This is a genomic window from uncultured Metabacillus sp. (genome assembly GCF_947503125.1).
Classification (GTDB): domain Bacteria; phylum Bacillota; class Bacilli; order Bacillales; family Bacillaceae; genus Metabacillus.
Genome location: NZ_CANNCR010000012.1, coordinates 1 through 57671, shown reverse-complemented (window position 1 = coordinate 57671; position 57671 = coordinate 1). Strand labels below are relative to the sequence as shown.

At 37.5% G+C, this 57671-nt stretch carries 59 protein-coding genes, 1 pseudogene and 1 other annotated feature (1 of these 61 running past the window's edge); of the genes and pseudogenes, 23 read left to right on the top strand and 37 right to left on the bottom strand.

The window, feature by feature from the left end:
- The 5 genes from pulA to thpR all read right to left on the bottom strand — a co-directional run.
- On the bottom strand, nucleotides 1-1082 hold the 5' portion of the coding sequence (gene pulA / locus Q1B07_RS10825) for a type I pullulanase (protein WP_299832733.1). It extends 1045 nt beyond the left edge of the window; the window shows 1082 of its 2127 coding nt (coding positions 1-1082); it begins with the start codon at nucleotides 1080-1082; its stop codon lies beyond the left edge, outside the window.
- Nucleotides 1083-1342: 260 nt separating this feature from the next.
- Nucleotides 1343-2308: a nuclease-related domain-containing protein gene (locus tag Q1B07_RS10820; protein WP_299089232.1), complete on the bottom strand. Its 966-nt coding sequence runs from the start codon at nucleotides 2306-2308 to the stop codon at nucleotides 1343-1345.
- A 31-nt stretch (nucleotides 2309-2339) separates the two neighbouring features.
- Nucleotides 2340-3026, bottom strand: coding sequence for an LrgB family protein (locus Q1B07_RS10815; protein WP_299089233.1), 687 nt, complete (start codon nucleotides 3024-3026; stop codon nucleotides 2340-2342).
- Entirely contained in the window at nucleotides 3023-3409 is a 387-nt protein-coding gene (locus Q1B07_RS10810) for a CidA/LrgA family protein (RefSeq protein WP_299089234.1), read from the bottom strand. The genes Q1B07_RS10815 and Q1B07_RS10810 overlap by 4 nt, the downstream gene beginning before the upstream one ends.
- A complete protein-coding gene (gene thpR / locus Q1B07_RS10805; RefSeq protein ID WP_299089237.1) occupies nucleotides 3409-3984 on the bottom strand; it encodes an RNA 2',3'-cyclic phosphodiesterase in 576 nt (191 codons plus the stop codon). The genes Q1B07_RS10810 and thpR overlap by 1 nt, the downstream gene beginning before the upstream one ends.
- A 258-nt stretch (nucleotides 3985-4242) precedes the next feature.
- Here thpR and cysK point away from each other — a divergent pair, with 258 nt between their 5' ends.
- A complete protein-coding gene (cysK, locus tag Q1B07_RS10800; RefSeq protein WP_299089239.1) occupies nucleotides 4243-5172 on the top strand; it encodes a cysteine synthase A in 930 nt (309 codons plus the stop codon).
- Between the two features lie 110 nt (nucleotides 5173-5282).
- Here the strand turns inward: cysK and pepV are convergent, their stop codons facing one another.
- Entirely contained in the window at nucleotides 5283-6683 is a 1401-nt protein-coding gene (pepV, locus tag Q1B07_RS10795; protein ID WP_299089241.1) for a dipeptidase PepV, read from the bottom strand.
- Nucleotides 6684-6934: 251 nt separating this feature from the next.
- On the opposite strand from pepV, the gene Q1B07_RS10790 reads away from it, so the two are divergent.
- On the top strand, nucleotides 6935-8239 hold the full coding sequence (locus Q1B07_RS10790; protein WP_299089243.1) for an NCS2 family permease: 1305 nt from the start codon (nucleotides 6935-6937) through the stop codon (nucleotides 8237-8239).
- 215 nt (nucleotides 8240-8454) lie between these two features.
- Here the strand turns inward: Q1B07_RS10790 and Q1B07_RS10785 are convergent, their stop codons facing one another.
- Nucleotides 8455-9384 (bottom strand): ArsR family transcriptional regulator, encoded by a 930-nt coding sequence (locus tag Q1B07_RS10785; RefSeq protein WP_299089245.1) that lies wholly within the window; start codon nucleotides 9382-9384, stop codon nucleotides 8455-8457.
- Nucleotides 9385-9795: 411 nt separating this feature from the next.
- Between Q1B07_RS10785 and Q1B07_RS10780 the strand changes: the two genes are divergently transcribed.
- Nucleotides 9796-10017 carry a DeoR family transcriptional regulator gene (locus tag Q1B07_RS10780; protein WP_046590011.1) on the top strand — a complete coding sequence of 74 codons (222 nt, stop codon included), beginning with the start codon at nucleotides 9796-9798 and terminating at the stop codon, nucleotides 10015-10017.
- A 79-nt stretch (nucleotides 10018-10096) separates the two neighbouring features.
- On the opposite strand, the gene Q1B07_RS10775 is transcribed toward Q1B07_RS10780, so the two are convergent.
- Together Q1B07_RS10775 and Q1B07_RS10770 are read right to left on the bottom strand one after the other, a co-directional pair.
- Nucleotides 10097-10825, bottom strand: a complete 729-nt coding sequence (locus tag Q1B07_RS10775; RefSeq protein WP_299089256.1) for a pseudouridine synthase — start codon at nucleotides 10823-10825, stop codon at nucleotides 10097-10099.
- A 77-nt stretch (nucleotides 10826-10902) separates the two neighbouring features.
- The gene (locus tag Q1B07_RS10770; protein WP_299089258.1) at nucleotides 10903-12534 is read right to left on the bottom strand and encodes a polysaccharide biosynthesis protein; all 1632 of its coding nucleotides are present in this window, start codon (nucleotides 12532-12534) and stop codon (nucleotides 10903-10905) included.
- A gap of 205 nt (nucleotides 12535-12739) precedes the next feature.
- Between Q1B07_RS10770 and Q1B07_RS10765 the strand changes: the two genes are divergently transcribed.
- The gene (locus tag Q1B07_RS10765) at nucleotides 12740-14002 is read left to right on the top strand and encodes an NAD(P)/FAD-dependent oxidoreductase (RefSeq protein WP_299089260.1); all 1263 of its coding nucleotides are present in this window, start codon (nucleotides 12740-12742) and stop codon (nucleotides 14000-14002) included.
- A 70-nt stretch (nucleotides 14003-14072) separates the two neighbouring features.
- Here Q1B07_RS10765 and Q1B07_RS10760 read toward each other — a convergent pair whose 3' ends face one another.
- The 13 genes from Q1B07_RS10760 to Q1B07_RS10700 form a co-directional block, all read right to left on the bottom strand.
- The gene (locus Q1B07_RS10760) at nucleotides 14073-14975 is read right to left on the bottom strand and encodes a carbohydrate ABC transporter permease (protein ID WP_299089262.1); all 903 of its coding nucleotides are present in this window, start codon (nucleotides 14973-14975) and stop codon (nucleotides 14073-14075) included.
- A 14-nt stretch (nucleotides 14976-14989) separates the two neighbouring features.
- On the bottom strand, nucleotides 14990-15847 hold the full coding sequence (locus Q1B07_RS10755) for a sugar ABC transporter permease (RefSeq protein WP_299089320.1): 858 nt from the start codon (nucleotides 15845-15847) through the stop codon (nucleotides 14990-14992).
- 183 nt (nucleotides 15848-16030) lie between these two features.
- Complete coding sequence (locus Q1B07_RS10750; protein ID WP_299089264.1) at nucleotides 16031-17641, bottom strand: extracellular solute-binding protein; 1611 nt, start codon at nucleotides 17639-17641, stop codon at nucleotides 16031-16033.
- 369 nt (nucleotides 17642-18010) lie between these two features.
- The gene (locus Q1B07_RS10745; RefSeq protein ID WP_299089266.1) at nucleotides 18011-18193 is read right to left on the bottom strand and encodes a sporulation protein Cse60; all 183 of its coding nucleotides are present in this window, start codon (nucleotides 18191-18193) and stop codon (nucleotides 18011-18013) included.
- 195 nt (nucleotides 18194-18388) lie between these two features.
- Complete coding sequence (locus Q1B07_RS10740; RefSeq protein ID WP_299089268.1) at nucleotides 18389-18709, bottom strand: rhodanese-like domain-containing protein; 321 nt, start codon at nucleotides 18707-18709, stop codon at nucleotides 18389-18391.
- A 168-nt stretch (nucleotides 18710-18877) separates the two neighbouring features.
- The gene (gene leuS, locus Q1B07_RS10735; protein WP_299089270.1) at nucleotides 18878-21292 is read right to left on the bottom strand and encodes a leucine--tRNA ligase; all 2415 of its coding nucleotides are present in this window, start codon (nucleotides 21290-21292) and stop codon (nucleotides 18878-18880) included.
- A 138-nt stretch (nucleotides 21293-21430) separates the two neighbouring features.
- Nucleotides 21431-21658, bottom strand: a binding site (T-box leader).
- A 100-nt stretch (nucleotides 21659-21758) separates the two neighbouring features.
- Nucleotides 21759-22535 (bottom strand): 3-hydroxybutyrate dehydrogenase, encoded by a 777-nt coding sequence (locus Q1B07_RS10730; protein WP_299089271.1) that lies wholly within the window; start codon nucleotides 22533-22535, stop codon nucleotides 21759-21761.
- An 18-nt stretch (nucleotides 22536-22553) separates the two neighbouring features.
- Complete coding sequence (locus Q1B07_RS10725) at nucleotides 22554-23873, bottom strand: GntP family permease (RefSeq protein ID WP_299089272.1); 1320 nt, start codon at nucleotides 23871-23873, stop codon at nucleotides 22554-22556.
- Between the two features lie 416 nt (nucleotides 23874-24289).
- On the bottom strand, nucleotides 24290-25654 hold the full coding sequence (locus tag Q1B07_RS10720; protein ID WP_299089273.1) for a sigma 54-interacting transcriptional regulator: 1365 nt from the start codon (nucleotides 25652-25654) through the stop codon (nucleotides 24290-24292).
- Nucleotides 25655-25763: 109 nt separating this feature from the next.
- Nucleotides 25764-26945: an MFS transporter gene (locus Q1B07_RS10715; RefSeq protein ID WP_299089275.1), complete on the bottom strand. Its 1182-nt coding sequence runs from the start codon at nucleotides 26943-26945 to the stop codon at nucleotides 25764-25766.
- A gap of 251 nt (nucleotides 26946-27196) precedes the next feature.
- Complete coding sequence (locus tag Q1B07_RS10710; RefSeq protein WP_299089276.1) at nucleotides 27197-27679, bottom strand: GNAT family N-acetyltransferase; 483 nt, start codon at nucleotides 27677-27679, stop codon at nucleotides 27197-27199.
- A gap of 175 nt (nucleotides 27680-27854) precedes the next feature.
- A complete protein-coding gene (locus tag Q1B07_RS10705) occupies nucleotides 27855-28022 on the bottom strand; it encodes a glycogen biosynthesis protein GlgD (protein WP_299089277.1) in 168 nt (55 codons plus the stop codon).
- A 10-nt stretch (nucleotides 28023-28032) separates the two neighbouring features.
- Nucleotides 28033-28296 (bottom strand): YtzC family protein, encoded by a 264-nt coding sequence (locus Q1B07_RS10700; protein WP_299089279.1) that lies wholly within the window; start codon nucleotides 28294-28296, stop codon nucleotides 28033-28035.
- 188 nt (nucleotides 28297-28484) lie between these two features.
- On the opposite strand from Q1B07_RS10700, the gene Q1B07_RS10695 reads away from it, so the two are divergent.
- Nucleotides 28485-29450, top strand: coding sequence for a TIGR01212 family radical SAM protein (locus Q1B07_RS10695; RefSeq protein WP_299089281.1), 966 nt, complete (start codon nucleotides 28485-28487; stop codon nucleotides 29448-29450).
- Complete coding sequence (locus tag Q1B07_RS10690) at nucleotides 29447-30019, top strand: class I SAM-dependent methyltransferase (RefSeq protein ID WP_299089282.1); 573 nt, start codon at nucleotides 29447-29449, stop codon at nucleotides 30017-30019. Before Q1B07_RS10695 ends, Q1B07_RS10690 begins: the two co-directional genes overlap by 4 nt.
- Before the next feature lie 142 nt (nucleotides 30020-30161).
- On the opposite strand, the gene Q1B07_RS10685 is transcribed toward Q1B07_RS10690, so the two are convergent.
- Complete coding sequence (locus Q1B07_RS10685; RefSeq protein WP_299089283.1) at nucleotides 30162-31241, bottom strand: tetraprenyl-beta-curcumene synthase family protein; 1080 nt, start codon at nucleotides 31239-31241, stop codon at nucleotides 30162-30164.
- An 83-nt stretch (nucleotides 31242-31324) separates the two neighbouring features.
- Nucleotides 31325-32128: an alpha/beta hydrolase gene (locus Q1B07_RS10680; protein WP_299089285.1), complete on the bottom strand. Its 804-nt coding sequence runs from the start codon at nucleotides 32126-32128 to the stop codon at nucleotides 31325-31327.
- 94 nt (nucleotides 32129-32222) lie between these two features.
- Here Q1B07_RS10680 and Q1B07_RS10675 point away from each other — a divergent pair, with 94 nt between their 5' ends.
- From Q1B07_RS10675 to Q1B07_RS10655, 5 genes are all read left to right on the top strand, one after another.
- The gene (locus Q1B07_RS10675) at nucleotides 32223-32747 is read left to right on the top strand and encodes a gamma carbonic anhydrase family protein (protein WP_299089287.1); all 525 of its coding nucleotides are present in this window, start codon (nucleotides 32223-32225) and stop codon (nucleotides 32745-32747) included.
- 315 nt (nucleotides 32748-33062) lie between these two features.
- The gene (locus Q1B07_RS10670) at nucleotides 33063-33617 is read left to right on the top strand and encodes a phosphatase PAP2 family protein (protein ID WP_299089288.1); all 555 of its coding nucleotides are present in this window, start codon (nucleotides 33063-33065) and stop codon (nucleotides 33615-33617) included.
- 104 nt (nucleotides 33618-33721) lie between these two features.
- Nucleotides 33722-34864 carry a glycosyltransferase family 1 protein gene (locus Q1B07_RS10665; RefSeq protein WP_299089290.1) on the top strand — a complete coding sequence of 381 codons (1143 nt, stop codon included), beginning with the start codon at nucleotides 33722-33724 and terminating at the stop codon, nucleotides 34862-34864.
- Nucleotides 34865-35009: 145 nt separating this feature from the next.
- The gene (locus Q1B07_RS10660) at nucleotides 35010-35765 is read left to right on the top strand and encodes a DUF2087 domain-containing protein (RefSeq protein WP_299089291.1); all 756 of its coding nucleotides are present in this window, start codon (nucleotides 35010-35012) and stop codon (nucleotides 35763-35765) included.
- Between the two features lie 23 nt (nucleotides 35766-35788).
- The gene (locus Q1B07_RS10655) at nucleotides 35789-36130 is read left to right on the top strand and encodes a GIY-YIG nuclease family protein (protein WP_299089293.1); all 342 of its coding nucleotides are present in this window, start codon (nucleotides 35789-35791) and stop codon (nucleotides 36128-36130) included.
- 57 nt (nucleotides 36131-36187) lie between these two features.
- Here the strand turns inward: Q1B07_RS10655 and Q1B07_RS10650 are convergent, their stop codons facing one another.
- The 3 genes from Q1B07_RS10650 to metK all read right to left on the bottom strand — a co-directional run bounded on the left by Q1B07_RS10650 (nucleotide 36188) and on the right by metK (nucleotide 39670).
- On the bottom strand, nucleotides 36188-37483 hold the full coding sequence (locus Q1B07_RS10650; protein ID WP_299089294.1) for a methyl-accepting chemotaxis protein: 1296 nt from the start codon (nucleotides 37481-37483) through the stop codon (nucleotides 36188-36190).
- A gap of 249 nt (nucleotides 37484-37732) precedes the next feature.
- Complete coding sequence (locus tag Q1B07_RS10645; RefSeq protein ID WP_299089295.1) at nucleotides 37733-38209, bottom strand: FixH family protein; 477 nt, start codon at nucleotides 38207-38209, stop codon at nucleotides 37733-37735.
- A gap of 258 nt (nucleotides 38210-38467) precedes the next feature.
- Nucleotides 38468-39670, bottom strand: a complete 1203-nt coding sequence (metK, locus tag Q1B07_RS10640) for a methionine adenosyltransferase (RefSeq protein ID WP_299089321.1) — start codon at nucleotides 39668-39670, stop codon at nucleotides 38468-38470.
- Nucleotides 39671-40663: 993 nt separating this feature from the next.
- On the opposite strand from metK, the gene pckA reads away from it, so the two are divergent.
- Together pckA and Q1B07_RS10630 are read left to right on the top strand one after the other, a co-directional pair.
- Nucleotides 40664-42247, top strand: a complete 1584-nt coding sequence (pckA, locus tag Q1B07_RS10635; RefSeq protein WP_299089322.1) for a phosphoenolpyruvate carboxykinase (ATP) — start codon at nucleotides 40664-40666, stop codon at nucleotides 42245-42247.
- A 425-nt stretch (nucleotides 42248-42672) separates the two neighbouring features.
- Nucleotides 42673-43353, top strand: coding sequence for a hypothetical protein (locus tag Q1B07_RS10630; RefSeq protein WP_299089296.1), 681 nt, complete (start codon nucleotides 42673-42675; stop codon nucleotides 43351-43353).
- An 88-nt stretch (nucleotides 43354-43441) separates the two neighbouring features.
- Here the strand turns inward: Q1B07_RS10630 and Q1B07_RS10625 are convergent, their stop codons facing one another.
- Both Q1B07_RS10625 and Q1B07_RS10620 read right to left on the bottom strand, forming a co-directional pair.
- Nucleotides 43442-43684 (bottom strand): DUF2584 domain-containing protein, encoded by a 243-nt coding sequence (locus Q1B07_RS10625; protein WP_299089297.1) that lies wholly within the window; start codon nucleotides 43682-43684, stop codon nucleotides 43442-43444.
- 70 nt (nucleotides 43685-43754) lie between these two features.
- Entirely contained in the window at nucleotides 43755-44534 is a 780-nt protein-coding gene (locus Q1B07_RS10620; protein WP_299089298.1) for a prolyl oligopeptidase family serine peptidase, read from the bottom strand.
- A 209-nt stretch (nucleotides 44535-44743) separates the two neighbouring features.
- On the opposite strand from Q1B07_RS10620, the gene Q1B07_RS10615 reads away from it, so the two are divergent.
- From Q1B07_RS10615 to Q1B07_RS10605, 3 genes are read left to right on the top strand one after another with little or no spacing between them, the layout of a single operon-like run.
- Nucleotides 44744-45730, top strand: coding sequence for an ABC transporter substrate-binding protein (locus tag Q1B07_RS10615; protein ID WP_299089299.1), 987 nt, complete (start codon nucleotides 44744-44746; stop codon nucleotides 45728-45730).
- 15 nt (nucleotides 45731-45745) lie between these two features.
- On the top strand, nucleotides 45746-46516 hold the full coding sequence (locus Q1B07_RS10610; protein WP_299089301.1) for an ABC transporter ATP-binding protein: 771 nt from the start codon (nucleotides 45746-45748) through the stop codon (nucleotides 46514-46516).
- Nucleotides 46503-47318 carry an ABC transporter permease gene (locus tag Q1B07_RS10605; protein WP_299089302.1) on the top strand — a complete coding sequence of 272 codons (816 nt, stop codon included), beginning with the start codon at nucleotides 46503-46505 and terminating at the stop codon, nucleotides 47316-47318. Before Q1B07_RS10610 ends, Q1B07_RS10605 begins: the two co-directional genes overlap by 14 nt.
- A 58-nt stretch (nucleotides 47319-47376) precedes the next feature.
- Here Q1B07_RS10605 and ytkD read toward each other — a convergent pair whose 3' ends face one another.
- Both ytkD and Q1B07_RS10595 read right to left on the bottom strand, forming a co-directional pair.
- Entirely contained in the window at nucleotides 47377-47847 is a 471-nt protein-coding gene (gene ytkD, locus Q1B07_RS10600) for an RNA deprotection pyrophosphohydrolase (protein ID WP_299089303.1), read from the bottom strand.
- A gap of 111 nt (nucleotides 47848-47958) precedes the next feature.
- A complete protein-coding gene (locus Q1B07_RS10595) occupies nucleotides 47959-48291 on the bottom strand; it encodes a hydrolase (RefSeq protein WP_299089304.1) in 333 nt (110 codons plus the stop codon).
- 151 nt (nucleotides 48292-48442) lie between these two features.
- Between Q1B07_RS10595 and Q1B07_RS10590 the strand changes: the two genes are divergently transcribed.
- Nucleotides 48443-48655, top strand: coding sequence for a hypothetical protein (locus Q1B07_RS10590; RefSeq protein WP_299089305.1), 213 nt, complete (start codon nucleotides 48443-48445; stop codon nucleotides 48653-48655).
- Nucleotides 48656-48711: 56 nt separating this feature from the next.
- On the opposite strand, the gene Q1B07_RS10585 is transcribed toward Q1B07_RS10590, so the two are convergent.
- Nucleotides 48712-49152 (bottom strand): Dps family protein, encoded by a 441-nt coding sequence (locus tag Q1B07_RS10585; RefSeq protein ID WP_299089306.1) that lies wholly within the window; start codon nucleotides 49150-49152, stop codon nucleotides 48712-48714.
- Between the two features lie 167 nt (nucleotides 49153-49319).
- Between Q1B07_RS10585 and ytzI the strand changes: the two genes are divergently transcribed.
- The gene (gene ytzI / locus Q1B07_RS10580) at nucleotides 49320-49481 is read left to right on the top strand and encodes a YtzI protein (protein WP_299089307.1); all 162 of its coding nucleotides are present in this window, start codon (nucleotides 49320-49322) and stop codon (nucleotides 49479-49481) included.
- Nucleotides 49482-49546: 65 nt separating this feature from the next.
- Here ytzI and Q1B07_RS10575 read toward each other — a convergent pair whose 3' ends face one another.
- Nucleotides 49547-50482, bottom strand: coding sequence for a TIGR03943 family protein (locus Q1B07_RS10575; protein ID WP_299089308.1), 936 nt, complete (start codon nucleotides 50480-50482; stop codon nucleotides 49547-49549).
- A 14-nt stretch (nucleotides 50483-50496) separates the two neighbouring features.
- Nucleotides 50497-51495, bottom strand: a complete 999-nt coding sequence (locus Q1B07_RS10570) for a permease (protein ID WP_299089309.1) — start codon at nucleotides 51493-51495, stop codon at nucleotides 50497-50499.
- Nucleotides 51496-51692: 197 nt separating this feature from the next.
- On the opposite strand from Q1B07_RS10570, the gene folE2 reads away from it, so the two are divergent.
- Nucleotides 51693-52598 carry a GTP cyclohydrolase FolE2 gene (folE2, locus tag Q1B07_RS10565; RefSeq protein ID WP_299089310.1) on the top strand — a complete coding sequence of 302 codons (906 nt, stop codon included), beginning with the start codon at nucleotides 51693-51695 and terminating at the stop codon, nucleotides 52596-52598.
- 24 nt (nucleotides 52599-52622) lie between these two features.
- On the opposite strand, the gene Q1B07_RS10560 is transcribed toward folE2, so the two are convergent.
- Entirely contained in the window at nucleotides 52623-53096 is a 474-nt protein-coding gene (locus Q1B07_RS10560) for an S-ribosylhomocysteine lyase (RefSeq protein WP_299089311.1), read from the bottom strand.
- A 191-nt stretch (nucleotides 53097-53287) separates the two neighbouring features.
- Between Q1B07_RS10560 and yidD the strand changes: the two genes are divergently transcribed.
- Nucleotides 53288-53518, top strand: coding sequence for a membrane protein insertion efficiency factor YidD (gene yidD, locus Q1B07_RS10555; RefSeq protein WP_299089312.1), 231 nt, complete (start codon nucleotides 53288-53290; stop codon nucleotides 53516-53518).
- Here the strand turns inward: yidD and Q1B07_RS10550 are convergent.
- Complete coding sequence (locus Q1B07_RS10550) at nucleotides 53515-54477, bottom strand: LacI family DNA-binding transcriptional regulator (protein ID WP_299089313.1); 963 nt, start codon at nucleotides 54475-54477, stop codon at nucleotides 53515-53517. The genes yidD and Q1B07_RS10550 overlap by 4 nt on opposite strands.
- Before the next feature lie 90 nt (nucleotides 54478-54567).
- Here Q1B07_RS10550 and Q1B07_RS10545 point away from each other — a divergent pair, with 90 nt between their 5' ends.
- The gene (locus Q1B07_RS10545) at nucleotides 54568-54735 is read left to right on the top strand and encodes a hypothetical protein (RefSeq protein WP_299089314.1); all 168 of its coding nucleotides are present in this window, start codon (nucleotides 54568-54570) and stop codon (nucleotides 54733-54735) included.
- A 265-nt stretch (nucleotides 54736-55000) separates the two neighbouring features.
- Here the strand turns inward: Q1B07_RS10545 and Q1B07_RS10540 are convergent, their stop codons facing one another.
- Nucleotides 55001-55564, bottom strand: coding sequence for a carbonic anhydrase (locus tag Q1B07_RS10540; protein ID WP_299089315.1), 564 nt, complete (start codon nucleotides 55562-55564; stop codon nucleotides 55001-55003).
- A 292-nt stretch (nucleotides 55565-55856) separates the two neighbouring features.
- On the opposite strand from Q1B07_RS10540, the gene Q1B07_RS10535 reads away from it, so the two are divergent.
- Both Q1B07_RS10535 and Q1B07_RS10530 read left to right on the top strand, forming a co-directional pair.
- Nucleotides 55857-56864 carry a zinc ABC transporter substrate-binding protein gene (locus Q1B07_RS10535; RefSeq protein WP_299089317.1) on the top strand — a complete coding sequence of 336 codons (1008 nt, stop codon included), beginning with the start codon at nucleotides 55857-55859 and terminating at the stop codon, nucleotides 56862-56864.
- 427 nt (nucleotides 56865-57291) lie between these two features.
- Nucleotides 57292-57597, top strand: a pseudogene (locus tag Q1B07_RS10530) (cytochrome ubiquinol oxidase subunit I); the annotation flags it as partial.
- Between the last annotated feature and the right edge of the window lie 74 nt (nucleotides 57598-57671).

Here is a 57671-nt window from a genome sequence, read left to right as displayed (position 1 = left end):
CTAAAATAATATCCTGGCACAAGCTTTTCAAAGGAAGAATCCTCTTTTGAGTAGACATGATTAAAAACAACATCTAAAATCACTCTTAATTCATGTTTGTGAAGGGATTGGACTACAGATTTTAATTCAATTATCCGTTTATAAGGATCTGTTGGCTGCTTGGAGTAGCTTCCTTCAGGAGCAAAAAAGTGTAATGGATTATAGCCCCAATTGTAGGCTTCAAATGGATTCCGTTCATCCACTTCTTCATAATCATTTACAGGCAATAGCTCTATATGTGTTACACCAAGTTCAGTTAGATAGGTAATTCCGGTTGAATCACCCTGCTTATTGGTTGTATTTGTTTCTAACCAGGCTTCATACTTCCCTTTATTAATCATGCCGCTATCTTCGTGAATAGAAAAATCGCGGATATGTGCTTCATATATGACTGCATCTGTTTTATTTTCAAAAGGCTGAAGCTTTACTGGAGGAACCGCTATTTTTTGTTTATCAATAATGACACCATACTCACCATTTATAGAGACCGCAGTTGCATAAGGATCCACAGCTTCACGCCATACTAAATTTACACATGCAAGATAGGTATAAAATAAGCCTTCAAAATCACCTTCTATTGAGATAGACCAGACTCCTCTATCTCCTCTTATCATGGTAAATGTTTGAAATTCAGTTTTATCTTGATGATATAATCTAAGTTTGACGCTCGTTGCCGTAGGCGCCCATACTTTAAAAGCTGTATGATCTTTAAAATAAGCGGCACCGAGATCATAACCATCATAAGCAAATTGTTTATCAAAATAGTTAGAACGAATAACTGAGCCAATTTGCAAATCTGTTTTCGTATCAGATTCATCTAAAATGGTATAGGTTTTACCAAACTCGATATCATTCGTAAGCTGACAAACATATTTCATATGACTGCCAATATTTAATTTTTGCTTTATTTTAAGTTGTTTAGTACCCTTGTCACTTTCTATATAAAACGCTTTATCCTCTTTATCCAAATATTTAGGAAAAAGAATAGCAATTTCATCAATTTGATCTAAAAATGCTTCAAATTGCCGATTTATTTTTAGCAATCTAGCCACCCCCATATGGATGTCTCTTTCATTTAGAAATGATATTAAATAATAAGGGCAACACGATGATAAGGGAGTTAATTTCCCTTAGCAAAGTAATTCCCAGTTCCTGTATATATAAAACATATTTAAATTTTTTAAAGAAAATAATCTATTCATACCAAAAGCTCCGTTATCAATACTAGTTTATGTACGTGTGTCTATTGTGTTCAATGAAGATGAATGGCAATAATAAAAAGGACTGACTCAAGGTCTCGTCCTTACTCATTCGATTCCTCATTCCATTCTGAACGGTAATATGAAGTTGTTAAGCCATGTGAAAGCAGAACCTGAGCAGCCTTTAATTGAATATGCTTTAGGGGAGCAGAAGCATTTCTTAATCTCTGGAACCAGTCGTCAAATGTTCGTTTATCAAGTATGGTTATATCGTAAGGAGCAAACGGATAATCAATATAACCATTCCGGCTAATAATGAACTTCCTAACAGGAATCTCCATTTGACCAGCTGAAATTAGCTTTTGTACAACTGTCCCGGTGCGATTTAAGCTTAAAACAGGATTAAGCAGTTTTTTCTCATGATCCCCTCTTCGGGCAACCCAAAACTTTTCCTTTGAACCTGTAAAAACTGTTTCATCCAGTTCCTCAATAAATGTCATACAGTAAACTTCTGTCGTTCCGATAAGAATGATATCCAATTCAACTGGAGCATTTTTCAGCTTAAATACTGGCCTATACAGCAAAAGATAATGATCAGGAAGACGCTGTACGAAGTACCGCAGCAGTCTGTCCCGGAAAACGGATGGATCAACAGATGATTTCTCCCTTAGTGTTGAACTTGCCCAACGAATTTGAAAACGAAAAATATAATCAAGAAACAGATGTTTGAGATCATCTATCGTTTTTGGAATCGTAGTGAAGGGAAATTGCAATTCTTTGTCTTCAATGGCAGCCTCATATACAAGCGGATTTTGATCGGATGTTTCTTCTGCAACTTTTAATCGTTTAGTTTTAAATCTCGTTAAGAAGGACCTTTTTTCATTCCCATCCTCGACCTTAAAGTCAGAGGCTTGACTTACTTTCATAACCGAATGGAAAGAATTATTTTCCCAAGCTAATGAAACCTTATCCCATTGTTGTTTTTTTAATCGGATAAATTGACTTGGATATCGGTAAACATCAAGTTCATAGCGTGAAACATAATCGTATAGTTTAATTAATTGTGCCAACCATTTATCAGCTCCTTTTTGCTTACTCTCATTATAAAAATATCGATAAAATAACAGGACAAAGAAAACTAGTGACCACAGCACTTAATGTCATAGCAATTGAACTAAAGGCACCCTCGGCATGTCCTATTTCCAACGCTCTCGCGGTACCAATTCCGTGTGATGCTGTACCAAAGCCTATACCTCTTGAAATTGGGTGCTTTATGCGGCATACCTTCATTAAAAAGGGACCGAACATAGCACCGGAAATACCGGCAATCATGACATAAACAGCTGCAAGAGCAGGTGTTCCACCCACAATTTCACTTATTTCCATTGCAATCGGTGTTGTAACAGATTTTGGAGCCAATGAATAAATCAGCTCGTCCTTGACATGTGTAATCATGCTTAAAGCAATACCGCTGATCATTCCAACAATAGAACCGCTGAAAACACTTAATATAATGGTAAGGATGTTTCTCTTAATCGTTTCCCGATGTTCATATAGTGGAATGGCTAGTGCAACAACTGCAGGACCAAGCAGTTCATCGATCCATTTGGCACCGTCCATATATGTGCCATATGGTATTTTTGCCAAAAGTAAAAAGCATGCAACAAGGAGACTTGAAGTAAAAATTGGAACAAGTAATGGATGGTTGATCCTAAGATAAAGACGCTTCATAACAAAATAGATTAAGAACGTTATAAAAATAAATAAGATCGGCAAAAATAACTTCATAGGTGTAACCCCTTATCTTTATTAACTACCTGACTCCTTTTCACTAATCCATCACTTATAAACGAGGATGCGGCCATTACGATAAATGTACTGATAATCACAATCCCAATCGTGATAAACCCGCTTCCCTTGAATAAATCGAGGTAGTCTATTATCCCAACTGTTGCCGGGATAAATAATAGAGGAAGATGGTTTAATAGAAGCGAACCTCCAAGTGAAAACCATTCTTTCTTAATTAACCGAAAATGCAGTGCTCCAAATAATAAAATCATCCCAATAATACTCCCTGGAACAAACAAATCAAAAACTTTTGTTATAAAGACCCCTATTAAATATATCGTATATAAACCTAAAATCTGAAATACTATTTTTACAAATTTCATCACAACTCACCTTGAAGTGCAAATCGTTCAATCGTTTCATACTTTGGAACTCGATCGAGATGTGTCTGATATAAATGGATCATTTGCACCATAAATGGATTATTTTCATCCTGAAATGTATATTCGAAAGCCTCAGGCTTTATAAATGGGGTCTCAGAGTTCCAACGTCTAGCAAGTGTGATGTGTGGACGGAATGGTTTTGAATCAAGCTTAAATCCAGTATCCTTACAAGCTTGAAATACTTGTTTTTGCAAATAATAAAGTGTTGCAGATTCTTCAATTCCAGCCCAAAAAATTCTTGGAGAATCTTTTTTTCCAAAAGTATCTAGCCCTTTCAAAGAAAGAGTAAATGGCGGAATGTCTGCCGTTTTTTCTCTCACACGTTCTAATAACTGCATGAGTTGATCTTTTGAATCAACATGACCTAAAAATGCTAAAGTAATATGATAATCTTCTTGATGAACCCATGATTTAAATGGTAAATTGTCCTTATTCTCGGTTACCCAATTGTGAATCAGTTTTTTTTGCTCTTTATCAATAGGTACAGCTATAAAGAAATGTGTTTGAGCGTTCAATAAGATCCCCCCTATTAATCAGAATGCAGCAGCTGTTAAGCTTTATTAATTATTCTATCCCACATTAACTTACAGTAAAACCCTTTCTTTATTGTACAGATCAAATAAGATAGTGCTGAGGTTGCCATGGTTTGATTTCTTGATAGGACGAAATCCTACTTATAAGATAGGATTTTCAATCTTGATATGCTATGATTCTAATAGAGGGTGTACAAAGAAGAAAGCACCTTTCCCAGGCTAAAAAGGAAGTGAGCAGAATTGAAAGTTGTAAACAATATAGCCGATCTTATTGGAAATACTCCATTGGTTAAATTAAATCGTCTGCAACCAAAAGATGGTGCAGCCGTTTACTTAAAGCTTGAATATTTTAATCCTAGCGGCAGTGTAAAAGACCGTGCAGCCTATAATATGATAGTTGAAGCAGAAAAGCTAGGGTACTTAAAGCCAAATTCAACGATTATTGAACCGACAAGTGGAAACACGGGAATTGGGATTGCCATGAATGCAGCAGCTCGCGGTTATAGAGCGATTCTTGTTATGCCTGATACGATGACTCAAGAACGAATAAACTTATTAAAAGCATATGGTGCAGCGGTTGTCTTGACACCTGGTGACGAAAAGATGCCAGGTTCAATCAGGAAAGCTGAGCAGCTAACAAAAGAAATCCCAAATGCTTTTATGCCTATGCAGTTTGATAATAAAGCAAATCCAGATGCACATCGCAAGACGACGGCAAAGGAGATTATTGAGGCGATGGCTGAGCTTGGTAAGCCGTTATCAGCATTTATTGCCACTGCAGGTACAGGTGGAACGATAACCGGAACAGGCGAAGCATTAAAGCAGCATTATAAGCAGTTAAAAGTACATGTTGTTGAGCCAGCGGGTTCTCCTGTTCTTTCAGGCGGTAAACCGGGAATGCATAAATTAGTTGGGACAAGCCCTGGCTTTATTCCTTCAATATTAAATCAAAAGATATATGATGAAATTCTTAAAATCGAGGATGACCAAGCCTATGATATGACAAGAAGGCTTGCAAGCGAGGAAGGAATCTTAGTTGGTCCATCTTCTGGTGCTGCATGCTATGGAGCAATTAAAGTCGCAAAAAGATTAACACCTGATGATGTGGTTGTTTGTATGATCGCAGATACAGGTGAGCGATACTTATCAAGTGATGTGTTTCATTTTTAATAAAAGGAAAGGGCCTTTTGTCCCTCTCCTTCTTTATACTATCAGCGTATAAAAATTTTATGGATGATAGTATAAGAAAAACTGAACCCATGAATTCTATTAAATAATCGTTATTTTGCCAGCTCATAAATAGCTTGGGCATATATCGCTGTTGCTTTCAAAAGGTCCTCTATTAATATATACTCATCCTTTTGATGGGCTACATCAGGTCTTCCTGGAAACAGCGGTCCGAATGCGACTCCTGCAGCTAATGATCTCGCATAAGTTCCTCCACCGATCGCAATTAACTCTGCTTTCTCACTGGTTTGCTCTTCATAAACATGCTGCAATGTTTGGATCAAAGGATGCTTTTCATCAACATGATGCGGTTTAGAATCATTAAATCGTTTCAGTTCAAAACCCGTTACTTCTGACAATGCTTTTCGAATTTGGTCTGAATCTCCTGTAACAGGATAACGGATATTGATCCCGAGCTGTCCTCCAGACTCATTTGTATAAGACATAACCCCAAGATTGACTGTCAAATCACCACTGATCTCGTCAGAATAAGCAATATGAAGATGATTTCCTCGCGTATCACCTTCAAACAAAGTCGTAATTGTCTCGATAAAGCGACTGCCCTTTAAATCTAAAGTAAGCTTTGTTAAAAATACAGCTAATAGAAGTCCAGCATTTACACCATTATTCGGCTCCATCGCATGTGCTGATATTCCTTCAATTGAAATTGTAATCGATTTGTCCTGAACCTTACTAGTCCCTTTTACGTTCAGCTCAGCTATGTAATTGTTAAATGGAGCAATAACAGATTCTACGTCACCATGATTAATTCTTAATGTTGCTTCTGCAAAATCCGGCACCATATTAAACCTTCTCCCGGAATGGAAGGCTTGAAGAACTATATCGCTCGATTTTGTTTCAGAGTTGGTTATTTGTATAAGTGTAGCATCAATAATTCCCTTTTCAGCAAAAATAATCGGGAAATCTGCATCAGGTGCAAAACCCATTGTTGGCATCTTCTCATGCTTAAAATAATGCTCCACACATCTCCAGTCACTTTCTTCATCTGTCCCGATAATCATACGAATAGGTTTTGATAATGGCAGATTGAGGTCTTTAATAATCTTCATTGCATAAAATGCAGCAATAGTCGGCCCTTTATCATCGAGAGCACCACGTGCAAATATTTTTCCATCTCGAATTTCCGCCCCAAAAGGATCACTCGTCCAGCCATCACCTTCAGGTACAACATCAATATGGCAGAGGATACCGATAATATCTTCGCTGCTGCCTTTTAATTCAATATGCCCTGCATAGCCATCAAGATTTTTTACTGTAAAGCCAGCGTCCTCTCCCAGCTGGAGCAAATGCAACAAGGCTTCATGAATGCCTTCCCCAAATGGAGCTACCTCACTGCTAGTAGCTTCATCTAATACACTTTTTATTTTCAGAAATGCTTGTGTTTGTTCGACAATCTCTTCTTTTCTCTTTTCAACTTCTTCTTTCCAATTCATTCCCAGGCCTCCTTTAACTACCTTCTCTACATAACATACCAAACACTATTGCAGGATAAAAGAGAAAAGAAATAAGAAACATGCTTCTCTCTTTATTTATTAAGCCACACATCTAAAATATTTAGCCTTCTATAAATTCCACTAGAAAGAGTATAGCCATAAAAAGATTGCAGAAAACTATTGCAAAATAAATTAATAACGAATATTATTATAAAGGTTTTGAATAATGTTCGTAAAAAACGGGGGTTCCTATGTTTAAATTAGCAGAAAACAAGACAAATGTAAGAACTGAAATCATTGCCGGACTTACAACGTTTTTAACAATGGTTTATATAGTTGTCGTAAATCCAATTATATTAGCAGACGCAGGCGTACCATTTGATCAAGTATTTACTGCTACCATCATTGCAACAATCATCGGTACATTATGGATGGCCTTATCTGCTAACTACCCTATCGCTATTGCTCCTGGTATGGGATTAAATGCGTATTTTGCTTATTCTGTTGTTGGAGCAAATGATAATATTTCTTATATGACTGCCTTTTCAGCTGTATTTGTAGCAGGGATTATTTTTATCCTTTTATCATTAACTCCATTTCGAAAAAAGCTAATTGAAGCAATTCCTAGCAACTTAAAAAATGGAATTACAGCCGGAATTGGACTTTTCATTGCTTTTATCGGTCTGCGATTAACAGGCATTATTACGTCGGATCCAAATAATCTCGTAGCCTTAGGTGATTTACATTCTCCATCTGTCATACTTGCTTTAATTGGTCTTGCTGTGACATTAATTTTAATGAGCATGAACGTACATGGCGCCTTATTAATTGGCATGGTCATTACAGCTGTCATCGCCTTTTTTACAGGACAGCTTGAGTTTAAGGACGGGATTATTTCTTATCCGAGTCTTCCAGAAGGGCTGCTGATCACAAATCCGTTCGCAGCTATTGGTGATGTCATCACACACGGATTATATACAGTAGTCTTTTCATTTTTATTGGTAACAATTTTCGATACAACTGGAACAATGATTGGTGTTGCCCAACAAGCCGGTTTAATGAGAGGAAATGAACTGCCAAAGGCGCGTACTGCTTTGATAGCAGATTCAGCAGCAACTACAGTTGGTGCTATGTTTGGAACAAGTCCTACCAGTGCCTATATTGAGTCCTCTGCAGGTGTCGCAGCAGGAGGTAGAACGGGATTAACGACTTTAACAGTCTCGATTTTATTTGGACTTACGCTTCTCTTCAGTCCATTAATTGGTGCTGTTTCGGGTATCTCAGCTATTACAGCACCTGCTCTTATTATTGTCGGAAGCTTAATGATGGGAGCTGTGGCTGAAATAAACTGGAAGGATCTAGATGAAGCCTTTCCTGCATTTCTAGTTATTCTCAGTATGCCATTAACTTCAAGTATTGCTACTGGCATAGCATTGGGATTTATTTCTTACCCATTGATGAAAATCGCCAAAGGTAAATGGAAAGAGGTACATCTATTTGTGTATATTTTTGCGGTATTATTTTTCATCCAGTTGGCATTTATTGGGGGCCATTAATTAGAAAAGCGGAAGCGCCTTGACCAGCGACGTATGAACTGGAGCACTCCGTATGAGATAAAGGAAACACGAAGAGCGATAGCGATTCGATGTTGACTTACGTATGCGAGGAGTGTGAAGTTCATTAGTCGCTAGGCGCTGGAGCTAGACACAAAAATATAAGTGCAAATAGCCATACTTACTTATGTAGTGAAGGTAGTCATCTGACCCTTTTATTATTTTCCCCGTTTTTCTAGACTCTCTTTTTCATAATATAGCTGAAAGATGATATCTTGATTATAATTCCCAAACCCGCTGCCAAATAGAGTAACTCCGCCTACATTATCACTTTCTTCATGAACAGCAATTCGAAATGTCCATTGCTTCTCCCTAATATTTACTTCATTTATGGTAAGATCAGATAGTTTATTTCCATCCATATATGTACCGTCTTCTGCTATTCTTAGCTTTTTTAAAAGACCATATTGATTGACAACACTCGGCCACCAGGAAGGTGTATATTTGCCGCGGCTATCACCATAATCTCCCGGGCTTGTCCACGTCCCTAAATGGACATCATTAAAGTAAAAATCAATATCAGATGGCCAATTGCTATTTGTAAAAGGGGCTTCTGATGAAAGCTCAAGAGAGATCTCGAGTTCAGTTGGATGCTGGCTAGCAAGCAAGTAATTCGGAATCTTATACTCTATATATCCTTTGTAAAACCATAATATTTTTGCATTCACACGATCAGCATCAAAGAAATAACGCGGATCATCGAACTCACCAATTATTTTTTCTGCTGTTGCTAATCCGCAGGTTGGTTCCACCTGTAAATCAGTATAGTGACCAACAGAAACCTCTGTTTGATGGAATACCTTTTGCTTTTCCTCTTTTCTCGGAAAAGTAATTTCCATTTTTTCAACGTAAAGGACGCATAGCTTCTGGATTCCACCTTTGCCCGGTACCCGATCCGTACGGATGATTCCTGCTTTTTCAAGCTTTTTAATATGCATGCTCATTATGGCACTACTTAACCCTAATGCTTCCGCCAATTCTTTCATATTTCTTGGCTGTTCAGCCAATAATTGAATGATATTAAGCCTCACATTACTTGCAAGCGCTTCAAAAACAGGCAAGGAATGCTTTGAAATATCTAGTTCCATAAATGATCCTCCATTGTTAATAAATATATTAATAATGATACACTTGTGTTTACCTTTGGACAAGATAGACTTTTTCATAAAATTTAACAAACAAATTTCCTTACATACGGTAAATACAGGAAAAAGATTCATTTTAGTTGAAAAAGATCCATTTTATTGTCATACTATTCAGAATAAGCGTCATATAGTTTTATTGTGAATGGCGCGCGCCTTGTAACTTATGAATGACAAATATGTTAATATTATGTAAAATTAATCTTTTTTCTGGATTATTGGTGTCGAAATCGTGTAAAATATTGTTGTAACGTTTTACCACTTAATTAAATATGTATGAAGTGACATCTGAAGTTGCAGTCATCGAAAGGTTGTAGTAGGCATTGCCAGTGCGATCAAACGATAAGGAGTGGTTTTTTGAAACCTTCAACAAACCGTATGCTAACCAGAATCAAATCTGTCTACATGTTTATTAATGAGCGGGGAACTGTGACCACACAGCAACTTGTTGACGAATTTGGTATTACACCAAGAACGATCCAACGGGATTTAAATGTGTTAGCATATAACGATTTGGTACACAGCCCAACAAGAGGGAAATGGGCGACTACAAAGAAAAAAGTTAAGATGTCATCGTAAGAAATTAAAAAATAATCATGTATATACATAGAAGGAACCTTGTTATACAAGGTTCCTCTTTTTTGCAGCTAATGTGGTTCTACAAATTGATAGGCTGTGCTTGTCTTAACTCTTCAACCTCATCCTCAGTCAACTCACGGTATTCGCCAACTTTTAATTCCTCTTCATCCAATATAATTGGTCCCATCGCTATTCTTTTTAAGTATGTAACCTTTTTTCCAACCGCCTCGAACATGCGCTTTACTTGATGATATTTTCCTTCTGTAATGGTTATATGAATTGTTGATTGGCTACCAGAAGTAAGAATCTCTAGCTTTGCAGGCTTTGTAACATAGCCGTCATCCAATGTAACACCCTTTTTAAAGGCTGTTATATCTTCTTCTGTGACTTCTCCTAAAATCGTAGCAAAATAGGTCTTGGGTACATGTTTTTTCGGTGACAGCAATTGATGTGAAAGCTGACCATCATTCGTCAATAACAATAATCCCTCAGTATCCTTGTCAAGTCTTCCAACAGGAAACGGCTGATAAACCGCATCCTCCATTTCAAGCAAGTCAATGACTGTTTTTTGAACGTCATCTTCCGTTGCTGATAAATAGCCTGCAGGCTTATTCATTAGTAAATAAATAAATTCCTTATAGTCAATGGTTTCGCCATTAACAGTGACATGCTGTTCATCGGGATTAACATGTATTTTTGGATCTTTAATTACTTCACCATCAGCCTTTACGACACCGGTTTTTAATAGCTTTTTCACATCTTTTCGGCTGCCAAAGCCGACATTTGCTAAAAGTTTGTCTATTCTCATTTATTTGCACCACACGATCATATAATTATTGATGAAAAAAACCCGGTATTGTACCGAGTTTTTTATAAAATCAAAACTTAGCCATTTGCACGGCGTTTTCGAAAAAATCTGTTCAGCCTGTTTCCTAGTATCTTCTCCAGCAAGTGGGAGCGATAAGCTAAGTATAGGTAAACAAATCCCCCGATTGCAACTGCAATGACAGCTACAATGACAGATTGCATCCTTCCATCCTGATAGTTTATCATAACACCTAGCAATGATTGCAGGACGGATAAGACAAGCCCCATAAACGTACTTAAAATCAAAATAAGGATCGTTCTTTTCACTAATAGTCTAAATGAAATGCCGGAATGACGTTTAATCATGGCAAAACCGTAAATTAACGAAACAATATAACCCGCTGCCGTTGCAAGAATTGAGCCGATTCCCTCAAACATTTGGATGAGTGTTGTATTAAGGGCAAGCTTTACAATAATCCCGATAACCAAGCTAATAACTGCTAGTTTTTGCTTGTTCAAGCCCTGCAGAATAGCGGCGTTAACTGTGAAAAGTGAAAAGAGCAATGCCACTGGAGCATACCACATTAAAATGGTTTTTCCAATCTCTTCAGAACTTCCTGCATAAAACACATTGTAAGCAGGTCCTGCTAAAACAGAGAGTCCCACTACTGCAGGGATAACAAGAAGCATGATCATTTGTAAAGTTTGATCAATTTGCCTATGCAGCAAACTCCGATTATTCTGTGTAAAAGATTCCGTAATCGAAGGAATGAGTGTTAAACCGAAAGCTGTTGCCAATGACACAGGGATCATGACAAGCTTTGGAACATACAAAAGCAAGACGGCAAACATATTAATCGTATACGTCTCATCTTTTCCTGCTGCAAACATCGCACGATTAAAAGAGCTTGTATCAATATAGTTATAAATAGGAATCGCTAAGCCAACAAAAACAAACGGACCTGCATATCGAAACACTTCTTTAAACATTGCCCCAAGCGGCAATGCCTTCGTTTCTACTTTATTTGCCTGCATCGCTAAAAGCGTATGCTTCCTGCGAATCCAATAAAAAAATAACACAAGCAATCCGCCAATTGCCCCAACAAAAGCTGCAAAAGTTGCGTAACCAACAGCCAAAACAAAGCTTCCTTTTAATACGTTTATAATTAGAAACGTTGCTGCAAGTAAAAAAACAATTCTGACGATCTGTTCAATAACTTGAGATACGGCAGTTGGCCCCATCGATTGATGTCCTTGGAAAAACCCGCGAATTAAACTCATTAACGGGACAACGATTAGTGCTAAACTGACCATTCTAATAACCAGGATCGCATCATCGACAGTTATATTGCTGATTTCATTATCTGCAAGTGCTCCTTTTGCAAAAAATGGTGCACACATATATAGAATTGCGAAAGCAAGAAATCCTGTTAAAAGCATAACCATTATCCCAGCTTTAAACATCCGCCTGCTCGTTTGATAATCGCCGATAGCATTGTATTTCGAAACAAATTTAGAAACGGCTGCAGGAAACCCGGCAGTGGCAATACTTAAGAATATCGTATATTGCGCATATCCGGTTTGATATAAAGCAGCACCTTCTTCAGGAACCATTGCTGCAAATGGAATTAAATAAATCATCCCCAGGATTCGGGAAAGATATGTACCTAATGTTAAAACAAACGTGCCTCTTATTAATTTATTCGACATATTTTTGATTCACCATTCTTCTCTATGAAGATTCAACTTTTCTATTTTACCACAATCCTGTGCTTATACCACAGTTTGTGACAAGGTAATGCCACTTCAAAAATGAATATTTGTCGAACATCCATCATTTTTTGGCTTTTTATCATCTTCAGCTATAATAGGAGGAGTAGACAATGATATGGTGTGAAGGTTGTGAAAAGATTAAATGAACTACGATGTGTTAGTTATTGGCGGTGGTCCATCCGGCTTAATGGCAGCTATTGCAGCTGGTGAGCAAGGTACCCGCGTGCTATTAATTGATAAAGGCAACAAACTGGGCAGAAAGCTTGCGATTTCTGGAGGCGGCCGCTGCAATGTAACAAACCGCTTGCCAATTGATGAAATAATAAAGCATATTCCAGGAAATGGACGGTTTTTATATAGTGCCTTTTCCGAATTTAATAACGAAGATATTATTTCGTTTTTTGAGAATCTGGGAATCAAATTAAAAGAAGAGGATCACGGCCGTATGTTCCCGGTTACCGATAAAGCACAATCTGTTGTTGATGCCTTGATTAATGAATTGAAACGTTTAAGGGTAGAAATTCGGACGAATGAGCCGGTAAAAGATGTGCTATATGATGAAGAAAAAGTACAGGGCGTGGAGCTTGTTAGCGGGGAAAAAATCTTTTCAAAAGCAATCGTTCTCGCTGTAGGCGGCAAAAGCGTTCCACAAACAGGCAGTACTGGAGATGGCTACGCTTGGGCTGAAAAAGCGGGACATACGATAACAGAATTGTTCCCAACAGAGGTGCCTATCACTTCAAATGAAGCATTTATTCGCGAAAAAAAATTACAAGGCCTTTCCTTACGGGAAGTTGCGTTAAGTGTCTTGAATCCAAATGGAAAACCGATTATCACGCACAAAATGGACATGATCTTTACCCATTTTGGCATTTCCGGACCAGCTGTCTTACGCTGCAGCCAATATGTTGTAAAAGCAATGAAAAAATTTAAAACAAATTCGATTACCGTGAGTATTGACGCTATTCCTGATACAAATGAAGAGCAGCTTTTTCATTCGATCGTAAAGGACTTAAAACAAGATGCAAAAAAAGCTGTAAAAAACGTGTTAAAAGGACTATTACCTGAACGTTATTTATTGTATTTATTAGAGAAAAATGAAATTGATCCGCAAATGACCTATGACCATCTATCAAATGAGAAACTTCGTTCATTTGTCAAAGATTGTAAGCAATTCCAATTTGAAGTTCATGGAACACTTTCCATTGAGAAGGCATTTGTAACCGGCGGAGGCGTTTCTGTAAAGGAAATTCATCCTCGGGAAATGTCCTCTAAATGTAAAGAAGGACTATACTTTTGCGGAGAAATTCTTGATATCCATGGTTATACAGGCGGATATAATATCACTTCTGCCTTAGTTACCGGAAGGCTTGCGGGGAAAAATGCAGCGCTCTATGCAAAATAATGTCTTCGATTAAGACATGAAAGAGGACTGTCTTCACAGGGGGGACAGCCTCTTTTCTCTAATATTCCTATTAACCTTTCACCGAACCAATCATAACACCTTTTTCAAAGTATTTTTGAATAAATGGATAGACGATTAAAATCGGTAAAGTGGAGACAATGATCACACCGTATTTTATTTGGTCTGCATATTTTTGAGCATAACCTCCTGCCGCTCCCCCGCTTCCAGCGCCCTCTGCAAATACTTGGTTTGAGATCAGAATATCTCTTAAAACAATTTGCAGCGGCTGCAAGCTATAATCTCTTACATAAATTAGCCCAGTGAAGAAATCATTCCAGTGCCATACTAAATAATATAGCCCGATGACCGAAATGACAGCCTTTGAAAGCGGAAGAACAATTTTAATAAAGAATGTGAAATGCGAGCACCCATCGATTTGTGCTGCCTCATACAATTCCTTTGGTATATTACTTTCAAAAAATGTCCGTGTAATAATTAAATTAAACACATTTACTGAGAATGGAATAATAAATACCCACATCGTATCAATTAATTGCAAATCTTTCATCAGTAGATAAGTAGGAATTAATCCCCCGTTAAAAAACATAGTAAATACGAAGAAAAACATTAAAAAACGTCGTGCGCGAAACTCTTGTCTTGATAAAACATAGGCTGCCGGTATTGTTAGCAATAAATTAACCAATGTACCAAGCAATGAATAGATCATCGTATTTTTATAGCCCACCCAGATTCTTGAATCCTGGAAAATTTCCTGGTAGCCAAATAAACTGAATCCTTTTGGAAATAACAGCACTTTTCCGGTTGAAACTAAGGTTGAGTCGCTGACTGATGCGATAATGACAAAATACAATGGGTAGGCGATGATTAGAAAAACCAACGCACAGATGATATAAACACATATATCAAATATCAGATCGTAAACATTTCTACCCTTTTTCGTTAGAAGTGCCATGTCATCCCCTCCTTTTACCATAAACTAATATTAGATAATCTCTTAGCAATGTAGTTCACCATGACTAGCAGAGCGAAGTTAATGAGGGTATTAAACAACCCGATGGCTGCTGCATAACTAAATTGACTAGAAATAATCCCGATCTTGTATACATAGGTTTCAATAACCTCAGAAACAGGTAAATTTAATGGGTTTTGCATTAAAAAGATTTTCTCAAAGCCGGTACTAATGATCGACCCCATATTAAGAATAAGCAGAATGATAATGGTAGGAATGATCGCTGGTATTTCAACATTGCGAATGATTTGCCACCTATTTGCCCCATCGATTTTTGCAGAGTCATATAATTGCGGATCAACACTTGCAAGCGCAGCTAAATAAATAATGCTGTTCCAACCAACATGCTGCCAAATATCAGATAGGACATATACAGGGATAAATGTATTTGTAGAGGCTAACAGGTTGACATCTCCTAACCCTAAAGCACCCATTAAATGACCAACAATACCTGTGTTAGGTGATAATAAAACATTTAGTAATCCTACCAATACAACGATCGATATGAAGTGCGGCAAATAGACGGTTGTTTGAAGGATCTTTTTTCCCCTTTTCCACTTAATTTGATTGATTAACAAGGCCAAAATAATTGGTGCAGGGAAACCTACGATAATAGTAGCTAAACTAATTGAGATCGTATTTTTCAATAAATCTGTAAACATATGACTCTCTATGAATTGCTGAAAGTATTTTAATCCTACCCATTCACCACCTGTTAGCCCTTTTGTGAAATCGAACTCACGAAATGCCAATTGAATTCCGTACATGGGAATATAGTTGAAAACAAAGATAATGATAATCGCAGGAAGGATCATCAGCCAAAGCTGGAAATCACGTTTAAAGGTATTTAAGACCGTCGGCTTTTTTTCCACATTTATTTTTGCAACACGATTTGCTTTGCTTGTTTGAGAGCTTATAAAGGCCATAAAAACATTCTCCTTTATTTATAGGAGATGCAGAAGCTTAATGCTTACAATTTGCACCTCCGTAGGTCATTTTTATTGCTGCTTGCTCATATATTCATCGTAGTATTTTTGTCTAATTTCAAGGGTTTTGTTTATACCTATCTTCTCTAATTCTGCAACATAAGAATCCCATTCGGAATCAATTCCGCCTTCAGTGATCCACTCAGAATATTTTGCCATTGCCAAATTCATCATTTCTGTGTTAATTAAACTCAACGTGTTGTTGTCCTCATCACTATATTTAATAAACATACCAGGATATACGTCTTTTTCCTTATCAATCGAATCAAAGGCTTTCTTCAACGGCTCTGTTTGTGCTCCAACCGATTGCATATCTGTACCAAGTGTGAGTTTTAAAGAATCTGGGATATACATCGGTCCGTTATCTGCCCAGGTTGTAGTCCATTTCCATGTGCCAGGATCCATTTCTTTATCTTCTGGAGGTAACACACTATAGGAACCATCGCCATTATCCTTAATATTAGTACCTAATGAACCAAATAAAACCTGCATACTCACTTCAGGATCATACAATTCATTGATGAATTTCATCGCAGCTTCTTTATTTTCACTTTGTGCAGACATTTGGATAAAGTTAACCCCATAGTTTAATGTGTTATAGTCATAGCTCCAGGAAACCTGTTCCGTTGAGTTAGCTGATGCCTTTAAAGGAGCCATGGATTGATATTGCGGAGCAACTGTGTTCCCGAATCTATCCGTTAGTTCCCAGCCAAAGGTATAACCGACTTTTGCATATTCACCCTGACCGCGGGCAACTGATTGGTATTTTGTGTAGTCTTGAGTAAAGACTTCAGAATTAATTAGTCCAGCTTCCCAGCATTTATTTAAGAATGTAACCACTTCTTTATAACGTTCATCTATTAAAAAGTTCTTTACTTTACCATCTTCAACAAAAACTCCGTTTCCACTGCCATCTGTTAATGTAATTCCCAAGCTACCCATTAAAACGGTTGGCTGGAAATAACCAAAACCTGTTGTACCCGTTGGGGCAAAATCCATTGGAATTTCATCATTAGGATCACCATTTCCATTTGCATCCTCATCTTTAAATGCTTTCAACACGACAAACAATTCATCCCACGTAGTAGGCATTTCCAATCCTAAGTTGTCTAACCATGTTTGGTTGATAAATTGCCTTGTTGCTGTTTCCGGCCAAAATCTCTGATATTTTGGCAAGCCGAAAATCTCCCCATCTTTTTGCGTTGATAGCGCTTTTAATTCAGGCTTCTCTTCAAACATTTTTTGTACATTAGGACCATGCTGCTCAATCAATTCGGTTAAATCTTGAAACAAGCCGTTGAACTTTGCAAATTCTGCGTCTGTAATTGCATTTGGCCCAACAATTAAATCTGGGATATCGCCTGCAGCAAGCATTGCTCCTTTTTTCTGCGGCCAATCTGCTGTTACCTCTTCCCACTTAATTTCAACACCTGCACGTTCTTCAGCTTCTTGCAGCCATTCCATTTTTTTAAGTTCTTGTGTTAATGGATGCTTTGTAATAAGCGCCGTTAAGACAACTTTACCGTCTTCTGTCTTTTGAACGGTTTCCTTGTTGCTGCACCCTACTAAAACAGCTGATACACTTAAGCAAAGCACTATTAGTATTGTTGAAACCTTCCTCATGCTACCTTCCCCTTTGTTTGTTTTTATATGGAAACAGCCTTCATGCAAACCCTTACATTATGAAGTAGCATAAAAACTATTTCTATTAATTTAGGATGTTCTAGACTTTTAAGAATATCTAACAGGTTAACATCTATCTATATTATGAATATATTTGTTAATGATGAGAATTCACAATTCTATAGATTTCCTGTCTTTTTTTTGGATTTTATGAAAAAGAGAGGTAGTAATGAGAAAGAATTTTCAATAGGAAACGTTCGATCATTCTCACTATTTTTCTTTGAAAATCTTTTAGAAGCACAAAAAGAAGGAAGCAATCGTCCCCCTTCCTTCGATTCATTATTTAAGATGCATTTTATCTTGTCTTACCTAAATACTATATAATATTAATGCTGAATAACAATAAAGTTGTTCTCCGTCATCATCAATCGTTAACGTAACACTATATTTAATATCCCTTACCTGATTATCATCCAGCTCTGCTAAAAAATGATTGATTTCTTCCTCTAAATCTTTTTCATGCTCTTCATCAAATACTGCAATCTTTAGCATTCTCACACATCCTTTTTACTTTCACTTTATTTAGTGATGAAGTGGATTATGACAAGCTATAAAAAAGAGGGAAGAAAATAAAAGGATGAAGTTATAAAATTAAAGAAGGGTCAGCCCGCTCTTACACAATACATAGAAGTTCTATATATTGAGTTCCTCGGGTGAATCCGACCCTTATATGTATGATAGATAAGATTAGAGCGAGCTTTTCGGCTTTGTTTCTCCTTTATAATCAAGCATGCCGCCAGCCATATTTACTACATTATAGCCCTTCTCTTGTAAATAGGCACAAACATTTCCGCTGCGTGCACCAGAGCGGCAAATAAAGATTGTTTCCTTTTCTTTATCAATGGCATCAAGTTGCTCTGGGATATCATTCATGCGAATGTGACGTGCTTGAGGGATCATTCCTTGTTCAACCTCTTCATCCTCACGCACATCAATCAATTCAAGTTTTTCACCTTTTTCAAGTTTATGCTTTATTTCTTCAGGAGAAATTTCCTTAATTTCGTACATGTCGAACATCCTTTCAGTTTTAATACCTGCATTATATCAATTATAGATATCAGGTTCCAGTTTCGGGAGCATATCGTGTCTGAGTATAGTTCTTGGGTGGTACCTCCAAGATATCCCCAAAAAAACCGACCCGCAAGTAAAAAGATACTTGCTAAGTCGGTCTAAAAATTAATTGGCAACAATATTAACCAGTTTACCTGGAACAGCAATTACCTTGCGAATTGTTTTTCCATTCACTTGCTCATTCACACGATCATCGGCAAGGGCAATTTGCTCAAGTTGATCCTTTGTTACATCTTTTGCAACAAGCAGCTTAGCACGAACCTTTCCATTCACTTGAACGACAATTTCAATTTCATTTTCAACAAGCTTTGCTTCATCGAAGACAGGCCATGCTTCATACGAAATAGTTGTATCATGCCCAAGCTTGTTCCAAAGCTCTTCAGCTAAATGAGGGGCGATTGGAGAAAGTAATTTTACAAAGCCCTCTACATACTCTTTTGGGAGGACGGTTGCTTTATATGCTTCATTAATGAAGACCATTAATTGGGAAATTGCTGTGTTAAAGCGTAATCCTTCAAAGTCTTCCGTTACCTTTTTCACTGTTTGATGGTATATACGCTCAAGTGATTCACTTGATTCATCCACAACCTTTGGACTTAATTCACCGTTGTCTTCTATAAATAAACGCCAGATTCGATCCAGGAAACGTCTTGCTCCATCAAGACCGGTTGTAGACCATGCAATAGATGCTTCTAAAGGTCCCATGAACATTTCATATAAACGAAGTGTATCAGCACCATGTGTTTCCACAATTTCATCAGGGTTTACAACATTTCCTTTCGATTTACTCATTTTTTCGTTATTTTCCCCAAGAATCATCCCTTGGTTAAATAGCTTTTGGAATGGCTCCTTTGTTGGAACAACCCCGATATCATATAAAAACTTATGCCAGAAACGAGCATAAAGCAAGTGAAGAACTGCGTGCTCTGCTCCGCCAATATAGATGTCAACTGGAAGCCATTGCTTTAATTTTTCATCAGCTACAAGTGCTTCACTGTTGTTTGGATCGATATAGCGCAGATAATACCAGCAGCTTCCCGCCCATTGCGGCATAGTGTTTGTTTCACGACGGCCTCTCTTACCTGTTTCTGGATCGACAACATTGACGAAATCTTCAATGTTAGCGAGCGGTGATTCTCCTGTACCAGATGGCTTAATTTCAGTCGTTTTTGGCAGTACAAGCGGAAGCTCTTCTTCAGGAACTGCAGACATTGTTCCATCTTCCCAATGGATGATCGGAATCGGCTCACCCCAGTAACGTTGCCGGCTGAATAACCAGTCACGCAGACGATAAGTAACCTTCTTTTCTCCTTTTTTATTCGTTTCAAGCCAAGCAATCATATTTTCAATTGCTTCTTGCTTACCAAGACCATTTAAGAAATCTGAGTTAACATGCTCACCGTCGCCGGTATACGCTTCTTTTGTTATATCTCCGCCACTAACAACTTCTTTTATGGGCAAGTCGAACTTTTGAGCAAATTCATAGTCACGCTCATCATGAGCAGGAACAGCCATGATTGCACCAGTTCCATATGTTGCAAGCACATAGTCTGCTATCCATATTGGCATTTTTTCGCCATTTACCGGATTAATAGCAAATGCCCCTGTAAATACACCTGTTTTTTCTTTTGAAAGTTCTGTTCGTTCTAAATCACTTTTATGTTTTATTTCATTAATATAAGCTTCAACCTCAGCCTTTTGCTCAACAGTGGTGATTTTTTCTACTAATGCATGCTCCGGTGCTAAAACGGCATAGGTTGCACCAAATAATGTATCAGGCCGTGTTGTAAATACTGTAAAGGTTTCATCAAAACCATCGATAGTAAAGATAACATGTGCACCTTCAGAGCGTCCGATCCAGTTACGCTGCATGTCTTTAATGCTTTCCGGCCAATCCACTTCTTCAAGGTCTTCAAGCAAGCGATCAGCATATGCTGTAATTTTTAACATCCATTGTTTCATTGGACGGCGTTCTACAGGATGTCCGCCACGCTCACTTTTTCCATCAATAACCTCTTCATTTGCTAAAACCGTTCCTAATGCAGGACACCAGTTAACTGGTACTTCATCTACATAAGCTAAACCTTTTTTATAAAGCTGTAAAAAGATCCATTGAGTCCATTTGTAGTACTCTGGATCAGTTGTGTTTACTTCGCGATCCCAATCATAGGAGAAGCCTAATGCTTGGATTTGTCTTCGGAAGTTATCAATGTTTTGCTTAGTAAATTCCGCAGGATCATTTCCGGTATCAAGTGCATATTGCTCAGCTGGCAGCCCAAATGCATCCCATCCCATCGGGTGCAGCACATTATAGCCCTGCATGCGTTTCATTCGGGATAGAATATCTGTTGCTGTATATCCTTCTGGATGCCCTACATGGAGACCTGCTCCTGATGGATATGGGAACATGTCAAGCGCATAGAACTTAGGTTTCCCTGCATCCTCTGTCGTTTTGAATGTTTTATTTTGTAACCAGTAGTCTTGCCATTTCTTTTCAATCTCTTGATGATTGAAGCTCATTTGTTTTCCTCCTTAAAAGCTAGATCTAAGATATATATTGTTAACCGCTTGAACGGATCAAAGTAAGTTCACTTTGCATGTATGCCATTTGAAAATGGGGATATAAAAAATAAAATAACGAAAAAACCCCCCATCCCAAACAGGGACGAGAGGTTTTAATTCCCGCGGTACCACCCAACTTTGGCATAGCGACATGCCCACTTTGACATCCGTAACGTGGATAAACGACAAACATTACTTTACCAAACGAGGCGTTCACATTTGTACTCAAAGGCGAGTTCATCAGCAAAAATCGATTGACTCACACCAGCCGTCAACTCTCTGGACTCATTCATGCAGACTACTACTCCTTATCTCCGTTCATGTTGTATATAGATTTAAGATTATTTTATATAAATTTGACTCGAGATGCAAGCAAACACTTTATTTTAATTTTTGGGACTGGCCCGATACCTTTCCTTACTCCCTATTGAACGGTATATCCTCCATCAATGACAACTGCCTGGCCTGTTACGCCTTTGGCATTTTCACTTGCCAGAAAGATGGCATAGTCTGCGATTTCTTTTACAGTTAATAAGCGTTTTTGCGGAATGAGGGGATAGAGAACTTCTTCTAATACATGTTCGAGCGGCACCTTCCTTGTTTTTGCTAAGTCCTCTAGTTGGTTTCGAACAAGAGGTGTGTCAACATAACCGGGACATAAAGCATTTACTGTGATACCGTGTTTTGCTCCTTCTAATGCCGCAACCTTTGTTAAGCCAATCACCCCATGCTTTGCACTATTGTAAGCGGCTTTTCCGGCAAAGCCAATTAATCCATTGATGGAAGCGATATTAAGGATCCTTCCAAATTGCTGCTTTTTCATAATGGGAAAGACATGCTTTGTTGCGATAAATGGGGCAATGAGCATGACTTTTATAAGCAATTCAAACTTTTCAGTTGGAAACTCTTCTATATGGGCAACATGCTGCAGCCCTGCATTATTAACTAATGTATCGATTCGTCCAAAAGCCGCCTCAGTTTGTTTTACAACCTCTATGATCTCTTGTTCTTTCGTAACATCACATTTCAATCCGATTGCTTCCATCCCCAACTCTTTCAGGATTTGAGCACTTTCAGCTACTTGATTTTCATGTAAGTCTGTTAACACTACCTTTGCCCCTTCCACGGCAAAAGCCTTCGCAAGCTCAAAGCCAATTCCTTGAGCAGCACCAGTTAGTAGTACAACCTGTCCTTGAACCACAACGATCAACCTCCGTTCTTAAATCCCTAGTCCGAATGAGAAAAGAATAATTGCCAATACCACTCCTAAGGCTGGAACAATGACTGTTAATGCCCCAACTGGATAATAGGCATCCTGATGAGATTCTCCACAAATACCGCGAATGGTTGTCACAACATACCCGTTATGTGGCAATGAATCCAGCGCACCTGAAGAAATGGCGACAACGCGATGCAAGGCCTCAGGATTTACTCCCATATCCATATAATGCGGAGCAAGCAGCGGCAGTGCAATCGCCTGGCCTCCTGACGCCGAACCTGTCATACCTGCAATAACACTAACTGCAATTGCTCCACCAATAAGCGGGCTGCCTGGAATACTTGTCATCGCATTAACGGCAACTTCGAATGCCGGTACAGCTTTAGCCACTCCGCCAAATCCAACTACTGCCGCAGTATTTCCAAGTGCAATCAATGCACCAAGTGTTCCTTCTGAAACAGCATTCCAAAATGATGTGAAATATTTTCGATTTAATAAATATGCCGCAATAACTCCACCTAATAAGGCAATAATTAAGGCAGATTGCTGTAAAGAATCGTGGAAGACAAAGGAAATAATTAGAACAACAAGAAGCGGAATCATCCCTGTTACTGGATGAGGAAGTGCCTTATCTTCATTAACAGGATCATTGGCACGAGCAATAAATTTTTCTCCATTTGCTACGGCCTTCCTAATCATTCTTCTAAGCCACCAATAGCCGAAAATCATCATAAATACCGCAACAATTAAACTAACTTCCCAGCCTGCATAAGGAGATGTTTCTAAATATTCAATCGGAATCCAGTTTTGAATTTCCGGAGAGCCGGCAGATGTCATTGTAAAAGTAACAGATCCAAATGCTAGGGCTGCAGGAATAAAACGCCGCGGCAAATCGGCCTGTCTAAATAAGCTAACCGCCATAGGATAAACTGAGAAAGCGACCACAAACAAGCTAACTCCTCCATATGTTAAAACCGCACAAGCTATGACAATCGCAAGAACAGCTCGTTTCATCCCAATTTTTTCGACAATCCATTTTGAAACACTATCTGCTGAACCGCTATCCTCCATCACCTTCCCAAAAATCGCACCGAGTAAAAACATTAAGTACCATGATGCAATAAAACCGGAAAAGCCAGTCATATAATTACCGACTAAATTCGCTTCCCCTTCACCAACCAACTGCGGGAAAAGCGGCAAACCGCTGAACACAGCAACAAATAGAGCACATAGCGGGCCAGCTACTAATAAATTCATGCCTTTCATCGTTAAATAGATTAAAAGTGCTAAACCTCCAATTAACCCGATCATACTTAACATATGTTTTTCCCCCTTTGTTCCAACTTTATGGTACTGGTAGAAGTTTCACATTCTTTAAAACCATTAAGCTGGCTTTTTGCAGATTGTAAGACTCACTTTTTTTGTTAGGTCAATACAGCAGGGTGCTACAGTAAATTTGTTTATAAGTAATCGCTTTCAAAAAATACGTTTAAGATATTGTTGAAATTTATAATCGAATTCCCCCTCTCTTTTTCACTGTTATATTTTGCAAGTTCTATGCCAACATAAAAGAGATCTAAAAAACGGAGAATAGATTTATATGTTCATACCTGCCATTCCGAATTTACGGAAATTTATTATTTTGTAAGAACTTGTCCATACATATGAGTATTGCAGCACCAACAAAAAAAGAACAGTCCAACTTTCTGGACTGCTTTCCGATTTTCTGGACTACGTTATTCAAGCCCATATTTTTGAACTTTTTCATACATACTTGATTTGCTTATACCCAATGCTTTAGCTGCTTTTCTTTTATCTCCGTCATATTTTTTAATGGTTGAGAGGAGAATATTTTTTTCCGTTTCATTTAGCATTTCCTTAAGTGAAGTCGTTTTTGAATGAATGACCGCTGGCTTTTTTATGTAGTCAGGTATCGCTTCCAACGTTATGACATCTGTTTTTGCAAGATGGATTGCCGCTTCTATGACATTTTCTAATTCACGAATATTCCCTTGCCAGTGATAGTGCTGAAATGTATTCATCACCTCTTCGTGGATCATGGAAATCCGCTTTCCCGTACGTAATGAAACCTTTTTTATAAAATAGCTGACTAATATTTCTAAATCCTCCATTCGCTCACGCAGGGGAGGAATAAACAAAGGAATCACACTGATCCGATAATAAAGGTCACTTCGGAAGGTATGATTTTGCATGAGCAGCTCAAGCGGACGATTTGTAGCCGTAATGACACGGACATCCAATGGTATTGATTTTGTTGACCCTATTGGCTCCACTTCTTTTTCTTGAAGGACCCTAAGCAGCTTTACTTGCATATGTAAACTCATATCTCCAATCTCATCGAGAAAAATAGTTCCTCCATTCGCTTGCTGAAATTTCCCTTTCTTTCCTCCCTTTTTTGCCCCTGTAAATGCACCATCTTCATAACCAAATAATTCAGACTCCAAAAGCTGCTCAGGAATAGCTCCGCAGTTCACTTTTATAAATGGTTTTTCACTCCGGTTGCTAAGCAAATGAATGCTGTGGGCAAATAATTCTTTACCTGTACCGCTTTCTCCCCTTATGAGAACAGAGCTGTCAGTTGCAGCTATTGATTTTACTTTTTCCTTTAATTCAGCCATGACGCGGGAGTTTGATTGAATATCATTTAATGTATATTTAGCACCTGTTAGCTCTTGCTGCTCAATAAACGATTGAATGGACGATAAGTGATGGCGTACATGGGAATTCATCTCATGCCATTCCTTTGTATCTCGAAACATAACCGTTCCAAACGCACCTACTATTTTTTTATCAGCAAAAATGGGAATGCGGTTTGCAATCATATAGTTCCCTCGAATATATTGAAGATCTGCGATTTCCTCTACCCCTGTCTGGACAACAATATGCATTCTTGTATTTTCAATAACCTCTGTTACATGCCGCCCAATAACCTCTTCTTTTGTAACCTGGCAAAAACGGCAATAATTGTCATTCATATAAATAATGTCCCCATTGGCATCAACAATAACGATCCAAACGTAAGCGTTCTCAATAACCGTCTCAATAATCTCCTTGGCATACGGAAAACGTTGATTTAACATTTTACCTTCCCCTAGCAAATATTTTTATTTTCATCGTAACATATTGAATTGGACTTAAATAGGGGACAGTCCCCACAACCTTGTGAAGAACCGTCCCCATCCAATCCCATTATGTTCTCGCTGCAGCATTTTCCACTGTTGGTTTCAGTTTTTTATCGTAAAGAATAGTGGTAAAGATTCCAATGATTAACAGACTGATAATGACCATGAATAGGAAATTGATATTATAGTAGTCTGCAATGAATCCGCCAAGAAGCGGTCCGATCATTTTTCCACCTGTTGCGGTACTGTTCACAAAACCTTGATAAAAGCCTTGTCTTCCCTTAGGAGCCAGGCTATCTGCAATTGTCGGCACTGCTGGCCAGACGAGCATTTCGCCAATCGTTAAAATGATCATTGCGATTAAAAAGCCTATAAAGTGTTCTGCGTTTGCGGCAACAAGGAATGAAACAATAAAAATCATATATCCAATCAACATTTGCTGTTTTATTGTTTTGGCAACATGTTTCACGAACTGCGAAAGAACTGGCTGGGCACAAACAATCAGAACCCCATTGACCGTCCATAACAAACTATATTGGTTTAACGGGATATTCAGTGTTTGTGTGTGTGAAGAAATCGTTGTTGACCATTGTACATATCCAACCCAACACAATAAATAACCAATACATAAAGTAACAAGTGCCGTGAATTTTTGCGGATGTTTTACAGCAGCCGTTTGATCCAACATAGAGTTTACATGAACCCCATTAATATTTCGGAATCCGAAGAATGCGATCAAGAAAAAAACAGCATATAAGGCTGCATTCGCTAGAAAAATATACTGAAACGAGATGGAAGCGACGATTCCGCCAAGCGATGCACCAGCAGCAACACCAATATTTTGCGCTACATAGATGGCATTAAACGCCTTTCTTCCGCCTTCCGGCCAAACCGTTCCAGCGAGCGCATATGTAGCAGGAAAAACGATTCCAGACCCGAAACCAATTAAAATAAGTAAATAAATATAGATCGGCCAACCATGGAAAAACATGAGGGTCACAACAGCGACTAAGGTAATAATAATTCCTGTCATGATGGATTTATAACCGCCGATTCTATCAAATAATACACCGCCGACAAGGTTGCCAATGACACTAGCTGCTGAATTCAGCATGAGAACAACTCCAGCAACGGTTAATGATTTTCCTAAATGCTCATGAATATAAATTGTATTCAGCGGCCATAAAAAGGATGACCCCATCACATTGGCCATCATACCAATAACAAGCAGCCATAAAGCACGCGGCATCATAATCCCCCCTTAAATGAACTAGATTATTATTTTCAAGCAGCAATAACGTTGATGCTTGTTTTAATTTAAATATTTAAAAAAAAATCACGGAGAGCAAAGATGCAAAAACATCCTCTTTCCGCGAAGATTTCATTGATTGTTCCTCTGAAATTTTAACCGTATTATCATGTGGTTTCAATAGAAATCAACCACATCCTGCAAAGTTCTAATAATGGGAATTTACCGACTTTTCGATCATTGGAAATCTGTTAATTTAATTGGATATACATGAGGAGATCATCAACAAATTTGCCATCTAGAAAAAATTCATTAATTAGCCTTCCTTGTTCAATAAATCCGCATTTTTTATAGAATTGGATCGCCCCTTCATTTGTTGCTAATACCCGCAGGGATAATTTACATATGCCCTTTTCACGAGCTCGCTGCTTATAGTTTTCTAAAAGTTTTCTGCCAATTCCTGTTCCTTGATACTCTGGATCAACTGCCAGATCGATTTCCATTACATGCTGGTTGGTTTTGAGCGGAGTTGGTGGATGAAAACCTAAATATCCGACTACCTGGCCATTAACAAGTGCGATGAGCTGACTTCCTTCTGGATTTCGATTTTCATATTCATCAACTGATTTCCACGTGATGGTCGAAGGAGTAGTCTTTGAATTCCATACGCGACGATCAATTTCAATTATCCTTTCAAAATCACTTTTCTTTGATAAGCGAATTTCGATTTTCATTATGTAATCCCTCCTAAAAATTATTTTCTCATATAACACAAAAATTGACTGCAATGGTTGCAGCCAATTTTTTTAAGCTATAGTCTCTTTTTTAGTGCTGAATGAAATTTATTATTTGTTACTTTGTATGCATTCTTAAATTTTCAAAAAGGACCAAATCGGCCCTTTTTATCTTTTAATTATTTTCAACTCTTTGCTTAGATTTTATCGGCTGCCCTTTTTTCGCATTCTTTGCTTTCGTTTGAATGACAGGATCTAGATCTTGGCCAAGCTCAAGATCATTATTGTTTACACCATTTTTTGTTTTTTGCTCGGGATTATTTTGTTTTGAACGCTTTTTCATATGGATCCCCCTAGTGTCTTAATAAAATCATTTCATTTTGTAATGCTTGGAGCTGAAGACGCATACGGTAAAGCTGATCCTGCTGCTGATCATTCGCACTAAGGGACAAATGATTAATATCATTTACTGCGTTTTCAAGTCCTTGAAGTGCTTTTGTATATTCGGTTTCATTATAATGCTCTTGCTGGGCACCTGTTTTACATTGTTCACGTGCATATTTCATTGCTTCGTTGCAGCGTTGCAAATATTCGTTAACGGATTGTCTTGTTGCCATCTGTATCTCTCCTCCAAACGATATGAAGTCAATTGAAGCTTCATCAATTTTATTGTTTGCAGGCTGAACTAAAAACTTAACTAATAATAATTGGTAAGTAGGAAAGAAAACTGTTATTCAGCCAGTGATCATGATAAACTTTTCTGATGAAGATTGATAAATCAGCAAAATAAGGTGGTATTTTCATTTTGAACAAATTAAATCCATTTATGTATGCCTCTGACGATAAACGTTATCATACGTGGAATTACCATTTACGCCAAACTTTTGGTCATAAGGTTTTTAAAGTAGCATTAGATGGCGGTTTTGATTGTCCAAACCGTGATGGCACTGTTGCATATGGCGGATGCACATTTTGTAGTGCAGCGGGTTCTGGTGATTTTGCCGGTAACCGAGCTGATGATCTCGTTACTCAATTCAATGAGATTAAAGCAAAGATGCATAAAAAATGGAAGGACGGAAAATATCTTGCCTACTTCCAGGCTTACACAAATACTCATGCACCTGTTGAGGTGTTAAAAGAAAAATATGAGGCTGTACTTGGATTGGATGGAGTTATCGGATTATCCATCGCCACACGGCCTGATTGCCTACCTGACGATGTTGTTGAATATTTAGCCGAGCTTAATGAGCGAACCTATTTATGGGTTGAGATGGGTTTGCAAACCATTCATGAACGAACAGCTCTGCTGATTAACCGCGCCCATAATTTTGAGTGTTATGTTGAAGGTGTGAACAAATTACGCAAGCATGGTATTCGAGTTTGTTCTCATATTATTAACGGCCTGCCTTTAGAAAATAACGAAATGATGATGGAAACAGCTAAAACAGTTGCGAACCTTGATGTTCAAGGAATAAAAATCCATCTTTTGCATTTGTTAAAAGGAACCCCGATGGTTAAACAATATGAAAAAGGGAAGCTAGAATTCCTTTCACAGGAGGAATATGTCAACCTTGTTTGCGACCAATTAGAAATTCTTCCACCTGAGATGATTGTTCATCGGATTACAGGTGATGGACCTATTGATTTAATGATTGGTCCAATGTGGAGTGTTGATAAGTGGAATGTATTAAATTCCATTGATGCTGAATTAAAAGTGAGAAATAGTTACCAAGGGAAATTTTATACAAAAGAAGGGATCAATACGTTATGAAGCTACAACGAATTTTGCCCTTTGCAAAACAGCTTTTGCAAACTGCTGTCAAGCAGGGTGATACGGTCATTGATGCAACAATCGGCAATGGTCATGATACCGTTTTTTTAGCAAAGCTGGTTGGAGAAAATGGACATGTCTATGGGTTTGATATTCAAGCAGAAGCAATAAATAATACAATCGATCGGCTTAAGGCAGAACAATTAGACAAGCACGTAACACTCTTTCATCAGGGACATCAGCAACTAAAAGCATCGCTCCCCGCTGAACTACATGGACAAATAGCAGGTGCGATTTTTAATCTTGGTTATCTTCCCGGCGGTGACCAATCGATTGTCACCGTACCAGAAACAACAATTTCAGCAATTGATCAGCTTTTGGATATGTTAAAGCCAGAAGGGATGATTGTCATCGTGATTTATCACGGCCACGATGAGGGAAAAGTTGAACGAGATGCCTTGATGGATTTCGTCAAAACAATTAATCCTGCAGATGCCCATGTGTTACAATATCAATTTATTAATAAACAGAACAATCCTCCATATATCATTGCTATTGAAAAATGCTAAATTGACGGACAGAAATGAGCAGCTTCTTATATGGGAAGGTGCTTTTTTCATGACCATTAACTATTAGTGTATAGGAAAAGGCATCTATGTCAGGAAACATTGATGCCTTTTTAAAAAAATTTTAGCATTTGGACAGGAGCCTTTAAGAACTTTTCTTCCAAGGAAGCTTTTGAAAAGCACGATAAGCTCTTCCATTCACATAAAAAAAGTAAGAGGTCATTCCGCCTAATTTTATGAGCCTTTTTGCTAATTTATGTAGTTCTTTATGTGAAGCGACCTTATCATCAGATAAATATACACCTAATAAGCCTCGATTTATTAGTTTGTGAAAATTTTCATGAGGAATTCCTGATAAGTGGTGGTCAGCCTTCTCGATAAAATGCTCCAGTCTATTCATCATGATCGACTCTGAATCATAATAGCTGCAAAAATTTAAATCCCCTCCAATTTCGTCTTCTTCTTGGTCTATTAAATAATCAAGCAAAATATGCAACCCTTGTACATAAGGGAAATAACTTTCCCTGATTTGAACGGCCTGTTTTTCTTCAAAGTCTTCTTGAAAGGCATAGGCTACTAAACAAAAAATCCCAAGAGTTGACCCTGTGCATGCGGAAAACTCAAACCATTCCATTTCCGGTAAATTTTCTTTATGACATTCAAACCAATCTTCAAGCCTTGGAACTCTTTCTTCTTTTTTCACATGCTTATGTACTTGCAAGTCACAATAATAGCTTGATAATTCCAGTAAGTATTTTGAGATGACCGGGTAATGCTCTAAATCAGATAGAACATTTTGACAAGTTTGGACAAGCTTATGTAAGTAGCCTCCATCATCTTGGTCCTCACGAAATTGATAATAATTCTTGCAAGATGCTCCGCATGTTAAGGCATCAAGCATCGATTGGTGCAGCATTCTAAAATCTACCGGGTCTAATGAAGTACTGCGGTCACATAAATTATCCAAATAATCACTTATCGTTTGATAAGCCACAATGAATTTAATACACTGCTGCTGATGTGGCCCGGATATGATAGACAAAATTCCGCCGCCTTCACAGTGAAACCCCTTTTTATCAATGCTTGCAATTGCTTGATTTCTCAGCTCCTTATTTGGGATTTTTTCCGCTTGCTCTCTCCAATACTTAATATAAAAATGAACAATTGGAAAAACTTCTCGATATACTTTTGCCATGAGTCTAATTGGGTGCTGTGGTACTGTCAAAGGGGTGTCACCTCTTGCAAATTATTTTGAAGAAAAGATGTCATAAATAAGAGACCTTCCCTTATCCTGCGCATGTAACAATCTCAGCTGATTTCTACTGTTTTAGGACAATGTGCGTCAAAAAAACGTTTTGCTGCTTCAAATACTTCGTCACGCTCAGGCTCGCTAAAAATTTCATGATAAAAACCTTTCCATTCCTTATAAGATTTTTCCATAAGGTCAACCTTATTAAACCATTCCTTTACCAATGATTTGTCTACGATTTTATCTTCTCCGCCTTGCATAAGGAGCAAAGGAATGTCCTGAAATTTTTTCACCTGGTTTTGCGCTTCTTCCATTGCCTTTATTAATTCACGATACCATCTAACCGAAACCTTTGTCACATATAATGAATCATTTTCATCCGTATCCTGTACAGCTTTGTTTCGGGTTGCAATTGAGACGCTTAATTTAGATTCTACCTTAAAAGTAGGAGCAATTATATTAAGACCTCTTGAAGCAAGCTCTAACGCTTTGTTCGGTTTGTATAAAATGCCTAAACAAGGTGACGAAAGGATAACAGCTTTCACTTCATGATGTTTCTCCTGAAGAGCCCGAATCACAATAAGGCCTCCCATGCTATGCCCAAGTAAAAATAAAGGCAAACCAAATTTTTTCGCTTCTTTTAACCAGGCGTTTACCTCAATTATATATTCATCAAATGATTCAATATGTCCTCTTCTTCTTGTAGTTGTTCCTTGCCCGGGCAAATCCCCCATCACAACATGATATCCGGACAATTTCCACATTTCTACAAGCCATTTATAACGGCCATGATGTTCAGCAGCTCCATGAACAATTACAATTACGCCTTTAGGTTGTTCAACCTCAGATTCCCATTTCCACATGATTGCTGCCTCTCCTTTCCATCAATTAAAGAAATCTCTGTTATAATATTAGTACGAAAATACATATTCTTTCCATAAGAAAGGGTTGAAAAAAATGATTTATCCATACAAAGATAAAACACCAAACATCGCAGATTCGGCTTTTATTGCCGATTATGTGACAATTACCGGGGATGTAGTGATTGGTGATGAATCAAGTATATGGTTCCAAACAGTTATTCGCGGTGATGTAGCGCCTACGATCATTGGAAATAAGGTCAATATTCAAGATCTTTGCTGTCTTCATCAAAGTCCAAATAACCCTCTGATCATAGAGGATGAAGTTACTGTTGGACATAGTGTGGTCCTACATAGTTCAATTATTCGCAAAAAAGCGCTGATCGGGATGGGATCCATAATTTTAGATGGAGCAGAAATTGGTGAAGGAGCATTTATTGGTGCAGGAAGTCTGGTTCCTCCCGGAAAAAAAATCCCTCCTAACTCTCTTGCTCTTGGCAGACCTGCGAAAGTCGTAAGAACACTAACTTCTGAAGATATAAAAGACATGGAGAGAATCCGGCGTGAATATGTTGAGAAGGGGCAGTATTATAAATCGATCCAACATCCATCTTCGAGATAATTCCATCACATTTTTTTGCATATATATTAAAAGGCTGGAATCGGCGATAGGTCGATTCCTAATTACTCACAAACTCTTCCTCTTTAATACCTATAAAACATGCCGCAAACTTCTGATTTATAACCTAAAAATCCAATTATTATCTTTTCAATTATTCATATTATATGCAAACAACACTCAGCCAATAGTTAATTGTATCGAAATCGTTAAATATTTGAAAATTCCATGAAGGAATTTTTTACAATTTCTTATTATTAACTAAATATTTCTCACTTAAAATATAGAAAAGGAGCAAATAAAGGAGCGTTCTAACAGATGAAAACAAAGCTTTTGACAAACATGTATGATTTTGAATGCAGGCTTTTTCGAAGTGTGAATCGTCATTTCGATCAAAAATTCCTCAATTTTTATTTCCGCACGATTACCCATCTTGGAGGTGCGGTTGCGACAATCGCTGTAAGCCTATTTCTTATCTTTTTTACGAGAGGTCAGTTTCAAGCAACAAGTATAGCAAGTGCAGTTTCACTGCTCATCAGCCACCTTCCCGTTGCGATTGTAAAAAAACTATACCCTCGTAAACGGCCGTACCTAGCACTTATAGAAACAAAAGTAGCTGATAATCCATTAAAGGATCATTCATTCCCATCAGGACATACAACAGCTATTTTTTCTGTCATTATCCCATTTATTTTATTTACGCCGCAGCTTGCAATCGTCTTAATTCCACTTGCGATCAGCGTCGGCCTTTCAAGAATGTATTTAGGATTACATTATCCGTCTGATGTATTAGCCGGCTGCTTACTTGGAAGCTCTTCTGGATTTATAAGCTATTTTTTTGCAAGTGAAGCGATTTTAGCCAAAATAGGCTAGTTTTTTCAGCCTTTTTGGACGACATATTTAGACGGTTAATCATCCGGTCGTCTTCATATTGTTAAGTAGACACCTTTCACTTTTTTGGTAATTGGGGGGATTTGATGAGAATAGCTATTTTCACTGACACATATGCACCTGATGTTAATGGAGTGGCAAGAACATTAAAACGATTCACAGATTACCTTGAGAAAAATGGAATTGAGTTTAGAGTGTTTGCACCTGAGAGTACAAATGAAAGCTTATTTTCCAGTCATATTCATCGTTTCACAAGTCTGCCATTCTTTTTATATCCTGAATGCCGATTGGCATTGCCAAATATGCTGCATGTAAAGGCCGAGCTGCAACGTTTTAAGCCAGACCTAATTCATGTTGCAACACCTTTTAATATAGGTCTTTGCGGCTTACGCTATGCAAAAAAATTAAACATACCAATCGTGGGTTCTTATCACACAGATTTTGATCAATATTTGGAATACTACGACCTTCAATTTCTTTCTAAATTTTTATGGAAGTATATGCATTGGTTTCATAAACCTCTTCGAAAAATATTTGTTCCATCAAAAGAAACGATGGATCAATTGAAGCGAAAGGGATTTGCAAATATCCGCATTTGGGGGAGGGGTGTTGATTGCAGCCTTTTCCATCCAAGATATTCAAAACAACAAATCATTGATGAATATGGCATTAATGAAAAGTTCATTTTATCATACGTTGGCCGCCTTGCTCCTGAAAAGGATATTGAAACCTTGATGACAATTTCTAAGCATCTCCCTGATCATGTAAAAAATCAGGTTCATTGGCTAATCGTCGGAGATGGTCCTTCTAAAGAAGAAATGGAAAAAAATGCACCTAAAAATATGACTTTTGCTGGGTACTTAAGTGGTGAAAGACTTGCAAAAATTTATGCGAGCTCAGATCTTTTTATCTTTCCTTCCCCTACAGAAACATTTGGAAATGTGGTTCTTGAGGCTTTAGCAGCGGGGACACCTGTTATTGCAGCCAATTCAGGCGGAGTAAAAAATATTATTCGCCATGAGGCAACTGGCTATCTATGTGAACCCAAAGATGCAGATCAATTTATTCATGCTATTATTCATTTATTAAATCATCATGCTCTGCGCGTAAAAATGGGTGACGCCGCACGTACCTACGCATTGTCACAAACATGGGAGCAAATCTTCGAGGGCCTCTTAAAAGAATACGAAGATGTACTTATTGAAAAGAGCCAAATTCGTTATGCATAGTTTTTATAAGGTTTAGCTTCCTATCAAGGGACTAAACCTTTTTCTTTTCTAAATACATTGACAGTATATAGATATTTTTATAATATATCTATAAATACACAAACAAAATAACAAAATGTTTATTTTTAGAAAGAAGGTTTTCATTTTGGAAATTTCGGAAGTGTTTTGGAACGCATCGATCGCAGAACTAAAAAGAGGATATGTAGAAGATCCTGATTCCTATATTTGCCTCCTTTGTGGTGAGAACATACAAAAAGGAATTATTTATCCCTATGAAGGTACCCTTTATGAAGCAGAAAAATATATGCAGATACATATCGAAAGCACCCATCGATCTGTATTTGATTATTTAATCGGACTAGATAAGAAGCTTACCGGCCTAACCGATCATCAAAATCAGCTTCTTCGCCTCTTTTTCCAAGGGAAAAGCGATAAGGAGGTTCAAAAGGAACTGGAAATTGGAAGTGCCTCTACCATTCGTAACCATCGTTTTCTTTTAAAGGAAAAGGAACGTCAAGCAAAAACCTTTTTGGTATTAATGGAATTGCTGAAAGAACAGGATAAACATGCACCTGCTTTCTTACCTATGCATAAAACCGCCAAAATGATTGATGATCGCTACAATATTACCTTGGAGGAACAACAGGAAATTGTTAAGAAATACTTCCCCGAAGGCTCAAGCGGACGCTTAAAAGCATTTCCGCCTAAGGAAAAGCAAAGATTAATTATTCTAAGGGAAATTGCAAAACGTATAAAAGGCGAAAAAACGTATGATGAAAAGGAACTGAACCAAGTATTAAGTGCTGTTTACGATGATTATGTGCTGATTAGAAGATATTTAATCGAGTACGGATTTTTAACACGAAAACCTGATGGAAGCCAATATTGGTTAAGAAAATAAGGAGTAGAAGGAAGGGAAAAACATTGGAACGGAAAAAAGAGCTGAAACAATATTATAAAGAAATGCCAATTGAAGCAGGAGTTTACCAAATTAAAAACAACAAAAATCAAAAAGTTTTTATCGGCAGTACAAGAAATCTAAAAACATTAAACGGAATCAGATTCACGCTTGAGAACGGCGGTCATATGAACAAAGAATTACAAAGTGATTGGACTCATTATGGGAAGGAATTTTTTACCTTTGATATATTAGAAATTCTTAAAAAGAAAGATCAAAAATATTTTAACGAAAAGGAAGAGCTTGGGAACCTTCAGCAAAAATGGATTGAGCGTCTTCAGCCATATGGAGAACGAGGTTATAATTAGAGAGAAATCATTATTTAATTTAAAAGCGGCTCGCTTTAGAAGCCGCTTTTTTTGACATTAATCACTTATTTTTCTTACTGACTGGCGCAAAGCATCACCTAATGTAATTAGTTTTTGTGATGATTGATTTATTGTTCCTAACACATGGAGCTGCTCATCAATAGATGCAGAAATCTCTTCAGTAGATGCTGTCGTTTCTTCTGCAACAGCCGAGATATTTTGAATTGAGTCTAAAATAATGTAACTATGTTCTGAAACAATTTCAATCTCTGTATTTAATTTGGATATACCAGCAATTATGTTGGAAATGGACGCTGAAATTTGATTAAATTCATTCTCCGTTGCCAAGACACTTTGATTTAATCCATTTGATATTTCTGTCGTTTGTGCCATGACAAGAACGGTTGATTCCGTTTCTTTTTCGATATTTTGAATCATCTTTTGAATTTGCGAGGTTGCCTGATTCGTTTCTTCTGCAAGTTTTCTTACCTCATCTGCCACGACTGCAAACCCTTTTCCATGCTCCCCGGCTCTTGCTGCTTCAATGCTTGCATTTAGTGCCAAAAGATTTGTCTGTTTAGAAATATTATCAATTGTCGTCACGATTCCGGATATTTCATGTACACTTTGATAAAGCGTTGTTATCCCAAGACTAATTTGATCTAACATGTTTGCATTCTCTTTGTTCGCAGCTTGTAATCCATTCACACTTTCTTTACCAGAACGAACTGCTTTAGCGCATTCCTCTGTCAATTGGATCATGACATTGCTTTCTTCGGTCATGTTTGTAATGTTGACCTGTAAATCATTTGCTTTATGGCTAGTTGATTCAATATCTGTTGCCTGTAAAACTGAACCTTTTGATATTTCACTTAAAGCATTCCCAATCTCCTCACATGTAGTGAATGTTTGTTCTGTCAGAGCTGAAAGTTCATGTGCAGAACTGGAAATTGATTTGCTTTTATTTTCAAGGTCGTTTAGCATCGCTTTTAGATGTTCCTTTAATTGCTTCATTGATTGTTCTAAAAAGTCAAATTCATCATGCTCTTTATCCAACGGTTTATCTTTCGGTCTACTAGTAAGTTCAAATAAAACTGAGAGAATCTCTTTAAATCTTATTAGTTTTCTTTGAATGATGAAATAAAAGATAGAAAGGCCACTAATAATGATTGCTGCTGTCACAATGATAGTCATCAAAGCAACATGCTGCCATTCCTGATTCTGAGCTTGTCCATTACTAACAAAATAAAACATAAACAATCCAATTAAACCAATCATCACAGCTGCTACAATAACAAGACTTGTTTGTATTTTCAGCAAGATCGCTTTATAAAACTTCATTTCTTTTTCCATTGTGAAACCCCCACAATTATATATATATATGTATTACATCGGATTCAACGACGAAAATGTTAAGGGTAACAACCAACATTTTTTTAAAATCAGATCCAACTAGCATTAGACGCTCAGGAATAGAAGGACGTTCTGCGCCTTCAATACCTGAGGGGCTAGGCGTTGGAACTAGGAACTATGTAAAATTTTTATACTGGATTACTTTTGAAAAAGAACTTAGCCATTATAATATTAGCTAAGCTCTATCCATTATTTATCATCATGATGATGCTCGTTTTCTGTTTCCTGATGTTGTTGATGTTCAGTCTCAGTTGATTTTATTGTAGTACCTTCCCCTACCTGAATTTCTTTTACAGGCATCGTGTGATAGTCTTTTACATCAGTATGAGCAATCACTTGATAGGTTCCATCCTCTTTAAATAAATAATCGATTTTATATGTACCTGCATCAATCAGCTTTGCTTCAACTTTTTCTGATGCATCTCCATGTTTTATCTCAAAGGTCACCTTTGCATCATCAACTAAATCTTCACCATAATAAACATTCGCTGTAATCGGTACGGTTTCATTTTTATTAACATGCTCTTTTGCCTGAATTTCCACTCTTGGCGCTTTCACTTCCTCATCTGCTGTTTGCTGGTGGGCTCCATGTGTCTCTGTCTCCTGGCAACCGCTTATAATCAGACTAAAGATCAGACAGACAAAAACGAAAATGATATTTTTCAATTTATAGACCTCCAAAAGTATCCTTTATTAAGATATACCATAAATGTAACCTCAAGATGATGATACGTCTACTACTTCATCATTTATTCACATTTCGAAGACAAAGTATCCCACTAAATTTATAATTCTTTTATAAGAAGATATATTTGAAAACAAAAGGGTCTGATCCGCAACACAGAAATACAGAACTATTATTAAAGCTCTATAATTCCTGTTGTTGAGTTATCAGACCCTACTTCAGACAGCATTATGCTGTTATTATTTATTTAACGCTTCTTTGCTTAATACTTCAGCTTTATCTGTTCTTTCCCATGGAAGATCCAAATCATGACGGCCAAAATGTCCATATGCTGCAGTCTGCTTGTAAATTGGACGACGAAGATCAAGCATTTTAATAATACCTGCTGGACGTAGGTCAAAGTTGTTGCGAACAACATCTACTAATACGCCTTCTGATACTTTGCCCGTACCAAATGTATCAATTGAAATAGAAACAGGCTGTGCTACACCGATTGCGTAAGCTAATTGTACTTCACATTTATCAGCTAAACCAGAAGCAACAATGTTTTTCGCTACATAGCGTGCAGCATATGCAGCAGAGCGGTCAACCTTTGTCGCGTCCTTACCAGAGAATGCACCGCCACCATGACGAGCGTAACCGCCATAAGTGTCAACGATGATTTTACGCCCAGTTAAACCGGCATCACCTTGAGGTCCGCCAATAACGAAACGTCCAGTTGGATTAATGAAATATTTCGTGTTTTCATCAATTAAATCTGCAGGAACAACTGGCTTTATTACATGCTCTTTAATGTTTCGTTGAATTTGCTCTAAAGAAATTTCCGGATGATGCTGTGTCGAGATAACAATTGTATCAATGCGAACGGGTTTATCATTTTCATCATATTCAACAGTTACCTGTGTTTTACCGTCAGGACGTAAGTATGGAAGGATATCTTCCTTACGTACCTCTGTTAAACGACGAGATAATTTATGTGCCAATGAAATTGGAAGCGGCATTAACTCCTTCGTTTCATTACAAGCAAAACCAAACATTAAACCTTGGTCTCCAGCTCCAATTGCTTCAATTTCTTCATCCGTCATTTGCCCTTCACGAGCCTCAAGAGCTTGGTCTACACCCATTGCAATATCAGGGGATTGCTCATCGATTGACGTTAAAACTGCACATGTTTCGGCATCAAATCCATACTTAGCACGAGTATAACCGATCCCTTTAATTGTTTCACGAACAATTTTTGGAATATCTACGTAAGTGCTTGTTGTAATTTCTCCAGCAACTAGTACTAATCCTGTTGTAACAGATGTTTCACACGCTACACGTGCATTTGGATCTTTTTCAATAATAGCATCAAGGATTGAATCTGAAATTTGGTCACAAATCTTATCTGGATGGCCTTCTGTTACAGACTCAGAAGTAAAAAGACGTTTTTTAGTCATAATTTAAAGCTGCCTCCTCATATTCGTTTACATTCTATTTGATCCGGAACTCTTCCCTAAGTCTGATTACAATTAGAAAAACTTGGCCCCGCCTAATATGGAGCAGCCATTAGTTTTCTAGTAAAAAGAATCACGTTGGCATGTTTTGTGAACAGAAGTAGTATGTACCTTTACCACATGCATTCCAAGTAAAAACTTTAATGAAGAAGATACTCTTTTTTTCTGTTATCAAAAAAACCTTTCCTCATGAGGAAAGGTTTGTAATCGTTCATAGCCTTTCGCTCTTATCGATCAAGGTCTTCGCCTTGCATCAGGTTAGCACCTTTGCGTCGGAAAATGCCGTTTTTAGTATGCGCATTGTAAATAGAGGTATTAGATAGGAGTTTTTTGCCTTAGCAAGCTTACGCTTGCTTGAATGATGCTTTGCATCATTCTCGATCTAAGAAAAGCACTGTATAATGCAAAATGTATTTTGCATCATGCCGTGTTTTTCTTAGATCAGGCAAAAAAACTGCTAAAAATAGCATCTCTATAAATAGGCGCACAGTTCGCCATTTTCCTTTTATAGCAGGTTGCTGGGTTTCATAGGGCCTGTCCCTCCACCAGCTCGGGATAAGAGAATCCGTTCAAGGAAATATCATAGCGTACTGATTTACTACTGTCAACCAAAATCAACAAGTTACCTGCATAATTCTTTTTTTCTACCTAAGCATAAGGTAATAAGCATGAAAATAAGAAATTGATCTTCTTCTAATCTTTAGTCTTACCCAATATAAAATCATCTATTAATGTTACCTAAGGCTTGGGATTACTTCAATCAAGATAGAAGGGAATGTTCTATTTTATAAAAAAATAAAAATGGGCTTTAAAAATCGTTTATTTTTGATAATTAGTATGTTTTAATAAAATTAATGTGTTATACTATTTAAAACGAAGCCAGAATGCTGTATTATATCACTATCAGGTGAATTTTTTGTGAAAAGGATGGTAATGGGGATGAATAGTGTGGATATAACAAATGAGTTAGCATTACTTGTAGAAGGGGAAAATGCCAGACATAATTTATCAGTTGCTCAACTCGTTGAAAAGGTACTTGAACGCAAGGAAGGAATATTAACTTCAACAGGTGCCATCCGAGCAACTACTGGGGCCTATACTGGCCGATCTCCTAAAGATAAATTTATTGTTAAGGAACGTTCAATCGAACATAAAATTGATTGGGGTACGATTAACCAGCCAATTTCAGAGGAAGCCTTTGATAAACTATATAGCAAAGTCATTACTTACTTAAAAGAACGAGATGAGTTGTTCATTTTCGATGGGTATGCTGGTGCAGACCCGCGCTTTCAATTGCCGCTTCAGGTTATAACTGAATATGCATGGCATAATTTATTTGCCAGACAGCTTTTTATTAAAGGCAGCAAGGAATCTGAAACAAAAGAAAAGCCGTTTACAATCCTTTATGCCCCACATTTTAAAGCCGATCCAAATGTCGATGGCACCAATTCTGAAACATTTATTATTGTATCCTTTGAGAAACGAACCATTTTGATTGGCGGGACGGAATATGCTGGTGAAATGAAAAAGTCTGTCTTTTCCGTTATGAACTTTTTATTACCGGAAAATAATATTCTTTCCATGCATTGTTCGGCAAATGTTGGCTTTGAAGGAGATGTTGCGCTGTTTTTCGGATTATCAGGAACAGGAAAAACAACATTATCTGCAGATCCGAACAGACGTTTAATCGGCGATGATGAGCATGGCTGGTCTACCTCAGGTGTTTTTAATATTGAAGGCGGATGCTATGCAAAATGCATTAATTTGTCTAAAGAAAAAGAGCCGCAAATTTTTAATGCGATTCGTTATGGTGCTGTGTTAGAAAATGTTGTTGTCGATAGTGAAACCCGTGAAGCTGATTATGATAATGCCTTTTTCACAGAAAACACCCGTGCAGCTTATTCGTTAGAAGCGATCGATAAAGTCATTATGCCAAGCATTGCAGGACATCCACAAACGATTGTATTTTTAACGGCAGATGCATTTGGCGTATTGCCTCCAATTAGTAAATTAACTAGAGAACAAGCAATGTACCATTTTTTAAGTGGCTACACGAGTAAGCTTGCAGGTACAGAGCGCGGGATAACGGCTCCAGAAGCAACGTTCTCCACATGCTTTGGTTCACCTTTCTTACCTTTGCAAGCAACACGTTATGCAAACATGCTCGGTCAAAAAATCGATGAACACGAAGTTCAAGTATTTTTAGTGAATACAGGCTGGACCGGTGGAGAGTACGGGGTAGGAAGCAGAATCAAGCTTCAATATACAAGAGCAATGGTTCAGGCTGCAATTGAAGGAGACCTTGACCATATTGAAACAATTAAGGATGAAGTATTCGGATTAAATATTCCAATTCACGTTCCTGGTGTACCAGATGATAAATTGCAGCCTCATCTTACTTGGAGCTCCAAGGAGGCTTATTACACGAAAGCAAAGGAATTAGCCGCTAAGTTTAAGAAAAACTTTGAGAAATTTGCCCATGTCTCACCTGAAATTGAAGAATTGGGCGGACCTGTGGGATAAGAAATGCGCAAGCGCCTTGGTCATCGCCGTACAAACTGGAGGAGCATCGACTGAGATATAGGAAACACGGTGAGCGAAGCGAGCGGATGTTGACTTATCGTAGGGAGATGATCTGAAGTTTGATAGGCGATAGGCGCTGGAGCTAGACACCGAAACTTAGTACAACTTAGTACAGAATTTTATACTTTCCTATCACGTAAAAAAAGCGCAAGGCGCCTGCCTATCGGCGACAAGCATAAGGCGAACAGGAATAGAAGGTGTACTTTACCTTCAATTCCTGTTTGACTTATGACCTCGAGCCGATGGCGCCTGGAGCTAGATTCAGAAACGCAAGCTATGTTAAGAAAATATATAAATTCTGATATTATAAAAAAGGCTACATAAATAAAGATTTCCCAGTAACAAGTAAAACAGATCAGCAAGCGATGCTTAAAAATGGAACAGCAGGCGTATATGTTGGTTCTATGGGAGATGTACAATCTCTTTACACAGATGCAGCTAATATTAACCCTAATGTTGAGTTAGATGTACACAACCAAGTTGCAGGCCCAGATGGTCAATTTACAGTATGGTCATTACCTGGATATGGAAATGCCATCTTATTCCCTAAATCATCTGTTAAATCAGAGGAAGAGTTAAAAAAGATCCTTGCTTTCTATGATTATCTCATGACTCCTGAAGGGGCTAATTTAATTTATTGGGGGATTGAAGGTGAACATTACACAATTAAAGATGGGATGGCCCAAATTAAAGATCAACAATTATTTGATCGGGAAGTATTACCAATACAAACATTAGAGATTGCCGAGGAAGAAACGAACGGAAGATTGAAAGGCTATTTCACATATGAAGCACAAGCAAAGGCTGAAGAATTATTTACCGACAATGAACAGTATCTAATTGAAGATCCGACTATCGGACTTGACTCCCCTACATTTATTGAAAAAAGCGTTTCTCTGCAAAAAATCATTGATGATGCCACATACAAATATATTATAGGAGATATAGATAAAAAAGGATTCCAAGCTGCTGTAGAAGAATGGAAAAAACAAGGAGGCGATCAAATAATTGAAGAATTCAGTTCGTCTTACCAAAAGAAGAAATAAATAGTACTCCTTATATGAATGCATCCAACCTGAAGAAGAATCAAACCAAAAACCCAGAGGTCTATCTGGGTTTTTGGATGTATTACTTTTAATTTGTTGAATTAAGCGCAACTAAACGATACGTCACAACTGTTTTCTTTTCATGAAGCTGAAGCTTTTCTACAATAGCTTCCCCAGTCGTTTCTCCATCCTTCGTTTTTCTTACTTCTACAGGAATATCAATTGGATAAATTCGATATCCCTCTTTTGTTAATTGAAACACATTTTCTTCTATACGTTGCTCTTTTCCTTTTGTCACAATCATTGTATTAAATTCAACAGGCATTCCCATGAGAAAACCTCCTCTTTATCACAAATCCTTTTATACTTATCATACCATCTTGTCTAGGCCTTGAAAAACATTATTGTTTTTTCATCCATGTGCAAAGCCTATGTAATGTCTCACGATTAATTTTCGGTGGAAAATAATGAGTAAATTCCTTGAAGTACCAGCTTTCAACTTTTTTATTTAATTCCTTTAATCGCTTTTCAAGTCTGTATGAATGCTCAACAGAGACATTTTTATCCTTCACCCCGTGTATAATTAATACAGGTGCAGTCATTTTTTCTAATTCATACAAAGGTGTTCTCCACATATATCGATCCGGAACTTTTGCAGGTGTGCCGCCAATAACTCTTTTCATCATTCTACGTAAATCCACTCGCTCAGAATAAGTTAAAAACATATCGGAAACACCGCCCCATGTGACAACTGAGCGGATGTTTTCGGCTAGTATTCCAGCTAATAACGCCATCACACCACCTCTTGAAAATCCAAATAAATGGATACGGTCTTGATTCACCTTAGGATGTCTTTTTAAAAGGTCGATCGCAGAGATGGCATCATACCGATCATCACCAGCAAAATCTTCATTTCCTTCACCGCCTTGATTGCCGCGATAAAATGGTGCCATAACAACAAAGCCTTCTGAGGCGAACTGAATAATTCGTCCAATCCTAACCATCCCTACATTTTTAATACCGCCTCGCAAATAGAGAAGTCCATCATAACAGCCTGATGCAATTGGTTCTGCCAATAGTCCCTTTACTTTTAAATGATCGGACACATATGTAACCAACCAAAGCTGAATAGCTGGATTTGGAGAGGGATATTTCACTTTACTAATGATTTCACCGTTCATCTAATTCTTCACTCTTTCCATCTTTAAAATCAATCTTATTTTACTAACATACCCAAAACAGCAGCGTTACTAAATAAATAAATAATAGGCATTCACACATTTTTTCAACTTTCATAAATTATCAGTAGTTCATATTCTGCTTATTTCACCCATCACCGTTTCTATTTTATTAAAAATTATTGATGCATTGCATCTAGGAGGTTAGCAACATGAAAAAATGGCTGCTGTTGGTATGTCTTTCTCTTATCCTGGTTTTACCACTTTCAGCATGTAATCAAAACAGCCCGGAGAAAATTAAGCTTGCTGAAGTAACACATTCGATTTTTTATGCCCCTTTATATGTCGCAATTGCAGAAGGCTTTTTTGAAGAGGAAGGTCTTGATGTCGAATTGACGACTACCTGGGGTGGAGATAAAACGATGACTACGTTGCTTTCAGATGGTGCCGATATCGCTCTTGTTGGCTCTGAAACATCGATATATGTTCATGCACAAGGCTCAAATGACTCTGTTATAAACTTTGCTCAGCTCACACAGACTGATGGCACCTTCCTTGTAAGCCGTGAAAAAATCGACAATTTTGATTGGGATCAATTAAAGGGCAGTTCGTTTTTAGGGCAGCGTAAAGGCGGCATGCCGCAAATGGTCGGTGAATATGTGTTAAAACAGCATCAAATAGATCCAAAAACAGATCTCAACTTAATTCAAAACATTGACTTTGCCAATATTCCAAGCGCCTTTGCTTCAGGTACAGGCGATTTTGTTCAATTATTTGAACCGACGGCAAGCATCTTTGAGAAAGAAGGAACTGGTCACATCGTTGCCTCCTTTGGTACTGAGTCGGGAAAGGTCCCTTACACAACGTTTATGAGTAAAGAAAGCTTTCTTAAAGAAAATGAAAGTGCTGCTAGAAAATTTACTGCAGCGATCTATAAAGCACAGCAATGGGTTCAAGAAAAAAGTGCTGCTGAAATTGCAAAATCAATCGCTCCGCAATTTGAAGATACGGAACTCGAGCTCATCGAAACTGTGGTAGATCGCTATAAAACACAAGGCTCCTTCGCTACAGATCCAATCCTAGATGAAGAAGAGTGGGAAAATCTTCAAAATATTATGGAAGAAGCAGGAGAGCTTCCAGCCCGCATTAGTCATGACACACTAGTAAACAACACATATGCTGAGGAAGTAGTCGAATAGCAAGGAGGGTTGATCATGTCATTTTTAACAGTAGAACATGTACATCATGTGTATTTTACAAAGGAATCAGCTACTGTTGCCCTTGAGGATATAAGGCTCAGCGTTGAGGAAGGAGAGTTTGTCTCCTTCCTGGGCCCAAGCGGCTGTGGAAAAACCACGCTTTTATCAATTATTGCTGGGTTAATCAAACCTGTTGAGGGTACTGTAAAAATTGCTAATAAAATCATTACAAAGCCTGAGACCATTATTGGTTATATGCTGCAGCAGGATTATCTCTTTCCTTGGAAAACCATTGAGGAAAACGTCACATTAGGTTTAAAAATTATCGGACAAAAAACAGAAGAAACGAAAAAAAACACCTTATCCCTTTTAAAGGAAATGGGCCTAGAAAATGTAGAGCACCAGTATCCAAGTCAATTATCCGGAGGGATGAGGCAAAGAGCTGCTCTTGTAAGAACATTGGCGACAAACCCAAGAATTCTTTTGCTTGATGAGCCTTTTTCAGCATTGGATTACCAAACAAAGTTACGGTTAGAGGATCTCGTTTGGCAAACGTTAAAGGATTATCAGAAAACAGCACTGCTTGTTACTCATGACATTGGTGAAGCAATCGCGATGAGTGACCGTATCTTCGTTTTTTCAGCTAAGCCGGGAAGAATTAACAGAACCTATTTAGTACCAAAGGAACTAAGAAAATTAACGCCGTTTGATGCTAGACAACACCCTTCATTTTCAACACTATTTCAGCAAATATGGAAGGAGTTGGACCAGCTTGAAATCAAATGAAACAATTGAACACCTTCACAAAAGCTACAAACGCGGCCTTGAAAAGGAAAAAAAGTGGGTGCAATTTTATCAAATTCTCATTTTTATCTGTTTCTTTGGATTATGGGAAATTGCAGGGAGAAGAGAATGGGTTGACCCGCTGTTATTTAGCTATCCCTCAAAAATATGGGCATTATTTATAACAAAGTTAAATGACGGAACCCTTTTGCCTCATATCGGAGTAACTTTATTTGAAACAGTTTTCGGGTTCATTTTGGGAACATTTCTTGGCGCTTTACTTGCTGCCATTTTATGGTGGTCTAATCGCCTCTCAAAGATTTTAGATCCTTATCTCGTCATATTAAACGCCATGCCAAAGGTAGCCCTCGGGCCGATTTTGATTGTGGCATTAGGCCCCGGATTTGTTTCCATTATTGCGATGGGAACGATTATCTCCGTCATTATCACAACCATTGTCATCTATACCTCATTTAAAGAGGTCGATGCAAATTACTTAAAAGTTCTTAAAACATTCGATTCTTCAAAAATTCAATTGTTTAGAGAGGCTATTCTACCAGCATCCTTTCCAACCATCGTTTCCACTTTAAAAGTGAATGTTGGATTATCATGGGTTGGCGTTATTGTCGGAGAATTTCTCGTTTCAGCTAAAGGACTTGGGTATATGATTATTTATGGCTTTCAGGTTTTCAATTTTACGTTAGTGCTTTTAAGTCTGCTTATCATTGCGGTATTTGCCACTATCATGTACCAAGGTGTTGATCTTTTAGAAAAGCAATTTATTAAAAACGAAAAAAGAGGCTGACATACAATAGTCCCTCACACTTCTCCTGAGGGGAAAGTTGTTGTCACCTCTTATTTTTTCATAAAAACCTTTTCTTAATTTCCATCAGACTTCTTTGCAGCACTTCATCCTTCATAATGAAGCTATACCTTCTGTCCTTCTGAACTCCTTCTGGTATCTCATCCAATAAGAAAGGACCATATGTCTCAAAATAGCCTTCCTGCTTAATTAACTCACTAATGATCGCGTAATAAATATTTTTTACGATCGTTCGCTCTTTACCAGCCACTTTGTACTGACCGATATAATTGATTGTCTCAACGATACCGCCCGTCTCTTCTTTAACCTCTCGAATTGCTGCTGCTACTGCTGTTTCATTTGCTTCTACCTTCCCGCCTGGAAACTCATAGCCGCGATCTGAGTGTTTTGTTAACAGCCATTTATTTTCGTATCGACATATAACCCAAACATGCTTCGGGTTTGTTGAAAATGGGTGATCCTCAAATGATAAATGAACTTCATTGTGATAATAATCAAAAAACCGATACATAGTTAATCCCTCAATTTTCTCCTTATATACCAAACACGTACATTGACCACCAATCTGCAGTGAACAATACCTTTTTAAATCTTATCACAATGTATAATCCATGTATAAGGTTTATTCTTGTTCTTCGATTCTCGACATAAGTCCTTGTGTGCGTATATGCTCCTTCGCTTCCTCATCTCCAAGCTCATAGATCATGCGATAGATTTTTTGATTTGTATCATCAATTTCATCGTTTTCACGATCATAATGATACTGGACATATGGAGTATGAGCACGATAAAAACCTTTTATATCTGCTGAATATACTTCATCAAAATATTGTCGCAGTTTAATAATTTCATCATCTGTTGCTTCAATCTTAAAGTCCCAAGGAGAAGCAGTGCTAAGTTGAGAAATCTCGCCTTGGGCAACGGTAATATAATACGTTTTTTTCGAATTTTCCATCGATGACAGCTCCTTCACTTTTTCCTTTGATTATTTTTTGTACCCAATGGATAATTTATTCAATTCTTTCTGTTTATGCATAGTTTATTAACGATGAGAGAAATTAAAAGTAACTTAAAATGGAGTTTATGATGGAGGTTGGATTAAGCCTATGGATCATGATTTGATTAAACATCTTGAAATAGAAAAATTTCGGGCAGATGAAGAAGATGTCAAAGCGTATGTACAATCAATCATTAGCAAAACAAATAAACCAGAGATTCTTTCATGGATTCACCATTTATCTGATCATGATTTACAATCCTTAATCACTCCTTATTTAACTGAGAAGCTGACAGAGGAATTGGCTGAGAAAGAGTATTAATCACACGAAAAGGGTCAGTCCCCGTTTTTTAGTGGACTAACCCTTTCTTATTATTCTTATTTGCCTAAGAATGATTTAAGCATCCAATTATGTTTCTCCAAGCTTTGGTGGATCGCTAATAGCATATCTCCGGTTGTTTCATCTCCGACCTCTGCTGCAAGATCCATACCTTCTTTTAATTCTTCTGCAAGTTGAGAAAAATCTTCATAAATAGATTGAACCATTTGTTGTGCTGTTTCTTTTCCTTCAGCTTCTTTAACTGATGAAAGTTCTAAACATTCCTTCATCGTTGCAACAGGAGCTCCCTCCAACGCTAAAAGACGTTCTGCCAATTCATCAATATGAACGGCTGCTTCATTGTAAAACTCCTCGAACTTTTCGTGAAGTGTGAAGAAATTTTCTCCTTTAACAAACCAATGGTAATTATGTAGTTTGACATAAAGCACTGTCCAGTTTGCTACTTGTTTATTGACGGTTTTAATTAATTTTTCTGACATAAAAAATCCTCCTTTTCATTCTAGTAGTTATTTACCCTAAATAGTCTTCTCCAAAACATTTTATTTTATCTAATTATCCATATTTAACCGAAAAGATTCTTCATGTTAAAATGATAGTTGTTGAAATTATCTATTTTTACCCTCTATTTAGTGCGAAAGGAGTCATAATGAAAACCATCTTAATTATCTGTGTTGTCATCGTCATTATTGTTCTGTTATTAAGTGTTTTAACGACAAGCAAAGCGTATCAATATAAACACACAGTTGATCCTGTTAAAAAGCTTGATGATCTGCCGGGAAATGAAACAGAGAGCGAAAAAGAAAAATAGGCCTTTAATGAAAAAAATAGAAAAGGCACATCGCGAGAGTAAACGTGCTTTTTCTATTGATCATTTTAGTCATAGTTTTCATACACATATGGCTCATCAGGCTGTTCTATTTCTTCAACTGCCGTCACCTTAATATATGGAAGGGTTAAATCGTGATAGTTGATCGTCGTTACTGTCCCCTCTATTTTTAGCCACTGATCATCACCAAATTGTTTAGCATCAGGTATTGTCACGAGTGTTCCATACACAGATGCATCCGCTACACAGCAGGAAAGACCAAATCTAGCAAGGACGAATTGATCTTCCTTAAAATCATCCTCCCGGTACACAAAGCCCATCATCTCTACCTTTTTCCCGACAAATTTCTTTGGGTTTTGATCGAGTATCGAGGTCATGGCAATATAATCTTTTTCAGTGAGTGAAATCATATCCATATCGAGCATTTCTTTTTCTAATTGTGCATAATAATCTTCAGGAGGTGCTTGCAGTTCAAATCCTTCCGGGTGTTCAAGTGGAACATCTGGAATGTTTGACGATTGTGCAACCTTATCACCAATACCCTCGTCCAATTGATCAAGATAGGCTTCTTGCTCAGCAGTTCCATCTGCTTGAGCTTTGGTTTCGGCCATCGATTTAAACCCGCGTTTTGCTGCAACCGAACTATCCAATACAGCTTCCGGAAATAAAAATCCCGTTATGATTGGAATAATAAAAAGAAGATAAACAAAGAAAGACCGGAAAGATGTAAGAGACCTGGAATGCTCCATTCCACAAGCACAATCAATCCCTGCTTCCTTCTTTGACCCGCTCCGCCAAATTTGCATCACACCAAGCAATAAAAAAACAACGATGGCAAAGTAAACGAAAGGCATCATTTTCGGTGCAATAAAATTAGTTATATTCCCTGTTAACTCCAGCTTTATCATAAGCAAGGTAAAACCAATTAAAATGATGCCTCTTAAGTAGATATGAAAACGAGAATGTTCGTTATGGTTATGCATATCAAAACCTCCTTCTACAGGAATATCAGCTGATAAACCAGAATGGAAAGATAGACAGTTATTGTGACAACAGCGATAAATACAGCGACAAATCTTGCCTTAAAAAATGCGAACAGCATGATGGTATTTTTTAAATCAAGCATTGGTCCGTATACTAAAAATGCTAATAGAGATCCTGTTGTAAATGAGTCCCCAAATGAAGCAGCCACAAATGCATCCGCCTCAGAGCATAAGGAAAGGATATATCCAAATGCCATCATGACAGCAGGTGCTATGACCGTGCTTGTGCCAATCTCTGTTAAGATAGTACGATCTAAAAAAGTTTGGAAAAGGCTGGCAATGAAGGCTCCCAAAATTAAAAATTTCCCCATCTCAAAAAACTCATCACTGGCATGAAATAATGTTGCTTTTAATTTCCCAGCAGGTTGATTTCCATGTGAATGTCCGGTAATCAGCTCCTGGGTCATTTTCAATTGGTCTTTATTTTTAAAGAGAAGATAGATCAAAAAACCAATTACAATAGAAAGAATAAAGGCTAGCCCCATTCTTGCATAAGCAATTTGAAGATGTGATCCAAAGGCATAAAAAGTGGAGGCAAACACGACTGGATTTAAGATCGGAGCACCGACTAAGAAGACTACACCAAGATGCAGGGGCATTCCTTTTTTCAATAATCGCCTTACGATTGGAACAATTGCACATTCGCAGATCGGAAAAATAGCTCCTAATAAAGCGGCAGGTAAAAGGGCAATAATCGCATTCCTTGGCAGCACACGCTTTATAAATTCCTCTGATACAAACGTTTGAATCAAGGCTGATACAAAAACGCCCAATAATATAAACGGAATCGCTTCTAGCAAAATACTTAAAAACATTGTATTAACTGTTACGAGCTCAGATGGTATATTGAAAGATATGTTTTGAAAATCCACAAACAAAAATAAGTAGAAAAATAATCCAATTAATCCTAGAGCAAACAGCTCTCTTATCAAAGGGAAGATGGGTTTACTCATGTTCTAAACTCCTATCCTATTAATTTAGTATGTTATAGGATACTAGTTTTATGAAAAGATTATGACAGCTTATTTCAAAAGATCATGATTCAAAATGATTTTTTCTGCTTCCTTCGACAATTTTAGATATAAACGTTGATGTTTTCTATCAACTTACAGTATACTCTCAATATCTTAGTAAGTGAGAGGGGATCAAGATGACTAGAAAGATAAACCTGCCGCCAAAAAAGGAACGTCATAAGCTATTTGGCTCAATTGAACCAGGATTAAAGGTAAAACCTACTGAGAAAGAACAAATGCCAGATTTGCAAAATACAAAAAAAGACTTCCTCTTTACAATAGACGCAGTTGGAATAAGCAATGTGAAGCATCCGATTTTGCTAGAATCAGAACTTAATCCTAAACAGCAAACAACCATTGCTAGTTTTAAAATGACAAGTAAGATCTCACATGATTCTAAAGGGACAAACATGAGCAGGTTTACTGAACAACTTGAAACATATCGGCAAAATGGAGGGTTCACTCTCTCCATCAAAAACCTTTATGACTTTACAAAAGAGCTTGCTGAGCGACTGAAACAAAAGGATGCCAGTATTGAAGTAACCTTCCCATGGTTTTACGAACGTAAAGGTCCAAGCTCTGAATTAATCGGTCTAAATCATGCTGAAGCAACGATAGCTGTTTCTTATGCGGAAGGTGCTGGATTTACAAGTTCAGCTTCTTTAGGGTGTGCAGTGACAACGCTTTGTCCTTGCTCAAAGGAAATTAGCGAATATAGTGCCCATAATCAGCGTGGGTATGTCACAATGAATGTTGAGTTTACAAAAGATTTTCATGAGGAAAAGGATTGGAAGGCAGCTTTACTTGAAGCAGCAGAGTCAAATGCGAGTGCAAGAATTCATCCTGTTCTGAAACGTCCTGACGAAAAGATGGTAACAGAAACAGCATATGAAAACCCGCGGTTTGTTGAGGATATGGTAAGGCTTGTTGCTGCTGACTTATATGAAATGGATTTTGTTCAAGCATTTACGGTTGAATGCCGTAACGAAGAGTCTATTCATTTGCATGATGCGATCGCTCGTTTGAGTTATCGTAAGGATTAAGAAAAGCGCAAGGCGCTTTTCTTATTATCCAAATACTTTTGCCAATTCTTCTTTATCCTGCTCAAGCCAATAACGCATTAAGCGTTTTGCTCCTTCTAGATCATGTAGCTTTGCTTGGCCGCATTGTGTTTCATTAGCTGCTGGAATTTCAGTAACTTCAACTGCTGATTTCAATGTATCCTCTAATAAATCGATAATCTCAGTGACTGAAGGCTTTCCGCTTACAACTAGGTAATAGCCTGTTTGACATCCCATTGGGGAAATATCAATAATATCAAAGTGATCATATTTTTCAGCATGCTCACGGATATTGAACGCCAATAAATGCTCAAGTGTATGAATAGTATCTGGCTTCATTGCTTGCTTATTTGGCTGGCAAAAACGAATATCAAATTTATTTACTTCACCATCGGTGCCAACTTTATGCACTCCGCAATGACGGACATATGGTGCTTTTACAGCGGTATGATCTAATTCAAAGCTTTCAACTGAAGGCATTTTCTTCACTCCCAAAAGTAAAATTTCTTTTCTCATTGTACCATAATAACGCAAATGACGGAGAATTTTAATTTCGAAGCACCTGCCTTAAGCTAACACCGATTTAATTCTATCTCAAGTTCTAAGACTTGGAATTTCCTAAAAACATCGTATACTAAAAGAAAACAGATAAGGAGATTTGGTACGAAAGCATGAAAACGATATTTATTACACTTATTAAATTTTATCAAAAATTCATATCGCCATTGACCCCGCCAACTTGCAGATTTTATCCTACTTGCTCTCATTATGGGCTTGAAGCTTATAAACGTTTCGGAGTTATTAAAGGTAGCTATTTAACAATAAAACGGATTTTAAAATGCCATCCATATCATCCTGGCGGTTTCGACCCTGTTCCTGAGAAAAAAGAACACAACTATTAAACAGTTTGGCGTTCAATTAATGTAACCACGATTTCTTCATGCGTAATGTTTGTATCGTTAATTGCCTGATGAAAAAGCTTCCTTCCTACCTCAATGAGCGGAATTTCCAACGTCGTAATCTTCATCAATTTTGCAATGGGCTGGTTATCAAATCCCATAATAGCAAGCTCATCTGGTACGGCTATATTTTCTGAATGGCAGCAGGTTAAAATCCCTGCAGCGACCTGATCGCTCGTAACTAATAGGGCTGAAGGCTGGCTCTTCATCTTCCTTAATCGCCGGACAACCCCTTCCCCATCTTCAAAATTAAAGCATTCATGAAAAATATAGTCCTGATGAAAAGGTAAGTTAACCTTTTTTAGGAAGTCTTTATAAGCTGCTGCCCGCTGTTTGCTATTGGCACCTGATTTTCTCCCAATGCAATAACCGATTTTTTTATGGCCTTTCCTGTATAAATACTCTAAAGCCTTTAAAAAGCTTTTATAATGATCAACATAGGTTGAGGAGATCTTCTTTCCCCTTGTATCCTCACAAAAAATAATTGGTCCGTACGATCGATATTCCTCAATAAGTTCCCATGTACAGATCCTTGAACAAATAATCAACGCATCAATTTGCTTATGCTTTAACATCGTGAGAGCTTCTATTTCTCGCATTTCTTCATAATTCGTTTGAATCAAAACTAATTTATAGTTATTTTTTAACGCTTCATTCGCAATCCCTTCAAGCAGCAATCCGAAATAGGGATGGTTTGAAAACGGCACAACAACACCAATTAAAAAGGTTTTTCCCTTACTTAAATGTACAGCATTAATATTACGTTGATAATTGCACCTTTCAATTGCCCGCAGAACCGCCTCCCTTTTGTCGGCACTTACATATGGATGTTCATTTAATACCCGGGAAACGGTTGTAACGGATACACCGGCCATCTTAGCAATATCTTTAATATTTGTCATTAACTCACCTTTTCACTAACAACTTTTCCTTGCTCTGAAACGCGTTCCATACTTTAAGCTAAGTTTATAAAATAGAAGGAGGAATGATCAATGTCAATCATAATCGGTTTATTATGCCTATTCTTTATGTGCAGTATAATCCTCATTTTTGCATCATTCTCAATTGATTTATACAATAAAAAGAATAGACCAAAGCGTTTTACAAACAGGACGAAAGATTTCTATCACTATTTATTTGAAGTGTATGATGAAAAATGATCGCATAGCGCAACAAAAGCGCAAGCGCCTTGGTCATCGCCGTACAAACTGGAGGAGCATCGACTGAGATAAAGGAAACACGGTAAGCGAAGCGAACCGATGTTGACTTATCGTAGGGAGATGATCTGAAGTTTGTTAGGCGATAGGCGCTGGAGCTGGATGTCGCAGTGCTTATCCACAGTTCAATGAATTTTATAATTTCCTAAACAACAACAAAAGCAGTGGATTTCCTGCAAACCCACTGCTTTCCATGTTTTTTTATCGTTTATTCTTCATACCCATTTACTACGATATCTAATTTCCCTGTTGCAGGGTCAATGACTAATCCATGCACTGGGATGCCTTTTACTAGTAACGGATGGTTTTTAATTTTATCTACACTATCACGCACACTATCCTCTACACTGTCAAAGCCTTGCAGCCATTGGTTTAAATCAACTCCAGAGTATCTTAACGTATCAATTTTTTCCTCTGTGATTCCTCTCTCAACTGCCTTTTCCAAGAAAGAATCTGCTTTTAGTTTGCTCATTCCACAATCATGATGGCCGATGACACAAATTTCATCTGCCTTTAGTTCATATACTGCAACTAAAATACTTCTCATAATACTTCCAAACGGATGAGCCACAATAGCACCAGCACTTTTTACGATTTTCACATCACCATTTTGAATATTCATGGCCTTTGGTAATAATTCTACTAGTCTTGTGTCCATACAGGATAAGATAACAAGTTTCTTATCAGGAAATTTAGTTGTTTCAAACTTTTCATACTCTTTTTCCGCTACAAACTTCTCATTATGTAATAATATTTCATCAATAATTCTCATTTCCATAACCTCCACCAAAAAATAATTGATTTAAATATAACATATTTCTTGTTTTTTCTCTATTACTGTAATAATATATAAATCGTAATTGTTACTATTTATCTTTTTTGCAAGAAGCTGCACTTATTTTTTTCTGTGATTTCATAATAAAATCATTTTGAAAAAAAGTTCTCAAATCGAAATGATTAAGATATAATAGGTAGGGCTTAATCGTAATGATACTGATTTATTTCTAGTTAGGGGCAGGAACCCAAATGATTTCAAGTTTTGTACGTTAGAAAGGAGCAAGAACATGAAAAAACGATCATTACTAATAAGTATTCTTTTATTAGTCGCTGCCTTTTTAGTTGCTTGCAGTGAGGAAAATTCCAAATCAACAGCAAATGATTCTGCAGCATCTAACAAGATAAAAATTTATACTACAATTTTTCCTTTAGAGGATTTCACAAAAAAAATTGGCGGGGATTTAGTAGAAGTAGAAAGCATTTTACCTCCTGGAGGTGATGCACATACTTTTGAGCCTACTTCAAAACTTATGGTGGATATCGCTGAATCTGATGGATTTATTTACTCAGGAGTAGGGATTGAAAACTATGCTACTCAAATCGAAGAGGCTTTAGCTAAAGAGGATGTAGCATTTATTAATGCCGGAAAAGGTATTGAATTGGAATCTCATGACCACGAAACAGAGGAAACCGGTGAAGAAGCTGCCCATGAACACGAAGACGAGACTCATGTAGAGGAAGCAGCTCATGACGAGCATGATCATGGAGACACAGATCCCCATGTATGGCTTGATCCCGTTCTTTCTATTACATTAGCTGAAAATATTAAACAATCCCTCATTGACATACATCCAGAAGGAAAAGAAACTTTTGAAGAAAATTTTCAGAAATTAAAATCGCAATTAGAAGACTTGGATCAATCATTTAAAGATTTAGTTAAGGCAGCCGATAAAAAAGAAATACTTGTCTCACATGCTGCCTATGGGTATTGGCAACAACGATACGGTATTGAGCAAATCAGTGTCCTAGGCCTTTCTCCTACTGAAGAGCCTTCACAAAAAGAATTAAAAGACATCATAGACGTTGCAACAGAGCATGATATAAACCACATTATCTTTGAGGCGAATGTAAGCAGCAATGTCACGGATATTGTTCAATCAGAAATTGGAGCTGAAGCCTTATATTTGAGCAATCTGGAAACAATTACAGAAAAAGATATCAATAATAATGAAGATTATTTTAGTATCATGAACAAAAATCTAGAAACATTAAAAAAAGCATTATCAGCTAAATGATCCGTAAAAAAGTGGGCGAAATTTCGCTCACTTTTTTTGTACGTTACGAAAATATAAATTGGCAGAGTGAAAGACTATTCGATGTAGTGATCAATTTTAAGTATAAAGTATCAGGGCAACTACGCATCACGCTCCGCATTTACAGGCTCGCCAATCGGCGAGTTTTCTTTAAATTTTAAGAAAGTATAACTTTTTGTATTTAGTTTTTGTGTCTAGCTCCAGCGCCTAGCCCCTCTAGGGTCTAGCCAATTTAGAATTGAAGGCAAAGAACGCCTTCTATTCTAAATCGTCTTATTTGCCCAAGGCTGATCAAGGCGCTTGCGCTTTTCTTATTTTTAGATCGATCCTCCAACTTAGAATATTATCTAGAAATTTGTGGACACTATGGAAGAATTAAAAAGGTATGGAAAAGAAAGGCGGAAAGTTGATGGATGATCTACTTTTGGCTCGATCCCTTTTTGGGACTACAATGGGCTTTCACATCATTTTTGCAACATTGGGAGTCGGCTTGCCATTAATGATCTTGTGTGCAGAACTTCTTTATCAAAAAACAAAGGATCATGATTATGCCATTATGGCAAAGCGCTGGACAAAGGGACAGGCTGTTCTACTGGGAGTAGCGATCCCTACAGGAACAATTGCCGGAGTGCAGCTTGCACTTTTATGGCCAGGGTTTATGGAAGTGATCGGAAAAGTAATGGCCCTCCCCTTCCAAATTGAAATTTATGCTTTTTTATACCCATTCCTTTCGCTTCGCTCAAGGCACAAAACGTAATGAAATAAGTTTTGTACCTCGAGCGTCTATTT

Bases quoted from the DNA above. Each gene is read 5' to 3' on its own strand.
- Q1B07_RS10815 (WP_299089233.1), bottom strand. From the start codon at position 3,026: ATGAAGTTATTTTTGCCGATCTTATTTATTTTTATAACGTTCTTAATC.
- Q1B07_RS10810 (WP_299089234.1), bottom strand. From the start codon at position 3,409: ATGAAATTTGTAAAAATAGTATTTCAGATTTTAGGTTTATATACGATA.
- pepV (WP_299089241.1), bottom strand. From the start codon at position 6,683: ATGAATTGGAAAGAAGAAGTTGAAAAGAGAAAAGAAGAGATTGTCGAA.
- Q1B07_RS10790 (WP_299089243.1), top strand. From the start codon at position 6,935: ATGTTTAAATTAGCAGAAAACAAGACAAATGTAAGAACTGAAATCATT.
- Q1B07_RS10785 (WP_299089245.1), bottom strand. From the start codon at position 9,384: ATGGAACTAGATATTTCAAAGCATTCCTTGCCTGTTTTTGAAGCGCTT.
- Q1B07_RS10775 (WP_299089256.1), bottom strand. From the start codon at position 10,825: ATGAGAATAGACAAACTTTTAGCAAATGTCGGCTTTGGCAGCCGAAAA.
- Q1B07_RS10770 (WP_299089258.1), bottom strand. From the start codon at position 12,534: ATGTCGAATAAATTAATAAGAGGCACGTTTGTTTTAACATTAGGTACA.
- Q1B07_RS10765 (WP_299089260.1), top strand. From the start codon at position 12,740: ATGAACTACGATGTGTTAGTTATTGGCGGTGGTCCATCCGGCTTAATG.
- Q1B07_RS10760 (WP_299089262.1), bottom strand. From the start codon at position 14,975: ATGGCACTTCTAACGAAAAAGGGTAGAAATGTTTACGATCTGATATTT.
- Q1B07_RS10755 (WP_299089320.1), bottom strand. From the start codon at position 15,847: ATGATCCTTCCTGCGATTATCATTATCTTTGTTTTCAACTATATTCCC.
- Q1B07_RS10750 (WP_299089264.1), bottom strand. From the start codon at position 17,641: ATGAGGAAGGTTTCAACAATACTAATAGTGCTTTGCTTAAGTGTATCA.
- Q1B07_RS10745 (WP_299089266.1), bottom strand. From the start codon at position 18,193: ATGCTAAAGATTGCAGTATTTGATGAAGAGCATGAAAAAGATTTAGAG.
- Q1B07_RS10740 (WP_299089268.1), bottom strand. From the start codon at position 18,709: ATGTACGAAATTAAGGAAATTTCTCCTGAAGAAATAAAGCATAAACTT.
- leuS (WP_299089270.1), bottom strand. From the start codon at position 21,292: ATGAGCTTCAATCATCAAGAGATTGAAAAGAAATGGCAAGACTACTGG.
- Q1B07_RS10725 (WP_299089272.1), bottom strand. From the start codon at position 23,873: ATGTTAAGTATGATCGGGTTAATTGGAGGTTTAGCACTTTTAATCTAT.
- Q1B07_RS10720 (WP_299089273.1), bottom strand. From the start codon at position 25,654: ATGTTAAATCAACGTTTTCCGTATGCCAAGGAGATTATTGAGACGGTT.
- Q1B07_RS10715 (WP_299089275.1), bottom strand. From the start codon at position 26,945: ATGCCGCGTGCTTTATGGCTGCTTGTTATTGGTATGATGGCCAATGTG.
- Q1B07_RS10710 (WP_299089276.1), bottom strand. From the start codon at position 27,679: ATGAAAATCGAAATTCGCTTATCAAAGAAAAGTGATTTTGAAAGGATA.
- Q1B07_RS10705 (WP_299089277.1), bottom strand. From the start codon at position 28,022: ATGAAAAAGCGTTCAAAACAAAATAATCCCGAGCAAAAAACAAAAAAT.
- Q1B07_RS10700 (WP_299089279.1), bottom strand. From the start codon at position 28,296: ATGGCAACAAGACAATCCGTTAACGAATATTTGCAACGCTGCAACGAA.
- Q1B07_RS10690 (WP_299089282.1), top strand. From the start codon at position 29,447: ATGAAGCTACAACGAATTTTGCCCTTTGCAAAACAGCTTTTGCAAACT.
- Q1B07_RS10680 (WP_299089285.1), bottom strand. From the start codon at position 32,128: ATGTGGAAATGGGAATCTGAGGTTGAACAACCTAAAGGCGTAATTGTA.
- Q1B07_RS10675 (WP_299089287.1), top strand. From the start codon at position 32,223: ATGATTTATCCATACAAAGATAAAACACCAAACATCGCAGATTCGGCT.
- Q1B07_RS10670 (WP_299089288.1), top strand. From the start codon at position 33,063: ATGAAAACAAAGCTTTTGACAAACATGTATGATTTTGAATGCAGGCTT.
- Q1B07_RS10665 (WP_299089290.1), top strand. From the start codon at position 33,722: ATGAGAATAGCTATTTTCACTGACACATATGCACCTGATGTTAATGGA.
- Q1B07_RS10650 (WP_299089294.1), bottom strand. From the start codon at position 37,483: ATGGAAAAAGAAATGAAGTTTTATAAAGCGATCTTGCTGAAAATACAA.
- pckA (WP_299089322.1), top strand. From the start codon at position 40,664: ATGAATAGTGTGGATATAACAAATGAGTTAGCATTACTTGTAGAAGGG.
- Q1B07_RS10630 (WP_299089296.1), top strand. From the start codon at position 42,673: ATGCTTAAAAATGGAACAGCAGGCGTATATGTTGGTTCTATGGGAGAT.
- Q1B07_RS10625 (WP_299089297.1), bottom strand. From the start codon at position 43,684: ATGGGAATGCCTGTTGAATTTAATACAATGATTGTGACAAAAGGAAAA.
- Q1B07_RS10620 (WP_299089298.1), bottom strand. From the start codon at position 44,534: ATGAACGGTGAAATCATTAGTAAAGTGAAATATCCCTCTCCAAATCCA.
- Q1B07_RS10615 (WP_299089299.1), top strand. From the start codon at position 44,744: ATGAAAAAATGGCTGCTGTTGGTATGTCTTTCTCTTATCCTGGTTTTA.
- Q1B07_RS10610 (WP_299089301.1), top strand. From the start codon at position 45,746: ATGTCATTTTTAACAGTAGAACATGTACATCATGTGTATTTTACAAAG.
- ytkD (WP_299089303.1), bottom strand. From the start codon at position 47,847: ATGTATCGGTTTTTTGATTATTATCACAATGAAGTTCATTTATCATTT.
- Q1B07_RS10595 (WP_299089304.1), bottom strand. From the start codon at position 48,291: ATGGAAAATTCGAAAAAAACGTATTATATTACCGTTGCCCAAGGCGAG.
- Q1B07_RS10590 (WP_299089305.1), top strand. From the start codon at position 48,443: ATGGATCATGATTTGATTAAACATCTTGAAATAGAAAAATTTCGGGCA.
- Q1B07_RS10585 (WP_299089306.1), bottom strand. From the start codon at position 49,152: ATGTCAGAAAAATTAATTAAAACCGTCAATAAACAAGTAGCAAACTGG.
- ytzI (WP_299089307.1), top strand. From the start codon at position 49,320: ATGAAAACCATCTTAATTATCTGTGTTGTCATCGTCATTATTGTTCTG.
- Q1B07_RS10575 (WP_299089308.1), bottom strand. From the start codon at position 50,482: ATGCATAACCATAACGAACATTCTCGTTTTCATATCTACTTAAGAGGC.
- Q1B07_RS10570 (WP_299089309.1), bottom strand. From the start codon at position 51,495: ATGAGTAAACCCATCTTCCCTTTGATAAGAGAGCTGTTTGCTCTAGGA.
- folE2 (WP_299089310.1), top strand. From the start codon at position 51,693: ATGACTAGAAAGATAAACCTGCCGCCAAAAAAGGAACGTCATAAGCTA.
- Q1B07_RS10560 (WP_299089311.1), bottom strand. From the start codon at position 53,096: ATGCCTTCAGTTGAAAGCTTTGAATTAGATCATACCGCTGTAAAAGCA.
- yidD (WP_299089312.1), top strand. From the start codon at position 53,288: ATGAAAACGATATTTATTACACTTATTAAATTTTATCAAAAATTCATA.
- Q1B07_RS10550 (WP_299089313.1), bottom strand. From the start codon at position 54,477: ATGACAAATATTAAAGATATTGCTAAGATGGCCGGTGTATCCGTTACA.
- Q1B07_RS10545 (WP_299089314.1), top strand. From the start codon at position 54,568: ATGTCAATCATAATCGGTTTATTATGCCTATTCTTTATGTGCAGTATA.
- Q1B07_RS10540 (WP_299089315.1), bottom strand. From the start codon at position 55,564: ATGAGAATTATTGATGAAATATTATTACATAATGAGAAGTTTGTAGCG.
- Q1B07_RS10535 (WP_299089317.1), top strand. From the start codon at position 55,857: ATGAAAAAACGATCATTACTAATAAGTATTCTTTTATTAGTCGCTGCC.